This is a genomic window from Streptomyces sp. SGAir0957 (genome assembly GCF_043523415.1).
In genome coordinates this window covers 7,357,820-7,415,490 of sequence record NZ_CP027293.1, presented here as the reverse complement: position 1 = coordinate 7,415,490, position 57,671 = coordinate 7,357,820, and the positions used below count along the sequence as shown (strand labels likewise).

Sequence of the window (57,671 nt, the reverse complement as noted above, 5' to 3'; positions counted from 1 at the left end):
CGATGCGCGGGTACGCGGCCCGGTACACGTCGTCCGCGTCACCGTCGAGGGTCGGCAGGCCGCCGGTGATGAGCGCGGCGCCGAGCCCTTCGGGCGCGGTCGACAGGTAGCGGACGGCGCAGAAGCCGCCGAAGCTCTGGCCGAGGATCGTCCAGGGCGCCCCGCCGGTGACCTCGCGGCGGATCAGTTCGCTGTCGCGGACGATCGCGTCGGACCGGAAGTGGGCGAGGTGGGCGGCCTGGGCGGCGGCGTCGCCGCGCAGCGGGAGCGTCTGCCGGTTCACGGGGCTCGACGCGCCGGTGCCGCGCTGGTCGAGCAGGAGGACGCGGTGGTCCTGGAGGGCGCGGCCGAGCCAGGCCTGCTTGCCGGAGAACCGGTTGGCGCCGAAGCCGGGGCCGCCCTGGAGGTAGAGCAGCCAGGGCAGGTCCTCGTTCTCGCGCCCCGCGGCGACCGCTTCACGCGCGTAGACCTCGATGTGTTCGCCGTCCGGGGCGTCGTGGTCCAGGGGGACGGAGAAACGGCGGTCGGTGAGAACGACCCCGGGCTGGCGGTAGCTGACGACGCTCAAAGCGGCTCCTGTACGGGAGTTCTGCAAACGGTGCGGGCTGACCGGATTCCGGACGTCCGGGGCCGCGCCCAGTTCAGCACACGGTCGTCGGCGGCGTCAGCGGGGGCCCAGGCTGGAGCCGCGGACGACCAGTTCGGGCTGGAGCACGACGCGGCGGTGCGCGTGCTCCGCGCCTTCCGGGTGGTCGGCGGCGGCGATCTCCTCCAGGAGGAGTCCGGCGGCGAGGGAGCCCATGGTGACGGCGGGCTGGCGCACGGAGGTGAGCGGTACGGCCGCGGCGGCGGCGAACTCGATGTCGTCGTAGCCGACGATCGCCACGTCCTCGGGGACCCGTACCCCGGCCGCGTACATGGACTGCAGGACGCCGAGGGCGAGGAGGTCGTTGGCGCAGAAGACGGCGGTGGGGCGGTCGGCGAGGCCGAGGAGGCGGGCGCCCGCGTCACGCCCGGCGGCCACGTCGAGGCGTTCGGTCGGCAGTTCGTGCAGGGCGGTGGCGGGCAGCCCGGCCTCGGCGAGTGCGCGCAGGGCGCCCACGCGGCGGTCCGTGACCTGGTTGAGCGCGGGCGGGCCGCTGACGTAGGCGATGCGCCGGTGCCCGGCGCCGACGAGATGGCGCACGGCGAGGGCGCCGCCGGTCACGTCGTCCACGGAGACCGAGCACTCCGTGGCGCCCTCGGCGACCCGGTCGACCAGGACGAACGGGATGTCGTGGCGCCGGAACGACTCGACGGTGCGGCCGGTCGCCTCGGCCGGGGTGAGCAGGACGCCGCGCACCCGCTGCTCGGCGAAGAGCGACAGGTACTCGGCCTCCTCCGAGGGGCTCTGCGCGCTGTTGCACACCATGACGCCGAGTCCGGCGTCGCGCGCGGCCCGTTCGGCGCCGCGCGCGACGTCGACGAAGAAGGGGTTGCCCATGTCGAGGACGAGCAGGCCCATGATGCGGCTGCGGCCCGCGCGCAGCTGGCGGGCGGACTCGCTGCGGACGTAGCCGAGCCGGTCGATGGCCGCGAGGACGCGGGCCCGCGTGTCGTCGGCGACGGTCGTGGGCCGGTTGATCACGTTCGAGACCGTCCCCACGGACACCCCGGCGACGCGGGCGACGTCCTTGATCCCCACGGACTGTGCCATCGGGCGTGGACCTCCAGGTGAGCGGGTGCGGCACAGGGATTCTACGGGGGCCGGCCCGGCCGGCGTCCGGCTGAGAGCGAGGGGGTACGGCGGGCACGCGCGGGAGGCGGCGGGCAGGGCCGCCCAAGCGGGACGCGCTCCACACTTGAATCGTTTCGCATCGCGCTTCGGACACTTCCGCGCGAGGCGGCAGCACCTGTCGCTTCAGTCTGCACAGGAGTGTTTCGTGCACACCTCTTGCCACGCGTCACGGCTGCCCGTAGGTTCCTCCACCCCGCATTGAATCGTTTGAAACTGTTCAATCGGACGCCGAGTCATTGACCGAGGAGAACCATGAGCCTGCGCCGTCGGACCGTGCTGAGAATGGGCGCCCTGGCCGGGGCCGCGACGGCGCTGCCGCTCTCCGGCGCGGCGGACGTCCTGGCACAAGGGCTCACACCGGGGCTCGCAGCGCGCAACCTGAGCCGCCCCGCGTCCGCCGTGCGCCCCAAGTTCCGCTGGTGGTGGCCGGACGCGCTGGTCGACACCGGGGAGATCGCCCGCGAGATCCGGCAGATCGCGGCGGCCGGGTTCGGCGGCGTGGAGATCGCCGCCGTCACGCACAGCATGGACACGCAACTCGACACCGTCCGCCACGGCTGGGGCACCGAGGCCTGGCGGTCGGCGGTGGAGGCGGCGCTGCGCGAGGCGAAGAAGCAGGACGTGGTGGTCGACCTGACGATCGGCCCCGCGTGGCCCGCCGCCGTGCCGTCGATCACGCCGGACAGCAGGGCGGCGGCGAAGGAACTCGCCCACGGCTTCGCGGTGGTGGAGCCGGGCGGCGCCCACGACGGGCCGGTCCCGGCCGCCGTCGGCGAGGCCGGGGCGGGCGTCACGGATCAGCGGCTCCTCCTCGTCCAGGCGATACGGGTGACGGCGGGCAGCTCACCGACGGCCGTGCCGGTCCGCCTCGACCAGGCCACCGTCACCGACGTCACCGCGCACGTCACCGGCGGCCGCATCGCGTGGGCCGCGCCCGACGACGGTGCCACCTGGCTCCTGGTCGCCTACTGGGAGCGGGGTTCGGGCCAGCGCCCTGAGGGCCGCGACCACACCACGCCGCTCGCCTACGTCGTCGACCACTTCAGTGACGCGGGCACCCGCGCGGTCACCGACTTCTGGGAGCGGCACATCCTCACGCCCTCGATCCGCAAGCTGCTGAAGGACGCGGGTGGCACGCTCTTCGAGGACTCCATCGAGATCGAGACGGACGCGACGCTGTGGACCCCGGCGCTGCCCGCCGAGTTCGAGCGCCGCATGGGTTACTCGCTCCTCCCCTACCTCGCGACGTTCGTCGAGAAGAAGGAGAAGTACGTCTTCGGCTTCGAGGCGGCGCTCGACAAGGCGATCCGGCGCGATGTGATGGAGGTCGTCACCGAGCTGTACGTCGAGCATCATCTGCTGCCGCTCCAGAAGTGGGCGCACACGCTCGGCCTGAAGCTGCGCATCCAGCCGTACGGTCTGGAGACGGACGCCGTCTACAAGTCCGCGCTGCTCGACGTCACCGAGGGTGAGTCGCTCGGGTTCAAGAACCTCGACGACTTCCGCTGCCTGGCCGGCGGCCGCGACATGGGCGGCAAGCCGCTGGTGTCGAACGAGGCGGGCGGCACGGCGGGCGGCGCCTACTCCACCACGTGGACGGACACGCTGAAGAAGCTGGTCACGCAGTACGCGGCCGGGGTCAACCAGGCCGTCTTCCACGGCTTCGCGTACGCGGACGCGCCCGGCGCGCAGTGGCCGGGCTTCGCGGCGTTCTCCCCGTACAACGGCGCCGCGGGGTACGGCGAGGCGTGGGGCCCGCGCCAGCCGCTGTGGCGGCACACCCCGCAGGTCGCGGACTTCCTGGCGCGGGTGCAGCAGGTGCTGCGGACCGGCGTGAACAGGGTCGACATCGGCATCCTGCGGCAGAAGGGGTACGCCGGTTCCGGGCTCGGGGCGCCCTGGTTCACCAGCGACGGCGTGCCCGTCGGCTGGACGCACACGTTCCTCAGCCCGCGCCTGCTCGACCTGGAGTCGGCGGTGGTGCGCGGCGGCCGGTTCGCGCCGGACGGGCCCGCGCTCAAGGCGCTGCTCGTCGACGGCGACATCATGATCAACCGGGAGCACACGCTCCAGCTCGACGTCGCGGAGAAGCTGCTCAAGTACGCCCGCGCGGGCCTCCCGGTCATCGTCGTCGGCGACTGGTCGGACGCGCATGTGCCCGGCTTGGCGGGGCCCGGCGACAATGAGCGATTGCGTCAACTCATCGCCCGTTTGCAGCAGTTGAAGAACGTGCACACCGTCGCGGACCGGCCCGACGTGCCGGAGGCCATCGCCGCGCTCGGCCTCACCCGCGACGTCGAGTACGCCGAGTCCTCGATGCTGCTGCACGCGCACCGCGCCGACCGCGACGCCGACTACTTCTTCTTCGCCAACGACGCCGTCAGCAAGAAGGGCTCGACCGGCACCCGCATCATCCACGACGTCACCCTCACCGCCCAGGTGAGGGGCGCGGTCCCGCACCGCCTCGACCCGTGGACCGGCACGCTCACCCCGGTCGCCCTCTACACACGCACGGCGGACGGCCGGATCCGGCTCACCGTCGACCTCCGGCCGGGCGCCGTGACCGTCGTCGTCCTGGCCCGGCCCGCCGGCTCCGCGCCGGTGCGGCACGCCACCGCGACGCAGGCCGACGCCGTCCACGCGACCGCGGGCGGGCACCTGGAGATCCGGGCCTCGGCCCCGGGCGCGTACACCACCACGCTCGACAACGGGCGCACCGTCACCACGAAGATCCCCGCCGTGCCCGCGCCCCTCCCCCTCACCTCGTGGACGCTGACGGTCGACGACTGGCGGCCGGGTGCGAGCGCGACCGGGACGGCGCACGTGCGGCACGAGCTGACTCCGGACGCGCTCGCCCCCTGGACGGAGCTGCCCGGCCTCGCGGACGTCTCCGGGATCGGCACCTACCGCACCACCGTGCGGCTCGGCCGGGAGTGGACGGCCGCGCACGGCGCGCTGCTCGAACTCGGCGGCGTCTTCGACACGTTCACCGTCCGCGTCAACGGGCACGCGCTGCCGCCCGTCGACCAGCTCACCCGCGTCGCCGACCTCGGCGACCGCCTCCGCCCCGGCGCCAACACCCTGGAGATCGAGGTGGCGACGACGCTCCTCAACCGGCTCCGCGTCAGCCGCCCCGCCGTGTTCGGCGGCAGCAAACCGCAGGCCTACGGGCTCACCGGGCCCGTCCGCCTGGTCCCGTACGCGCGCGCCACCGTGCGCGCCTGAGCACCCCCGCACACACCCCCTGAACACCCCTGCACACACCCCCTGAACACACCCCTGAGCACCTTCCGCAGGGAGCACGTCCAGCACGTCCGCAGCACCCCCCACCATCACAGAGCACCTTCACCGTCGAAGGGACACCTGAAAGATGAGCAGCGACATCCGCCGCAGGACCGTACTCGCCGCGACCGCGGGCGCCGTGCCCGTCGTGGCCGCCGCCGGCACGTTCGCGGGGGCCGCCCCCGCGCAGGCCGCCGCCCCCACCGCGGCGCCGGGTGAGGACGGCGCCGTCACCGGGCTCACCGTCGAGCACCGGACGCTGCCGCTCGGCACGGACGCCGCCCGGCCGCGCCTCGGCTGGCAGCTCGGCGCGGAGCGGCGCGGGCTCGCGCAGGGCGCGTACCGGATCCGGGTCGCCACCTCGCCCGCCCGGCTGAACGGCTCACGGGCCGACGTGTGGGACAGCGGGCGGGTGGTGTCGTCCGACTCCGTCGCCGTCCTGTACGACGGGCCGCGACTCCGGCCGTCGACGCGGTACTTCTGGAACGTCTCCGTCTGGGACGACAGGCACCGGCCGGTCGGCACCTCCTCCGCGGCCTGGTTCGAGACCGGGCTCCTGAGCACCGACGGCGTCGCAGGCTGGGACGGCGCGCAGTGGGTCGGCATGAAGGGTAAGGCCCCGAACTCGGCGGGCGCGCCGCTCCTCCGCGCCGAGACGCCCTTGCGCAGGGGCAAGGTGAGCGAGGCACGGCTCCACATCAGCGCGCTCGGCGTCTACGAGGCGTATGTGAACGGCGAGCGCGTCACCGTCCCGCAGGACGGCGGCCGGGCGGTCGAGCTGCTCACGCCCGGCTGGACCAACTACGACATGACCGTGAACTACTTCACCTACGACGTGTCCGACCTGGTGGCGCGCGGCCGGTCCGTGACGCTCGCCGCCGTCCTCGGCAACGGCTGGTACAACGGCCGCGTCTCCGAGGGCAGCACCTACTACGCGAAGGACGGCAAGCCCCTCGCCCTCAAGGCCAAGCTGCTCGTCCGCTACGCCGACGGCTCCACGCAGAGCATCGTCACGAAGCCGGGCGAGGCATGGCGGGCCACCGACACCGGCCCCTACCGCGCCGACGACATCTACGACGGCCAGACGTACGACGCCCGCAAGGAGCTGGACGGCTGGACCGCGAACGGTTTCGACACCCGGGGCTGGGCGGAGGTCGAACAGGTCGGCTACGCCGCCGAGTTCCCCGGGGCCAAGCTCACCGCCTACCCGGGCGAGAGCGCCCGGCTGATGGAGGGCTGGGACCGGCACCCGCGGTCCGTCACCGTCTACAGCGAGGTCACGGGGCGGTCGACGAGCGCCAACGGCAAAGGCCGCGTCGTGCCCGACCCGGCCCGCTCCACCGACAGCGCGCCAGGGCCCGTCACTTTGCGGGCCGGTGACACCGCCGTCTTCGACCTCGGCCAGAACATGGTCGGTGTCCCCCGCTACTCGCTGCGCGGCCCGGCCGGCGCGGAGGTCGTCGTCAGGTTCGGCGAGATGCTGAACGACGACAGCGCGGGCGCGGACGGCCCGGTCGGGTCGCTGTACCGGGCCAACCTGCGCAGCGCCAAGGCGACGAGCACGTACCTCCTCAAGGGCGCGAAGGACGGCGAGACACATCAGGACTCGCTCACCTTCTACGGGTTCCGCTATGTGTCGGTGGAGGTGTCGACACCTGGCGCCGAGGTCACCGTCTCCGGGCTCACCGGCAAGGTCGGCACCTCGGCCCTCCGCGACATCGGCAGCGTCACCACCGACGACGACGCCATCAACCAGCTGATCAGCAATGTGCGCTGGGGGCAGCGCGGCAACTACCTCTGGGTGCCCACCGACTGCCCGCAGCGCGACGAACGGCTCGGCTGGACCGGCGACACCCAGGTCTTCTCGAACACCGGCCTCTACAACACGGACTCCGTCGCCTTCCTCAGCCACTTCCAGTCCATCCTGATCGAGTCGCAGAAGATCTACGGGGTGGACGGCGCCCAGTTCACGGCGGTCGCGCCCGGCAACCGGTACAACGCGGCGGCACCCTGCAGCGGCTGGGCGGACTGCGGCGTCATCGTGCCGTGGACGGTGTGGCAGATGAGCGGGGACGCGACCATCGTCGACCGCAGCTGGGAGGCGATGGTCCGCTACCTCGACTGGATCGAGCGGAAAGGCGGCGACACCTACGCGGGGCAGGGCGCGATCTTCGCCGACTGGCTCGCGTTCCAGAACACCGGCACCCAGCTGATGAGCGACGTCTACTACGCCTACAGCGTGCGGCTCATGGCCCAGATGGCGCGGGCGACCGGGCGCACGGCCGAGGCCACGGCGTACGAGGACCTGTTCGGGAAGATCCGCCGCGCCTTCCTGGCCAAGTACATCGTGGTCGACGGCGACACGATCACGGTCAAGTCCAGCATCGGCGGGAAGCCGTCCATGGGCGGCGATCCCGAGGACAACAGTCAGTCCGCGCTCCTGTGGGTCCTCAAGCTCGGCTTCTACGACACACAGGCCCAACGCCGCGCTTTGGTCGGCCTGTTGGCGGACAACATCGGCAACGACGCCGCGTACAAGGCCGCCCACCCGGACAGCGCCCGCGTCCAGTACGCGGAGAACACGCTCTCCGTCGGCTTCCTCGGCGTGAACGTCCTCGCGCCCGTCCTCACCGACGAGGGCCGCGCCGACCTCGCGTACAAGCTGCTCCACCAGAACGCCATGCCGTCGTGGCTGTACTCGGTGGAGAACGGGGCGACGACCGTCTGGGAGCGCTGGAACTCGTACTCGGAGGAGGACGGGTTCGGGCCCGTCGAGATGAACTCCTTCAACCACTACTCCTACGGCGCCATCGCGGAGTGGATGTACGCGTACATGGCGGGCATCGCGCGCGACCCGGAGCACCCCGGTTTCCAGCGGTTCCTGCTGCGCCCGCACCTCGACCCGACCGGGGGCGTCACACGGGTCACCGGGCGCCACGAGTCCCCGTACGGCGAGATCACCAGCGCGTGGTCCCTCGCCAAGGACGGGACGCTGACGTACGAGGCGGTGGTCCCCGCCAACAGTACGGCGACGCTCAGCCTGCCCGCCGTGTCGGCGTCCGCGGTGCGCGAGGGCCGCACCCCGCTCGCCTCCGTGGACGGGGTCCGGTTCGTCGGGTTCGAGGACGGCACGGCCACGTACCGGCTGCCGGCCGGGCGGTACCGGGTGACCAGCACGGTGCGCTGACCGCCTGGGTCAGAGCGACCTGCTCGATCCGCGCACCACCAACTCCGGCCGTAGCACGACGTGTTGGTGGCGGTGGTCGGCCGCGCGTTCATCCGTCTCCTGGAGCAGCAGCTCCGCGGCGATGGTGCCGAGGGTGAGCGCCGGCTGGCGCACCGAGGTGAGCGGGACGGTGGCCGCCGCCGCGAACTCGATGTCGTCGTAGCCGACGATCGACATGTCGCCGGGGACCTTGACCCCGGCCGCGTACAGCGCCTGGAGGACGCCGAGGGCGAGGAGGTCGTTGGCGCAGAAGACGGCGGTGGGGCGGTCGGCGAGGCCGAGGAGGCGGGCGCCCGCGTCACGCCCGGCGGCCACGTCGAGGCGTTCGGTGGGCAGTTCGCGCAGGGCCCCGCCGTCCAGGCCCGCCTCGGCGAGCGCCTTCAGGGCTCCCTCGCGGCGGTCCTGCACCTGCTTGAGGTGGGGCGGGCCGCTGACGTAGGCCAGGGAGCGGTGGCCCCCGGTGACGAGGTGACGGACGGCGAGCGCGCCGCCCGACACGTCGTCGACGGAGACCGAGCACCCCGCCTCGTCCCCGGCGACCCGGTCCACCACCACGTAGGGGATGCCGTGGCGGCGGAAGTCGCGCAGCGTCGCGCCGCTCGGGTCGGCGGGGGTGATGAGGGCGCCGCGTACGCGCTGTTCGGCGAAGAGGGAGAGGTACTCGGCCTCCTCCGCCGGGTTCTGCGCGCTGTTGCAGACCATGACGCCGAGGCCCGCGTCGCGCGCGGCGCGCTCGGCGCCCCGCGCGACGTCGACGAAGAACGGGTTGCCCATGTCCAGGACGAGCAGCGCCATGATCCGGCTGTGCCCGGCGCGCAGCTGGCGCGCGTACTCGCTGCGGACGTAGCCGAGCCGGGCGATGACCTGCTGGACGTGGCGCCGGGTCGGCTCGGACACCCGGTGGGGCTGGTTGAGGACGTTGGAGACGGTGCCGACGGAGACTCCGGCGACCCGGGCCACGTCCTTGATGCCGACCGCCGCGCGCTCACGCAAGGTGGAAGACCTCGGTGAGCGGGCGCATCGCGGCGTCCGGGGCCTGCCCGTCGAGCTCCTCGAAGAAGCCGGACATCTCCGCCTGCCAGCGGGCGTTGACGTCCGTGGCGTCCATGGCGGCGCGTGCCGCGTCGAAGTCCGCCGTCTCCAGGTAGCCGACGAGCAGGCCGTCCTCGCGCAGGAAGAGCGAGTAGTTGTGCCAGCCGGCGGCGGTCAGCGCGTCCCTCATCTCCTGCCACACGTCGTCGTGGCGGACGCGGTACTCGTCGATCCGGTCGGCTCTGACCTTGAGCAGAAAGCAGACGCGCTGCACGGACACTCGGAACGCTCCCTCAGAACTCTAGAACCCAGAACTCAGAACCCAGAACTTGGAACTCAGAACTAGGGACTCAGAACTTGAACTGGTCGATGTTGGACTTGTCGAAGACGGTCGGCTTGCCGAGGGAGACGACGCCGTCCTTGCCGATGGTGAATTCACCCAGGTCACCGGCCTTGTAGGTCTCGCCCTCCTTGCCGGTGATCTGCCCGGACTCCAGGGCGACGGCGGTGTGCGCGGCGAGCGCGCCGAGCTTCGCCGGGTCCCACAGTTCGAACGCCTCGACGGTGCCGTTCTTGACGTAGGCGCGCATGTCGTTGGGCGTGCCGAGGCCGGTCAGCTTGACCTTGCCCTTGTACTTCGAGCCCGACAGGTACTGGGCCGCCGCCTTGATGCCGACGGTGGTCGGGGAGATGATCCCCTTCAGCTTCGGGTGCTCCTGGAGGAGCCCCTGGGTCTGCTGGAACGACTTCTGCGCGTCGTCGTCACCGTAGGCCGTCGTGACGAGCTCGATGTCCTTGTACTCGGGCTTCTTCAGCTCGTCCTTCATGTAGTCGATCCAGGTGTTCTGGTTGGTGGCCGTCTGGGCCGCCGAGAGGATCGCGATCTCGCCCTTGTTGCCGATCTGCTTGGCCATCTGCTGCACCTGGGTGCGGCCGAGGTCCTCCGCGCTGGCCTGCGAAACGAACACGTTGCGGCAGTCGGGCTTGGTGTCGGAGTCGTAGGTGACGATGCTGACGCCGTTCTTCATGGCCTGCTTCAGCGCGGTGCACAGGGCGCCCGGGTCCTGCGCGGACACGGCGATGGCGTCGGCCTGCTGCTGGGTGAGGGTGTTGACGTAGGAGACCTGCCCTGAGGTGTCGGTGCCGCTGCTGGTGCCGACCTCCTTGTAGGTCGAGCCCAGTTCCTCGACGGCCTTCTGGCCGCCGTTGTCGGAGGTGGTGAAGTACGGGTTGTTGACCTGCTTGGGCAGGAAGGCGACCGTGAGGCCCTTCTTGGTGGCGGCGTCCGGGTCGGCCTTGCCGGCCGCGTCGGACTTGGCCGCCTCCTTGTTCGCGTCGTCCTTCGTCGTGCCGCCGCAGGCGGTGGCGCCGAGGACGAGCGCGGTGGTGACGGCGAGCGCGGCGGTGAGCCGACGGGTTCTGGCGGTGACGGTCACGGTCCGGGACATGGCGGTTCCTTACGGGTGGCGGGTGGTACGGGGTCTGGTGCTACGAGGCGGCGGGCGCCGGGGGCGGTGGCGCGGCCGTGGTCCTGCGGCGCGCCCTCGCCTGGGCGAGCTGGCGGCCGACGCGCGGGGCGAGCACGGAGATGATCAGGAGGACGCCGGTGACGACGATCTGGGACTGCGCGGAGACGTTGAGCAGGCTCATCACGTTCTGGAGCGTGCCGAGCAGGAACACGCCCGCGACGGCGCCGCCGAGCGTGCCCTTGCCGCCGTCGAAGTCGATGCCGCCGAGCAGGACGGCGGCGATGACGGAGAGTTCGAGCCCGGTCGCGTTGTCGTAGCGGGCACTTGCGTAGTGCAGGGCCCAGAAGACGCCGGTCAGGGCGGAGAGCACGCCGGTCGTCACGAACATCGACAGCTTGAGCCGCTTGACGCGGACGCCGGAGAACCGGGCCGCCTCCTCGCTGGCGCCGATCGCGAACAGCGAGCGTCCGACGCGGGTGGCGTGCAGGACGACGACGGCGATCGCGAGCAGCACGAGGAAGGGCAGCGCCGCGTACGGCAGGAACGTGGAGCCGAAACGGCCCGCGCCGAAGTCGAGGTACTGCGCGGGGAAGTCGGTGACGGAGTCCGAGCCGAGAACGATCTGGGCGATGCCCCGGTAGGCGGCCATGGTGCCGATGGTGACGGCGAGGGACGGAAGGCCGAGGCGGGTCACGAGCAGGCCGTTGACCAGGCCGCAGACCAGGCCGAGGACGAGACAGAGGGGGATGATCGTCTCGATGGCCATGCCCTCGTTCCACAGGGCGCCCATGACGGCCCCGGAGAGCCCGGCCGTCGAGCCGACGGACAGGTCGACCTCGCCGGAGATCACCAGCATCGTCATCGGCAGCGCGATCAGGGCGATCGGGAGGGTGTTGCCGATCAGGAACGAGAGGTTGAGCGCGTTGCCGAAGTTGTCGACGAACGAGAACGAGCAGAGCAGCAGCACGATGAGCAGGGCGCCGACGGCGGTGTCCCAGCGCACGGCGTTCCTGAGGCGGTCGGGCACGGCCTTCTGAGGGGTCTCGGGCATGAGGGTCTCAGGCATGGCGGGCGCTCCTCATCTGTGCGGCCTGCTTGCGCAGCACTGCGGCGACCCGCAGGGCCAGGATCCGGTCGACGGCGATGGCGAGCAGCAGCAGGACGCCGTTGATGGCGGTGACCCAGACGGAGCTGACGCCGATGGCGGGCAGGACGCTGTTGATGGAGGTGAGCAGCAGGGCGCCGAGGGCCGCGCCGTAGACGGTGCCGGAGCCGCCGGTGAAGGCGACGCCGCCGACGACGACGGCGCTGACGACGGTGAGTTCGTAGCCGTTGCCGGTGCCGGAGTCGACGTTGCCGAAGCGGGCCAGGTAGAGGGCGCCCGCGAGTCCGGCGAGGGCGCCGCACAGAACGTAGGCGGTCATGATCCGCTTGCGGACGGGGACACCGGCGAGGGAGGCGGCCTCGGGGCTGGAGCCGAGGGCGTACATGTCGCGGCCGCTGCGGTAGCTGCGCAGGTAGTAGCCGACGCAGAGCAGGACGGCGCCGGCGAGGAGCGCCAGGTAGGGCACGACCCACAGGCCGTCGTGGCCGAAGTCGACGAACGCGTCGGGCAGGTCGGCGGCGACGATCTGCTGCGAGCCGACCCAGATGGAGTCGATGCCGCGGACCACGTACAGGGTGCCGAGGGTGACGACGAGCGCGGGCACCTTGCCGAGGCTGACGAGCGCGCCGTTCAGGACGCCGAACACGGCGCCGACGGCGACGGCGTAGAGGACGGCGATGAGCGAACTGCCGCCGCCTTGCAGGTAGTCGCCCGCGGCGAACGCGGAGATGCCGAGGACGGAGCCGACGGACAGGTCGACGTTGCGGGTGATGACGACAATGGCCTGGCCGGTCGCGACGAGGACCAGGATCGTGGCGTTGAGCAGCAGGTCCTTGACGCCCTGCTCGGACAGGAACTCGCTGTTGGAGACCTGGGTGGCGAGCAGCATGAGCACGAGGACACCGGCGACGGCGATCTCGCGGGCCTTGAACACCTTGTCGATGAGGCGGCGCCCGGCGGTGGGCTCGGGAGCGGAGTGCTCTCGCACTGGTGGTGCGGTAACAGTCATTTCGCGGCCACCTCAACGGGCCTCAGGGGCGCAGGGAACGGCGCGAGCAACCACGAAGCACGCGCGCCCGCGCACGAACGGTCAAGGCCCGACGGCGCATGGGCGGACATCAGGCAGCCCTCCCCGTGGCCGCGGCCATCACGGACTCCTCGTCCGCCTCGGCCCGGGAGAGTTCCGCGGTCAGGCGGCCCTCATGCATGACAAGCACCCGGTCGGCCATCCCGAGGATCTCCGGAAGGTCGGAGGAGATCATCAGGACGGCAACCCCTTCGGCGGCCAGCGACGACAGCAGCCGGTGCACCTCCGCCTTCGTGCCGACGTCGATGCCGCGGGTCGGCTCGTCGACGATGAGGACCTGCGGCCCGGTGGCGAGCCACTTGGCGAGGACGACCTTCTGCTGGTTGCCGCCGGACAGCGTGCCGACGACGTCCGCGAGGCGCGCGTACTTGACCTGGAGCCTGACCGACCAGTCGAGCGAACGGCTGCGCTCGGCCTTGCGGTTCATGAGCCCGGCGCGGCTGGTGTCGGCGAAGCCGGTCAGCCCGATGTTGCGCTCGATGGACATGTCCATCACCAGGCCCTGGGCGCGCCGGTCCTCGGGGACGAGGGCGAGTCCCGCGCGCATGGCGAGGCTGGGGGCGCCCGGCTTGAGCCGCTGCCCGAGCACCTCCACGGCGCCGCCGTCGAACCGGTCGACGCCGAAGACGGCGCGGGCGACCTCGCTGCGCCCGGCGCCGACGAGACCGGCGAGGCCGACGATCTCGCCGCGCCGCACCTCGAAGGAGACGTCGGTGAAGACGCCTTCGCGGGTCAGGCGGCGCACACTGAGCGCCACGTCGCCGGTCTCGGTGTCCTGCTTGGGGTACAGCTCGTCGAGGTCGCGGCCGACCATCCGGCGCACGAGGTCGTCCTCGGTGAGTCCGTCGAGGGGTTCGCTGACCACCCAGGCGCCGTCGCGCAGCGTCGTGACGCGCTGGCAGAGTCCGAAGATCTCCTCTAGGCGGTGCGAGATGAACAGGACGGCGGCGCCCTGTTCGCGCAGGGTGCGGACGACGCCGAAGAGGCGGGCGACCTCGCTGCCGGTGAGCGCGGCGGTCGGCTCGTCCATGATCAGGACGCGGGCGTCGAAGGAGAGCGCCTTGGCGATCTCGACGAGCTGCTGGTCGGCGATGGACAGGCCGCGCGCGGGCTGGTCCGGGTCGAGCGCCACCCCGAGCCGCGCGAACAGGTCGGCCGTGGCCCGCTTGACGGCGCGGTGGTCGACGCGGCCGAGCGAGCGGCGCGGCTGGCGCCCCATGAAGATGTTCTCGGCGATCGACAGGTCGGGGAAGAGCGTCGGCTCCTGGTAGATGACGGCGACCCCGGCGTCCCGGGCGTCGGCGGGGCCGTGGAACTCCACCGGGGCGCCGTCGAGCAGGACCGTCCCGGTGTCCGGCCTGTGCACCCCGGCGAGGGTCTTGATCAGGGTCGACTTGCCCGCGCCGTTCTCGCCGGCGAGGGCGTGCGCCTCTCCGGCGTACAGGCGCAGGCCGACGCCGCGCAGGGCGCGCACCGCGCCGAAGGACTTGCTCACCCCCTCCAGCGCGAGCACCGGAGTCGTCTCCGGTTCAGGATGCGTCATTGCATGTCTCCGTGGGTGACGCCGGACGGATGGATCCCCGGCGGTGAAATGTTTCAGTGAAGTTGCCCGGAAGCTAGCCCTGCCCCTCAGGGGAGGTCAAGAGGCGAGCACCGGAAGAACGAGAAAAACCGGCTGCAGCGCGATACACGTCGGTGAACAGCACAATCGCGCGCCGCACTCGGCCTGGTGCCCGACCCCTTGACGCGCCCTGCACCCAGGGTTAACTTCCCAGCGAAGTGAATCGATTCACGATTTCAGAGGTGAACATGCCTGACATCGCCGCCGTGAAGGCCGCACTCGCCAGCCAGCGGATCGAGACGCCGTCCTGGGGCTACGGCAACTCCGGCACCCGGTTCAAGGTGTTCGCCCAGGCCGGTGTGCCCCGCACCCCGTGGGAGAAGCTCGACGACGCGGCGAAGGTGCACGAGTTCACCGGTATCGCGCCCAAGGTGGCGCTGCACATCCCCTGGGACACGGTCGACGACTACGCGGCGCTCGCCGCCTATGCCAAGGGGCGCGGCGTCGAGATCGGCACCATCAACTCCAACACCTTCCAGGACGACGCCTACAAGCTCGGCAGCGTCTGCCACCCCGACCCGGTGGTACGCCGCAAGGCCGTCGGCCACCTCCTGGACTGCGTCGACATCATGGACGCCACCGGCTCCAAGGACCTGAAGCTATGGCTCGCCGACGGCACCAACTACCCCGGCCAGGACGACATCGTGGCCCGCCAGGACCGCCTCGCGGAGTCCCTGGCGACGGTCTACGAGCGGCTCGGCGACGACCAGCGCCTGCTCCTCGAGTACAAGCTCTTCGAGCCCGCCTTCTACACGACGGACGTGCCGGACTGGGGCACCTCGTACGTGCAGTGCCTGAAGCTGGGCGAGCGCGCCCAGGTCGTCGTCGACACCGGCCACCACGCGCCCGGCACCAACATCGAGTTCATCGTGGCGCTGCTGCTGCGCGAGGGGCGGCTCGGCGGCTTCGACTTCAACTCCCGCTTCTACGCCGACGACGACCTGATGGTCGGCTCCGCCGACCCCTTCCAGCTCTTCCGCATCCTGCACGAGGTCGCGAAGAACGGCGGCTTCGACGCGGAGACGAACGTCGCGTTCATGCTCGACCAGTGCCACAACATCGAGGCGAAGATCCCCGCGGTCATCCGCTCCGTCCTCAACGTCCAGGAGGCGACGGCCAAGGCGCTCCTCGTCGACCGCGACGCCCTGACCGCCGCCCAGCGCGCGGGCGACGTCCTCACCGCCAACGCGGTCCTCATGGACGCCTACAACACCGATGTCCGCCCGCTGCTCCGCGAACTCCGCGAGGAGCGGGGACTGCACCCGGACCCGGTCGCCGCGTACCACGCCAGCGGCTGGCAGGAGCGGATCGTGGCCGAGCGGGTGGGAGGCGAGCAGGCGGGCTGGGGCGCCTGACCGCACGCCCGACCCGCCCGCTCCCGGCGATGTGACCGCCCTCCGCCCTCCCTTCTCCCCCTCCCTACCGAAGGAACCCGCATGTCCTCCGCCACCCCTGCCCCCGACGTTCCCCGGGAAGTCGCCGCGCTCCTGGCGCGCTCGAACCGGCTCGGCGCCGACCCCCGCAACACCAACTACGCCGGCGGCAACACCTCCGCCAAGGGCACCGCCACCGACCCGGTCACCGGTACGGGTGTCGAGCTGCTCTGGGTCAAGGGCTCCGGCGGCGACCTGGGCACCCTCACCGCGTCCGGCCTCGCCGCGCTGCGCCTGGACCGCCTTCGCGCGCTCACCGAGGTGTACCCGGGCGTGGAGCGCGAGGACGAGATGGTCGCCGCGTTCGACTACTGCCTGCACGGCAAGGGCGGCGCCGCGCCGTCCATCGACACCGCGATGCACGGCCTGGTGGACGCCGCCCACGTCGACCACCTCCACCCCGACTCGGGCATCGCCCTCGCCTGCGCCGCCGACGGCGAGAAACTCACCGCCGAGTGCTTCGGCGAGAAGGTCGCGTGGGTGCCGTGGCGCCGCCCCGGCTTCCAGCTCGGCCTGGACATCGCCGCGCTGAAGGCCGCCCACCCCGAGGCGGTCGGCTGCGTCCTCGGCGGCCACGGGATCACGGCGTGGGGCGACACGGCCGAGGAGTGCGAGGCGAACTCCCTCTTCATCATCCGCACGGCGGAGACGTTCCTGGCGGAGCGCGGCAAGCCGGAGCCGTTCGGCCCGAGGCTGGAGGGGTACGAGGCGCTGGGCACGGCGGAGCGCCGGGCCCGCGCGGCCGAACTGGCGCCTCACATCAGGGGGTTGGCGTCGCTGGACCGCCCCCAGGTGGGCCACTTCGACGACTCCGACACGGTTCTCGACTTCCTGGCGAGCACCGAGCACCCGCGCCTGGCGGCGCTCGGCACGTCCTGCCCGGACCACTTCCTGCGTACGAAGGTGCGCCCGCTCGTCCTGGACCTGCCGCCGACGGCGGACCTGGACACGGCGCTCGCGCGCCTGCGGGAACTGCACGCCGAGTACCGCGCGGAGTACGCCGCCTACTACGCGCGCCACGCCACCGCGGACTCCCCCGCGATGCGCGGCGCCGACCCGGCGATCGTGCTCGTGCCCGGCGTCGGCATGTTCAGCTTCGGCAAGGACAAGCAGACGGCGCGCGTGGCGGGCGAGTTCTACCTCAACGCGATCAACGTGATGCGGGGCGCCGAGGCGGTCTCCGCCTACACGCCCATCGAGGAGTCCGAGAAGTTCCGCATCGAGTACTGGGCGCTGGAGGAGGCCAAACTCCAGCGGATGCCGAAGCCTAAGCCGCTGGCCACGCGGGTGGCGCTGGTGACGGGTGCGGGCAGCGGCATCGGCAAGGCCATCGCGCACCGGCTCGTCGCCGAGGGCGCGTGCGTGGTCGTGGCCGACCTGAACGCGGAGGGCGCGGCGGCCGTCGCGGAGGAGCTGGGCGGCCCGGACAAGGCGGTCGCGGTCGAGGTGGACGTCACGTCGGAGGAGCAGATCGCGGCCGCGTTCCGGGCCGCGGCCCTGGCCTTCGGCGGCGTCGACCTGGTGGTGAACAACGCCGGGATCTCCATCTCCAAGCCGCTCCTGGAGACGACGGCCAAGGACTGGGACCTCCAGCACGCCATCATGGCCCGAGGCTCGTTCCTCGTGTCGCGCGAGGCGGCCCGCGTCATGCGGCAGCAGTCCATGGGCGGCGACATCGTCTACATCGCCTCGAAGAACGCGGTGTTCGCGGGCCCGAACAACGTCGCCTACTCGGCCACGAAGGCGGACCAGGCACATCAAGTGCGCCTGCTGGCAGCCGAGTTGGGGGCGGACGGCATCCGGGTGAACGGCGTCAACCCCGACGGCGTCGTCCGCGGCTCCGGCATCTTCGCGGGCGGCTGGGGTGCGCAGCGCGCGGCGACGTACGGCATCGAGGAGGAGAAGCTGGGCGAGTTCTACGCCCAGCGCACCCTTCTCAAGCGCGAGGTCCTCCCCGAACACGTGGCGAACGCGGTCCACGCCCTGACAGCCGGCGACCTGACCCACACGACGGGCCTGCACATCCCGGTGGACGCGGGGGTGGCGGCAGCGTTCCTGAGGTGAGCGAGCGAGGAAGGGACCACCCCCGAAACCGGCGCCCCACCAGGGGCGCGGGGAGGCGCGACCAGCCACAACGCACCCGCACGTCGACCACCACGCCAGGGGCGCGGGGAACGGCGCGAGCAACCACGACCCACGGGCACCCGCCCCCGAATCGCCAACGCACAACGGCGCTATCAGGGGCGCGGGGAACGGCGCGACCAGCCACGACCCACCCGCACGTCCACCACCGCACCCCATACGCCCCGCCAGGGGCGCGGGGAACGGCGCGAGCAACCACGACGCACGGGCACCCGCCCCGAATCGCCAACGCACAACGGCGCTATAGGGGCGCGGGGAACTGCGCGACCAGCCACGACCCACCCGCACCCGCGATCGACACATCACCCGCAACGGCGCGAAGGCGACCCATGCCCACCACCCCCTACGCCGCGATAGACCTGGGCGCATCGAGCGGCCGGGTCATCACCGCCCAGGTCACCAGAGACACCCTCACCCTGGAAGAAGCCCACCGCTTCCCGAACACCCCGACCCGCACCCACGAGTCCCTGCACTGGAACATCCTCGGCCTCTACGAGGGCATCCTGGAAGGACTCCGCAAAACGGGGGACCCGATCCGCTCCCTGGGCATCGACAGCTGGGCCGTCGACTACGGCCTCCTGGACGCGACCGGCGCCCTCCTGGGCAACCCGCACCACTACAGAGATCCCCGCACGAACACCGTCGCCGAGCACGTGTGGACCCGCATACACCCCGCGGAGCTGTACGCCGAGACGGGCCTCCAGCACGCCCCGTTCAACACCCTGTACCAGCTGGCGGCGGCCCGGGACACCCCCCAACTGGCGGCAGCGCGAACGCTGTTGCTGATCCCGGACCTCCTCACGTACTGGCTGACAGGAGAGCGCGGCACCGAGCTGACGAACGCCTCGACCACCCAGCTCATCGACCCGCGCACCCGCGACTGGGCGCACGGCGTAGCCGCCCGCACCGGCACGGACCTGACGCTTTTCCCCCCGCTGCGCAACCCGGGCGACTCCGCCGGGAACCTGCTCCCGCACGTCCTGGAGGAGACGGGCCTGACGGGCCCCGTCCCGGTGGTGACCGTCGCGTCGCACGACACGGCGTCGGCCGTGGCCGCGGTACCGGCGGCCGAGGGCACGCACTTCGCCTACATCTGTACCGGCACCTGGTCCTTGGCGGGCCTCGAACTGGATACCCCCGTCCTGACCGAGGAGAGCCGCGCGGCGAACTTCACCAATGAGCTGGGCATCGACGGCACGGTCCGCTACCTGCGCAACATCATGGGCCTGTGGCTGCTGCAAGAATGCCAACGCGCTTGGGGCGACCCGGACCTGTCCGCCCTCCTCGACGGAGCGGCGCAGGCCCCCGCTCTGCGCTCGGTCATCGACGCGGGCGACCCGGCCTTCCTGCCCCCCGGCGCCATGCCGGCCCGGATCGCCGCCGCCTGCCGCACCACGGGCCAGCCCGAACCCCGTAGCCGCGCGGAGACGACCCGCTGCATCCTCGACTCGCTCGCTCTCGCGCACCGCAGGGCGCTCGCGGAGGCGGCGCGGCTCGCCGACCGCCCGGTGGACGTGGTGCACATCGTCGGCGGCGGCGCCCGCAACGCGCTGCTGTGCCAGCTGACCGCGGACGCCTGCGGCCTGCCGGTGGTGGCGGGCCCGGCGGAGGCGGCGGCGCTCGGCAATGTCCTGGTGCAGGCGCGCGCGGACGGCGTGCTCGGCGACCGGGCGGCGGCCCGCGCGCTCGTGGCCGCCACCCAGCCGCTGACCCGCTACACCCCGCGCGGATCGACCGCTGAGTGGACCGCGGCTGAGGCCCGTGTCGCCGCCCCCTGACCGGGTACGGCTCACGACGTACGCTGCACCCGTCCGATGACCGACCGGCCGACCCGCCGGCCCCCGGCCTTCCGACCCGAACGACCCGACCCAACCGACCCAACCGACCCAACCGAACGAACCGAAGGGGCCACGATGCGTGTCGCGCTCTTCCTGACCTGTGTCAACGACACGCTCTACCCCGACACGGGCCGTGCCGTGGTGAAGTTGCTGACCAGGCTGGGCGTGGAGGTGGACTTCCCGGCGGCCCAGACGTGTTGCGGCCAGGCCCACTACAACACCGGCTATCGCCACGAGGCCGAACCGCTCGCCCGCCACTACTCCGATGTCTTCGGCCCCGGGATCGGTTCGGGCGCGTACGACGCGATCGTCACGCCGTCCGGTTCGTGCGCGGCGATGGTGCGCGAGCTGTATCCGCGCATGGGTGAGCGGGCCCGCGCCGAGGGCCGCGGCGACGGCCTCGCCACGACGCTCGCCCCGGTCGTCCCGAAGACGTACGAGCTGACGGAGTTCCTGGTCGACGTGTTGAAGGTGACGGACGTCGGCGCGTACTACCCGCACAAGGTGACCTACCACCCGACCTGCCACGGCCTGCGCTCCCTCGGCCTCGGCGACCGCCCCACCCGGCTCCTCGGCGCGGTCAGGGGCCTGGAGCTGGTCGAGCTGCCGGGCGCGCAGGAGTGTTGCGGCTTCGGCGGCACGTTCGCCGTGAAGAACGCCGACGTGTCGGCGGCTATGGGCGCCGACAAGGTCCGCAACGCGGAGTCGACGGGCGCGGACGTGCTCTGCGCCGCCGACAACTCCTGCCTGATGCACATCGGCGGCACGATGAGCCGCCTGCGCACGGAGCTGCGGCCGGTCCACATCGCGGAGATCCTGGCGAGCACGGAAGAGGAGCCCCTGGCATGAGCGGCACGACCGGCACGCGCGGTACGAGCGGCACGACCGGCACGAGCGGCACCTTCGTAGGGATGCCCGCCTTCCCGAAGGCCGCGCACGACGCCGTACGGAACACGACCCTGCGCGCCAACCTACGGCACGCCACCCACACCATCCGCGACAAGCGCGCCCGCGCCGTCGCCGAGCTGGACGACTGGGCGCGGCTGCGCGAGGCGGGCAAGCAGATCAAGGACCACACGCTCCGCCACCTCGACCACTACCTGGTCCAGCTGGAGGAGGCGGTGACGGCGGCGGGCGGCACCGTGCACTGGGCCGCCGACGCCGACGAGGCCAACCGGATCGTGACCCGGCTCGTCAAGGAGACGGGCGAGTCGGAGGTCGTGAAGGTCAAGTCGATGGCGACGCAGGAGATCGGCCTCAACGAAGCGCTCGAGGAAGCCGGGATCGCCGCGTACGAGACCGACCTCGCCGAACTCATCGTGCAGCTCGGCAAGGACCGCCCTTCGCACATCCTCGTCCCCGCCATCCACCGCAACCGCGGCGAGATCCGCGCCATCTTCGAGAAGGAGATGGGCGCGTGGGGCCGCCCGGCCCCCGAAGGGCTCACGGACACCCCCGCCGAACTCGCCGAGGCCGCCCGCCTCCACCTGCGCGAGAAGTTCCTGCGCGCCAAGGTCGGGATCTCGGGGGCGAACTTCATGGTCGCCGAGACCGGCACCCTCGTCGTCGTCGAGTCCGAGGGCAACGGCCGGATGTGCCTGACGCTGCCCGAGACGCTGATCTCGGTCGTCGGCATCGAGAAGATCGTGCCGAGCTGGCAGGACCTGGAGGTGTTCCTCCAGACGCTGCCGCGCTCCTCGACGGCCGAGCGGATGAACCCGTACACCTCGACCTGGACCGGCACCACCGACTCCGACGGTCCGCGCACCTTCCACCTCGTGCTCCTCGACAACGGCCGCACCGACACCCTCGCCGACGAGGTGGGCCGCCAGGCGCTGCGCTGCATCCGCTGCTCGGCCTGTCTGAACGTCTGCCCGGTGTACGAGCGGGCCGGCGGTCACGCCTACGGCTCCGTCTATCCGGGCCCGATCGGCGCCATCCTCAGCCCCCAACTCCGGGGCACGGCGAGCGAGATCGACGCCTCGCTCCCCTACGCGTCCTCGCTGTGCGGCGCCTGCTACGAGGTGTGCCCCGTCGCCATCGACATCCCCGAGGTCCTCGTGCACTTGCGGGAACGGGTCGTGCAGGGCGGCGACGCGGTCCGGCGCGGCGCGAAAGTGACCCTGAAACCGGCCAAGGGGCACGCGGCGGAGCGCGCCGCGATGCGCGCGGCCCGCTGGGCGTTCACCCACCCGGCGGCGCTCGGCACCGGCCAGCGCCTGGCCTCGCGCACCCGCCGCTTCCATCCGCGTACGGTGCCGGGTCCTGGCCGGGCGTGGACGGCGACCCGCGATCTGCCGAAGGTGCCCGCGGAACCGTTCCGCGACTGGTGGCAGCGGACGAACGGCGGAAAGGACGGCTCCAAGTGACCGGGATGACCGGCGTGAGCGGCAGGGACGTGATCCTGGGCCGGGTGCGGCGCGCGCTCGGCGACGGGCGGGGCGGGGCCCCGGCGTCGTACGCCACGGACATCGAGCGGGACTATCTGCGCGAGCACGGGCGGCGGAATGTCGCCGGGACGGTCGACCTGCTCGCCGAGAACCTGGCGGACTACCGGGCGCTGGTGCACCGGTGCCGGGCCGGGGAGCTGGCGGCGACCGTGGCCCGGCTGCTCTCCGAGCACGGCTCGCGCTCGGTGGTGACACCGGCCGGGCTCCCGGACGCCTGGCTGTCCGGCGCCGACGCCACCCGGGTGATCGACGCGGCCGCGAACACCCCCGCCGAACTCGACGGAGTCGACAGCGTCGTCACCGCCTGCGCGGTCGCCGTCGCCGAGACCGGGACGCTCGTCCTCGACGGCTCGCCCGACCAGGGCAGGCGCCGCATCACCCTCGTGCCCGACCACCACATCTGCGTGGTGCGCGTGCCCGAGCAGGTCGTGTCGTCCGTTCCGCAGGCCCTCGGACGGCTCGATCCGCGCCGTCCGCTCACCTGGATCTCGGGCCCGTCCGCCACCAGCGACATCGAACTCGACCGGGTCGAGGGGGTGCACGGTCCGCGCACCCTGGAGGTGGTTCTGGTGAGCGCGGAGTGACCCGCGCGGTTACGTTGAGTCCATGATCCGGTTCGATCAGGTCACCAAGCGGTACGCGGACGGCACGACGGCGGTGGACGGCCTCTCCTTCGAGGTCGCCGAGGGCGAACTGGTCACGCTCGTCGGCCCGTCCGGCTGCGGCAAGACCACGACGATGATGATGGTCAACCGGCTCATCGAGCCGACGTCGGGCCGCATCTACGTCGACGGCGAGGACATCTCCGCGCTCGACCCGGTGAAGCTGCGCCGCCGCATCGGCTACGTCATCCAGCAGGTCGGCCTCTTCCCGCACCGCACGGTGCTCGACAACACGGCGACCGTGCCCGCGCTGATCGGCTGGAAGAAGGCGAAGGCGCGGGCGCGCGCCGCCGAGCTGCTCGATCTGGTGGGCCTGGACCCGAAGACGTTCGGGGACCGCTATCCGGAGCAGCTCTCCGGCGGGCAGCGTCAGCGGGTGGGTGTCGCGCGGGCGCTGGCCGCCGATCCCCCGGTGCTCCTGATGGACGAGCCGTTCGGCGCGGTCGACCCGGTGGTGCGCGAGCAGTTGCAGGAGGAGTTCCTGCGGATGCAGGCGGCGGTGCGCAAGACGGTGCTGCTCGTCACGCACGACATCGAGGAGGCGGTCCGGCTCGGCGACCGGATCGCGGTGTACGGGCAGGGCCGCATCGAGCAGTACGACACGCCGGGCGCGGTGCTGGGCACGCCCGCGACGCCGTACGTCGCCGAGTTCGTCGGCGCGGACCGTGGCCTGAAGCGGCTGTCGGTCACCGCGATCGAGCCGGACGACCTGGAGCAGCCGGCCGTGGTCCGCCTCGACGCGTCCGCCGCGCAGGCTGCGGCCTTGATGCGCGCGGAGGGGGCGCGCTGGGCGGTGGTCCTGGACGAGAGCGGTGATCTGCACGGCTGGATCGGCGTCGACGAGGCGGCCCTGGCGGGCCCGGACGGCCGGGTCGGCGATCTCGCGCACCGGATGAACGCCTGGGTCCCGGTCGGCGCCCCGCTCAAGCAGGCGTTCGGGGTGATGCTCCAGCACGACGCGGGCTGGGTCGCGGTCCTCGACGGCGCCCGCTTCCTCGGCGTCCTCACCCCGGCCAAGCTCCACGAGGCGCTGCGCCGCTCGGTCGACGCGGACGCGCAGGGTGTGAGCCGCGACGAGGTGGAGTTCGACTCGGTCTCCGACGCCTAGCGCGTCTTTCGAAGGTCCCGCCGGTCCTCTTGGCGCCGCCCGTTCATGACGCGCAGGTTGTCGTCCTGTACGGAGTCGGGAACGGCCCGGTCGGGGCGGTACGGGGCGAGTTCCGCGGCGGGGCGGCCGGTGACGATCTCGCGCGCGGCGAGCCGGCCGAGGACCGGGGCCAGCGTCACCGCGCTGTGCGAGACGAGGTGGTAGAGGCCGGGCGCCGACGCGACCGCGCCGGCCAGCGGCAGCCCGTCGGCCGGGATGGGCCGTACGCCGATCCTGGCGTCCGCGATCCCGGTGCGGGCGAGACCCGGCAGGACGGTTCGGGCGCGCCGGTGCAGTTCCCGGGGCAGCCCGTCGAGAGCGGCCGGTCCGCGCGGGTCGGCCGTGGCGTCGAGGCGTGCGTCGATCTCCCAGGACAGGGCGAGGACGCCGCCCTCCGGTGTGGGCCGCAGATCGACGCCCGGGGCGACGACGATCGCGGCGAGCGGCGGTCCGGGCAGCGGCGCGCTCTCGGCGAGGAGCCCCGGCACCTGGCGCAGGGGCAGCCGTACTCCGGCGAGTGCGGCGATCCGGTCGGCCGCGGGGCCCGCGCAGTTCACGACGGTGTCGGCGCGCCAGGAGCGGGGGCCGGCCGTGACCCCGGTGACCCGCCCGTCGCCGGCCCGGACGAGTCCGGTGACGGCGACCCCGTAGTGCGTCTCGGCGCCGTCCTGCACGGCGGCGTCGAGGAGGGCGCGCACGAAGCGCGGCGCGTCGTACCAGGCGGTGCCGTCGTACACCGCGATCTCGTCGGCGGCGCAGGCCGCGGGGTCGACGGCGGGCGCGAGGTCGCGGAGCGCGGACGCCGGGGCGAGGCGGCAGTCGTGGCCCCAGCCCCGGGCGCGCAGGACGCGTTCACGCAGCGCCCGGTGGGCCGCGTCGCCCTCGGCCCACTGCACGACGGGCGCGGGGTGGAGCCAGGCGGGCCCTTCGAGCGTCGCGGAGAGCAGGCGGTGCTCCTCGGCGCCCTGCCGGTTGAGCCGGTAGTAGGCGTACGGGGTCTTCAGATGGGTGACGTCCGCGGAGAACGTGGCGCCGGAGGTCCCGGACGCGGGCCGCCCGGCCTCGTCCAGGACGACGACCCGGGCGCCCTGCCGGGCGAGGTGGTGGGCGACGCACGCGCCGAGCACACCCGCGCCGATGACGATTACCGCATGGGCGGGCGGGTTCGCGGGCACCAGGGTGTCGAAGGCGTTCGGTTCCATGGCCGGTCCTGTTCGGTGGGTCCGCCGCAAGCGCTCCACTTTCCCGCTCTCCGGCCCCGGCACACCCTCCTGTACCGGCCTACTTCAGCAGCCCCTTGTCGCGCAGGTAGGTGCGGGCGACGTCCTCGGGAAGCCGCCGCCAGCTGTCGACCTGCTGGTTCATGGCGGCCAGATCCGCGGTGGTGAGGACGGGGTTGAGCGCCCCGAGCGCCCCCGCGACCTTCTCGCTGCCCGCCTGCGACCTGTTCACGACGGGCACGATGTAGTCGGCGTTCTGGAGCTTCTTGTCGTCGGTGAGCAGGACGAGCCCGAACGCGGCGAGCGTGGCGTCGGTGGTCGTCGTCAGCACCATCTGGTCCTGCCCGTTCTGCACGGCCTTCTTGGACTGGGTGGTGCCGACGCCCTTCGGGTCGACGCCGGTGACGTCGATCCCGTAGACCTTCTTCAGGCCGGGTGCGCAGTACGGGCGTTGCACGCATTCGTCCCCGGCGGCCAGCCGTACCTTCTGGCCGGAGGCGCCGAGGTCGCTGAGGGTCTTCAGCCGGTGTGCGGCGGCGTAGGAGCGGGTGACGGCGAAGGCGTTCTGGTCGACGGCCTTGCCGGGGTCGAGGACGACGAGGCCTCGCGGCCGGGCGAGCGTGCGCAGCGCCTTCACGGTGGCGTCGAGGTCGGGCGAGCCGACGGGGTCGGCGTCGGCGCCGTGGGTCTTGGCGCCCAGCCAGTCGGCGAACGTGGCGGCGTACTCGGGGACGACGTCGATCTGGCCCGATTCCAGGGCGGGTTCGTACAGCTCGCGGTTGGCGACGGAGAGGATCTCGGTCCCGTACCCGGCGTCCTTGAGCAGCAGTGAGTACATGGTCGCGAGCAGGTCGCTCTCGGTGAACCCGGCGGACCCGATGACGAGGTGCTTGCTGTCGCCGGGCGGCGCGGTCACCTCGCCCCGGTTCTCCAGGGACGGCCCGGTGGCGCACCCGGTGAGGAGGAGCGCGGCCCCGAGGAGCGCCGCGCGTCGGCGGACGGGGGCGCTCATCCGGCGCTCCCCCGCGCCCAGGACGGGGCGCACCGTTCGGCGATCTCGAAGAGCCCTTCGACGACGAGCGCGAAGACGGCGACGAGCACGGCGCCCGCGACGACCTGCGGGGTGCTGGCGAGGTTGAACCCGGCGGTGATGATCCGCCCGAGCCCGCCGCCGCCCGCGAGCGCGGCGATGGTGGCGGTGGCGACGAGCTGCACGGCGGCGATCCGCACCCCGTTGAAGATCATCGGCAGCGCGAGCGGCGCCTCCACCTTCAGGAGCATCTGCCGTCCGGTCATGCCCATTCCGCGCGCGGCCCGCACGGTCTCCCGGTCGACGCCGCGCATCCCGACGTACGCGTTGGTGAGCAGCGGCGGCACGGCGAACAGGACGAGGGCGACGACGGTGGGCCCTTCCCCGTACTGCCCGAGCGGGGTGAGGAGCAGCAGGACGAGGACGGCGAAGGTGGGGACGGCCCGGCCGACGTTGGAGAGGTTGACGGCGAGCGCGCCGCCCTTGCCGAGGTGGCCGAGGACGAGGGCGATCGGCAGGGCGATCAGACAGCTGATGACGAGGCAGACGAGGGTGAGGACGAGGTGCTGGGTGAGCCGGTGCCAGATGCCGTCGTCGCCGGACCAGTGCGCGGAGTCGGCGAGCCAGTTCCAGGCGTCGGTCAGGGTCTTCACGCGCGGCTCGCTCTCGTCCAGGGGGTGAGCAGGCGCCCCACGCCCAGGAGCACCAGGTCGGCGACGACCGCGATGACGACACACAGGACGGACGCGGTCAGGACTTGCGCCTTGAAATACGTGTTCATACCCGCGTAGATCAGGTTGCCGAGACCGCCGTGGCCGACGATGGCGCCGATGGTCACCAGGGAGACGGCGGAGACGGTCGCGATGCGCAGCCCCGCCATGGCGGCGGGCAGGGCGAGGGGCAGTTCGACGGTGAGCAGCAGCCGGACCGGGCCGTAGCCCATGCCGCGCGCGGCCTGCCGGGTCTCCTCGGGCACGGCGCGCAGCCCGGCGAGGATGTTCCGGACGAGCAGGGTGAGCGAGTACAGCACGAGCCCGGCGGTGACGAGCGTGGCGGAGAGCCCGTAGGCGGGCAGCAGCAGCGAGAACATGGCGAGCGACGGGATCGTGTAGAGCACGGTGGTCAGGGCGAGCACGGGACCTGCCGCCCATCCCCACCGCCGGGCGACGACGGCCAGTGGTACGGCGACGACGAGGGCGATCGCCACGGCGATCACGGTGATCTGCAGATGCTGCACGACGGCGTCGAACAGGATGTGCCGGCGCGTGCTCAGGTAGGCGCCGCAGATCCAGTCGTTGCGTGCGAGGCAGTCGTCCGGCGGCGTGGTGGGCACGCGTCCATTTCAGCGGCGGGGGCGGCGGAGGGCGCGCCGGGTGATCCGTTCGGGCGAGCCCGGCCGCCTTCACGAAGGACCGAAAGACAGCGAAACTTCGCCGAAACTTTCGAAGCGGAAGAACACCGCAGGCCCTCGCCTTGAGCGCGGATCACGCGCGCGAAACGCGTTCCGTGCGCTGGTCGCTCGTTAAATCCTTGTTTCGCAATCCTTACCGAAACTCTTGACAGTTGGCAGGGCCAGATCAAAGCTGTCGCCGTCACGAGCAAGAGCACGAGGCAGAAGAGGAGGCACGCACATGAACGACACCCCCGCGCACCGGTTCAGGCTGCTCATCAGCACTGTCTGCGCCGCGCTGCTGGTCGCCGTCGCCGCGCTGGCCCTGCCCGGCACCGCGCGCGCCGACACGACCGTCACCACGAACCAGACCGGCACGAACAACGGGTACTACTACTCGTTCTGGACCGACGCCCCCGGCACGGTCTCCATGAACCTGGGCTCCGGCGGCAACTACAGCACCTCATGGAGGAACACCGGGAACTTCGTCGCGGGCAAGGGCTGGGCCAACGGCGGGCGCAGGAGCGTGACGTACTCGGGGAGCTTCAACCCGTCCGGCAACGCCTACCTGGCGCTGTACGGCTGGACGTCGAACCCGCTCGTCGAGTACTACATCGTCGACAACTGGGGCACCTACCGGCCCACGGGCACGTACAAGGGCACCGTCACCACCGACGGCGGCACGTACGACATCTACAAGACGACGCGGTACAACGCGCCGTCCGTCGAGGGCACCAAGACCTTCGACCAGTACTGGAGCGTCCGGCAGTCCAAGCGGACGGGCGGCACCATCACCACCGGGAACCACTTCGACGCGTGGGCCCGCGCGGGCATGCCCCTCGGCAGCTTCAACTACTACATGATCATGGCGACCGAGGGCTACCAGAGCAGCGGCAGCTCCAACATCACGGTCGGCGGGACCGGTTCGGGCGGCGGGGGCGGAGGCGGCGGAGGCGGCTCGTGCAACGCCACCCTCTCCGCCGGCCAGTCGTGGAGCGACCGCTACAACCTCGACGTCGCGGTCAGCGGCTCCAGCGACTGGACCGTCACCATGAACGTCCCCTCCCCCGCGAAGATCCTCTCCACCTGGAACATCGCCGCGAGCTACCCCAACGCCCAGACGCTGACCGCGAAACCCAACGGCAGCGGCAACAACTTCGGGGTCACCATCCAGCACAACGGCAACACCACCTGGCCGACCGTCTCCTGCAGCGCGAGCTGACCCCCGTCCCCTCGATGGCGAAGGAGCACACCCCCATGCGCGCACGTTCCCTGCTCGCGAGAACGGCCGTCGTCGCCATGGCCGCCGCCGGCACGCTCGCCGTCCACCCCGCCGCGCCCGCGCAGGCCGCCGCCTGCACCGGTTACGTCGGGCTCACCTTCGACGACGGCCCGTCCGGCACCACCCCGGCCCTGCTCAACGCGCTGAAGCAGAACGGGCTGCGGGCCACGATGTTCAACGAGGGCCAGTACGCCGCCGCCAACCCGGCCCAGGTGCGGGCGCAGGTCAGCGCCGGAATGTGGGTCGGCAACCACAGTTACACGCACCCGCACCTGACCACGCTCGGGCAGGCGCAGATCGACTCGGAGATCTCCCGCACCCAGCAGGCCATCGCCAACGCCGGTGGCGGCACACCGAAGCTGTTCCGGCCGCCGTACGGCGAGACCAACGCGACGGTGCGCGCGGTCGAGGCCAAGTACGGCCTGAAGGAGATCATCTGGGACGTCGACTCGCAGGACTGGAACAACGCGAGTACCGACGCGATCGTCGCGGCCGCGGGCCGGCTCACCAACGGCCAGGTCATCCTCATGCACGACTGGCCCGCCAACACGCTCGCCGCGATCCCGCGGATCGCGCAGGGCCTCGCCGCGCGCGGCCTGTGCGCCGGCATGATCTCGCCGACCACCGGCCGCGCGGTGGCCCCCGACGGCGGATCGGACGGGGGCGGCGGCGGTGGGGGCGGCTCGTGCACGGCCACCCTCTCCGCCGGACAGTCATGGAGCGACCGCTACAACCTCAACGTCGCGGTCAGCGGCTCCAGCGACTGGACCGTCACCATGAACGTCCCCTCCCCCGCCAAGATCCTCTCCACCTGGAACATCACCGCCTCGTATCCCAACTCCCAGACCCTGACCGCGAAACCCAACGGCAACGGCAACAGCTTCGGCGTCACCATCCAGCACAACGGCAACACCACCTGGCCCACCGTCTCCTGCAGCGCGAGCTGAGCCCGGCCGCGAGCTGAGCCGGGGCGCGGCCGCGGCGCGGGCTACAGGCCCACGTCGCGGCCGCGCAGGTCCGCCAGGGACTCGCGGCGGACCAGGAGACGGGCCCGCCCGTCGCGGACGGCGACCACCGGCGGGCGGCCCACCATGTTGTAGCCGGAGGCCATCGACAGGTGGTAGGCGCCCGCGACGGGGACGGCGAGCAGGTCGCCCGCCCGTACGCCGGCGGGCAGTTCGACGTCCGCGGCGACCACGTCCCCCGCCTCGCAGTGCCGTCCCACGACCGTGACCCGGGCCTTGTCCGCTCCCGGGGCACGGCCGACGAGCCGGGGCGCGTAGCGCACCCCGTACAGCGCGGGCCTCGGGTTGTCGCTCATACCGCCGTCGACGGCGACGAAGGTGTGCCCGCCCGTGTGCTTGACGGCGACGACGCGGTACAGCGCGATCCCGGCGGGCCCGGCGATGGCCCGGCCCGGCTCGATGATCAGGCGCGGTACGGGGAGGCCCGCGGCGCCGCACGCCGCCTTCAGCTCGGCGCGGACGGTGCGCGCGAGCCGTGCGAGGTCCATGGCGGGCTCACCGGGACGGTAGGCGATGCCATGACCGCCGCCGAGGTCCAACTCCCGCAGCGTGACGCCGTGTTGGGCGCGCAGCCGGGCCATGAGGCCCACCATGCGGCGCACGGCGCTCACGTACGGCTTGACGTCCGTGATCTGCGAGCCGAGGTGGCAGTGGAGGCCCGTCAGGTCGAGCCGGGGCTGGTCGAGGATGCGGGCGATGGCGTGCTGCGCGTAGCCGTCGGAGAGGGACAGGCCGAACTTCTGGTCCTCGGTGCCGGTACGGATCTTCTCGTGGCCGCCGGCGCCGACGCCGGGCACGATCCGCACCATGACCTTCTGGCGGCGGTCGGGGCCGACGGCCGCGGCGATGCGGGCGATCTCGGAGGGGCTGTCGATGACGACGCGGCCGACGCCGTGTTCCAGCGCCGCGTTCAGATCGTGCGGGGTCTTGACGTTGCCGTGCAGGACGATGCGCCCGGCGGGGAATCCGGCGGCAAGCGCCAGTTCCAGTTCTCCGGCGGAGCAGACGTCGAGGCCGAGCCCCTCCTCCGCCGCCCAGTGGACCATGGCCCGGCACAGGAACGCCTTGGCGGCGTAGTGGATCTCCGCCTCGGGGAAGGCGTCCCGGTAGGCGCGGCAGCGGCGCCGGACCTCGTCCTCGTCGAGCACGTAGACGGGGGTGCAGTACCGGTCCGCGACATCGGCGAGGGCGACCCCGCCGACGGTCACGTCACCGGGGCGGGGCTCGGCGGCGGACGCCGGCCACACCGACGACCCGGCCGCCCGGAGCGGGGTTTCGCGAAGAGTCGTCATCACGCCACCGACCTGGCACGGCAGATCCGGTACGAGAGCGCCGACGTACGGGCCGCCGCCGGGGCCGGGGCGGTGAGCTGCGGGTCCACGGTGACGGTGGCCACGCCGAGCGGCCCGGTCAGGGCGCGCAGGGCGGGTTCGGCGAGCCGGATCCACGGCTGGCCGGGGCCGAGCGTCGCGGCGAGCGTCCGCTCGGAGGTGAAGCCGACCGCCGTGCGGCCACCGAGCGGGTCGCGGAAGAGGCGGGCGGCGTATCCGAAGGGGCCCGGCCGGACGGGGACGTACAACGGTCCGGCCGGAACCCGTCCGAGGGGTTCGGGGTCCTCGTCGCCCTCGTCGCACGGGAGTGGTGCCATGGGTTGCCTCCTACGGGATCCGAGCCGGTCCGGCGATGTCCGGGGCCCGGCCGCAGGACGTGCGGCCGGGCCCTCGCCGAGGACGCTATGCCCGCCCGCCCCGGTCCCCCGAGCGGTCCTGACGCGACGCTGACGCGCGGCGCGGCGGCCCTGACGCGTTCGTGACGCGCGGGCGCGCGGGACCGGCCCCGTCAGCCGAGCAGCCGCAGCGCCGCGAGCAGCCGGTCCACGTCCTCCTCGCTGGTGTAGGGGGCGAAGCCGACGCGGACACCGCCCTCGGCGCCCAGGCCCAGGTCCTCCGCGGCGTGCACGGCGTAGAAGGAGCCGGCGGGGGCGTCGACGCCGTGCGCGGCGAGGTGGCGGGCGACGTCGGCGGGGCGGTGGCCGTCCACCGTGAACAGCACGATCGGGGTCGATCCCGCGGGGCGGCCGTGGACGGTGATGCCCGCCAGCTCGGCGAGCCCGTCCGCAAGGCGCTTCGACAGCGCGTGTTCGTGCTGCTCAAGCGCCGCGAACGAGGCGACGAGCCGCTCGCGGCGGCTCCGGCCGCGCGCGTCCGGGTCGAGGTCCGCGAGGAAGTCCACGGCGGCGTGCGCCCCGGCCAGCAGCTCGTAGGGCAGGGTGCCGAGTTCGAAGCGCTCGGGCACCTGGTCGCTGGACGGGAGCAGCTTGTCCGGGCGCAGGGACTCCAGGAGTGCGGCCCGGCCGGTCAGGACGCCCAGGTGCGGGCCGAGGAACTTGTACGGCGAGCAGACGAGCGTGTCGGCGCCCATGGCCGCCACGTCCACGAGGGCGTGCGAGGCGTAGCCGACGGCGTCGACGTGGAACAGGGCGCCCGCCTCGTGCGCGAGCGCCGCGAGGGCGGGCAGGTCGGGGCGGGCCCCGGTGAGGTTGGAGGCGGCGGTGACGGCGACGAGCCGGGTCCGCCCGGACAGCCGCTCCGCGAGGTGCTCGGGGCGCAGCGCGCTCGTCGCCGGGTCGAAGTCGGCCCACTTCACGACCGCGCCGACCGCTTCGGCGGCCTGCACCCAGGGCCGGATGTTGGAGTCGTGGTCGAGCCGGGTCACCACGACCTCGTCGCCCGGCCGCCAGGTCTTGGCGAGGGTCCGGGCCAGGTCGTAGGTGAGCTGTGTGGCGCTGCGGCCGAAGACGACGGTGCCGGGCGCGGTGCCGAGCAGGTCGCCGAGGGCCGCGCGCGCCCCGGCCACGATGCGCTCGGCGTTGTGCTCGCCCTCCGTGGTGCTGCCACGGTTGGCCGTGGGTCCGGTCAGTGCCGCCACGACGGCGTCGATGACGGGCTGCGGCGCCTGTGTGCCGCCCGGCGCGTCGAACCGGGCGGAGCCGGAGGCCAGCGCGGGGATCTGGGCGCGGATCGCGGCTATGTCGAAGGACATGCGTCAACTCCAGGGGGTGGCGGGTACGCCGTACGGCTGCGGCGTACCCCGAGTCTCCCTCACACCCCGGCTACCGCGTCCCGGTGGGCCGCCGCGCCGCCCGCTGCGCCTCGGCGACGTCCGTGATCGGTCGCATCCGGTAGGTGTACGCGTAGTCCCGGTCGGCGAACAGCTTGTACGCGTCGTGGGTGTGCGCGCCCCAGCTGTTGTCGCCGCCGACCCCCATCTGCCGGTGGTTGACGCGCAGGACGACCTCCTCGCGCGGGGTGAGCTGGTAGTCGTGGCGGACGCCGACGGACAGGTCCTCCGGGGTGAAGTGGGAGGCGTTGACCTCGAGGAGCCCGTCGCCCCACACGAGCAGGCCGTGGCCGCGCCGGTCGGTGAGCGCCGCCCAGCGCACGTCCGTCTTGTTGCCGTTCTCCTGCGGCCGGATGTACGGGGTCCACTGGTCGCGCACGGTGGAGGAATAGCGGCCCACGTCGGTGCCGTCCTTGCGGTCCCAGTGGTTCTCTTCGGGGCCGCGGCCGTAGTGGTGCAGGCGGTCGAGGGCGGCGGGCAGGTGCAGGATGGTGCCGACCTCGGGCAGGTAGGGGAGGTTCGCGGCGCCCGGGTGCAGGGTGTTCTCGACCTTGATCTCGCCGTTGCCGAAGACGGTGTAGGTGGTGCTGTACGCCGACGCCGTGGTCGTCGGCAGCGTGCCCTTGACGGTGATGACGACCGCCCGGCCGTCGAGCGGGCGCGCCGTCACCTCCTCGACCTCGCGCCGGGCGCCCGCGTCGCGCCAGGTCTGGTTGCGGGTGTGCTGGCCGTTGCCGTGGTCGTTGTCGGTGGGGGCGCGCCAGAAGTTCGGGATGGCGCCGGTGACGAGCAGCTTCGTGCCGCCCGCCTCGAACGTGGTGATGAGCCCGGTCGCCTTGTCGACGACGACCTTGAGGCCCTTGCGGCCCGTGACGGTGATCTCCGAGGCGCCGTCGTCGTACGACAGCTGCGGCACGCCGGACAGCGGGACGGGCACGACCTCCGGGCTGCCCGCGTCCAGCGGCAGTTGCACGCGGGCCACCTCGAACCCCTCGTCCGCCCACGGGGTGCGCTCCTTGGTCGTGAAGGAGAGCTGGAGGAAGTACTCGGCGCCGGGCTCCGGATGTGCGGGAAGGCGCACCGGGACGGTGATGGCCTTGCTGCTCAGCGGGGCCACGTCGAGCTGCGCCCGGCTCAGTGCGCCGCGCTGGATCACCTGTCCGTCGCAGGCCAGCTCCCAGTTGCCGTGCCAGGCACGGAGGTTGGTGAACAAGTTCTCGTTGTGCAGGGTGACGGCGCCGGCCGCGCCGCCGGCCCGGAGGGTCGCGCCGATCGTCTGGTAGATCCGTTTGACCTCGGCGGCCTTTCCGGTGTGGCCGCGGTCGGGCAGGACGATGCCGTCGCCGCTGAAGGCGCCGTCGTTGGGGTTGTCGCCCCAGTCGCCGCCGTACGCGGGGAACGTCTTGTCCCGCGGCTTCTCCGTCTTGTGGCCCGCGGTGCGGGCGTCGAACCAGAAGCGGACCCCTTCGCCGTCCGGGGTGCGCCCGTCGTCGGCGAGTTCGGCGGCGGACAGCGCGCGGGCGTAGACCCGGGCCCGGCGGACCGTGCCGCTGAGTTCGCGCGTGGGGTTCTCGACCTCTCCGGCCAGGGACAGGGGCGCGGTGGAGCCGGACGGCTTGCGCGTGGTGGTCCTCGTCGCCCTCGCCACGCCGTCCGCGTACAGGGTGAGCGTGCCCTTGTCCGCGTCGAAGACGCCCGCGACATGGTGTTCGACGCCCGTCCAGCCGTCGTCGGGCGTGGTCCAGGACGCCGCGATCCACTGGCCGTCGGCGTAGAGGAAGAACTCGAGGGTCTTCCCGGACTGCTTGAGCGCGTAGTGGGTGTCGCCCTTGGCCAGGATCGGTTGGTCGTAGCCGCGCACGTGCGGCGTCGTCCACGCTTCGAGGGTCAGGGAGCCGCGGAGGTCGAGGCGGTCGTCGCGGGCGAAGACGGTCGCGCCGGAGACACCCTTGTCGCGGCTGAACGAGCCCGACGGGTTGACGATCTGGCCCGTGAGGCGGGCGGGCCCCTCCTCGGTGAGCAGGGTGCGCGCCGGGGCCGGCCAGGTCAGGGCCTGGTCGACGAAGTCCCAGATCCAGCCGCCCTGGAGGACGTCGTGGCGGCGTACGACGTCCCAGTACTCCTTGAAGTTGCCGGTCGAGTTCCCCATCGAGTGCGCGTACTCGACCATCACGTACGGGCGGGTGTCGGAGGTGTCCTTCGCGCGGGCCTCCACCTGGCTCGGCGACTCGTACATCTTGGAGCGGATGTCGCTGACGCCCGGCCGGTCGTCGCCCTCGTAGTGGATGACGCGGGTCGGGTCGTAGCCGTGGATCCAGTCGTGCATGGCCTTGAAGGCGGAGCCGCCGCCCGCCTCGTTGCCGAGCGACCAGATGACGGCGGAGGCGTGGTTCTTGTCGCGGTGCACCATGTTCTGCGCGCGGGCCACGCACACGGTGGTCCAGTCGGCGCGGTCGCCCGGATAGGAGCCGTTGATGCCGTGCGTCTCCAGGTTGGTCTCGCCGACGAGGTAGAGGCCGTACTCGTCGGCGAGTTCGAGCCAGAGCGGGTTGTTGGGGTAGTGCGAGGTGCGCACGGAGTTGATGTTCAGCTGCTTGATGATGCGGATGTCGCGGACCATGTCGGCGCGGCTGAGGGCGGAGCCGCGGTCCGGGTGCATCTCGTGGCGGTTGGTGCCGCGCAGCGAGACGGGCTGTCCGTTGATCCGCATGAGGCCGTCCTTCAGCGCGAACTCGCGCAGGCCGACGCGGTGCGACAGCGTCTCGACGACCTTCCCGCGCGGGTCGCGCAGGCGCAGGACGGCGGTGTAGAGGTAGGGGTCCTCGGCGGACCACAGGCGGGGCGACGGCACGGACTTCGCGCCCTCGACGGTGACTTCCGCCGCGTCGAGTGCGGCGGAGCCGGTCAGCGGCCGGGCCCAGACGGCGTGCCCGTCGGCGTCGTAGAGCTGGGTCTCGACCGTGTACGCCGCCCCGTCGGCGTCGCCCGCGTAGTCCCGCACGTGGGCCGTGACCGACAGCTCCGCCGACGTGTAGCCGTCGCCGAGCGGGGTCTCGATCTTGAAGTCCCTGAGGTGGACCGTGGGCGTCGAGTACAGGTACACGGACCGGAAGATGCCGCTGAGCCGGATCATGTCCTGGTCCTGGAGCCAGTCGCCGTCCGAGTAGCGGTAGACCTCGACGGCGACGTGGTTGGTGCCGTCCCGCAGATACGGCGTGACGTCGTACTCGGCGGGCGTGTACGAGTCCTCGTGGTATCCGGCGAGCTGCCCGTTCACCCACACGTAGTGCGCGGCCTTGACGCCCTCGAAGTGCAGGAAGGTCCGCCGCTCCCGCCAGCCCCCCGGCACGGTGAACGTGCGCCGGTACTGGCCCACCGGGTTGTACCGGGTCGGCGCGGCGGGCGGCTGGGCCTCCTCACCGAGCCCGTTGGCGCCCCACCACGGGTAGGTGATGTTGACGTAGATGGGGTAGTCGTGGCCGTGCAGCTGCCAGGCCGCCGGGACCGGGATGGTCTCCCAGCCGGAGTCGTCGAGGTCGGTGCGGTAGAAGTCGTCGAGCTTGTCGGCGGGCCGCTCCACGTACGCGAACTTCCAGTCCCCGTCGAGGCTCTGCCGGTACGGGGATCTCGTCCGGTCCCCGGTGAGCGCCTGCCGGACGCTTTCGTACGGCATGAGTGTGGTGTGGGCGGGCTCGGTGCCGAGGCGGAAGAGGTCGATGTGCCCGTTCCACTCGTCGCCGCCCGCGGTGACGACGCCTCCCCCCGCGCCGAACGCCCGCGCGCCGGGCAGCACTTGGGGGAGCGCGAGCGCGCCGAGCACGGCCGCCCCCGCTTCGAGGAGACGACGGCGGCTTACGTACATGCGGGACGGGTGCGGCATGGCTGTGCCCTTCCGGCCGGGAGCTCGTGCGGAACCGCGCCCACCCTAAGAACGGAACACAACCGAGACAATAATGACGTCAGATTCTGTCGCTTTCTGATTGCTGATCAGGGAGTCAGGCTTCCGCTTGTCCCCAGGGCGCACCGAGCACGACCTCGTACGGCGACCGTCCGGCCCGCGCCGCGGCGAGCGTCTCCCCGACCGGGAACCGCTCGTCGTCCCAGTCGCTCGCCGACCACTCGTCCTGCCCGGTGGCGATGATCTCGCGGCCCCGCCCCGCGTCGACGTGCACGAACGCGCCGGACACCACCGCCATCACCAGCTCGTCGACCGCCTCCAGGAGCCCGTCGGAGCCGCCGTCGCAGGCGTCGCAGCCGCAGTCGGGCAACAGGCCCACCTGTACGGCCGGTTCACCCGCGCCGATCACGAGAGCCGCTCCCGACACCCCGTCCACGGCGGCGTATCCGAAGACGAGCGGCAGGGCGTCCGCGCGCACCGGCCGCAACCGCACCGCGTCGACCACGGTCACGTCACCGGGCTTGTGCCACAGCCCCGCGAGGTTGTCGGCCTCCTCCGCCACGGCCAGAGCGCCCTCGCACAGCGCCCGCGTCCACGCCTCCGCGCGCGCCGCGAGGATGCGGTACTTCTCCGGGTGCGTGCACCGCTCGTACTCCTCCTCGCGCGCGTCGCGTCCGGCGTGCGGATCCGGCCAGGGCGGCGTGGCCTCCCCGGTCCGGGTGAACGCCTCGGCCACTGCCCTGTGCAGCACGTTCTGCTCCATGACGGGCACTTTACGCAGCGCCCGGCCGCCGGTCCGCGCGCCTCCCCGCTCCATGATCACGGCGTAGTCTTCGAGCGGAACCGGGTCGGTGACGGCGGTGTACGGGGGACACGCGATGACGGAAACAGATACGAGTACGGGTACGGGTACGGGGGCCTGGGCATCGGCGCTCACGTCGGTGGTGGTGTACGCGCGCGGCGCGGTCTGCCGGCGGCGCGCACAAGGCGTCGTCACGGCGGCCGACGGCCGGGTACGGATCGCAGGCCTGCCGCTGACGCTCGTCCCGGGTTCGCTGCGGGCGGCCGTCGTGGACGCGCCGGGCGTACGGGTCGCCGAGGCCCGGGTCGCCGTCGAGGCCGAACCGTCGGCGCCGGACGCACGCGAGGAGCTGCGCCGCGAGGCGGAGCGGCTGAGCGAGGCGCGGCGGGCGGCCGAGGCGCGCCGGGACCGGCAGCTGCGGCGGATCGAGGAGGTCGCGGCGGTACGGCCGGTGCAGCCGCCCCGCAGGCGCGACGACCCGCACCGCCGTACCCCCGTCGAGGCGTGGCTCGGCCTCGCGGACTTCGTGGACGAGCGGCTGACCGCGCTCCACGCCCGGCTCGACGTCCTGGAGGAGGAACTGCGCCGGGCCTCGCACGAGTGGGAGCTGGCCACCGAACGCCTGCGGCACGCCCCGACGGGCTCGGCGCCGGACTCGGTACGCACCTCGGTGTCGGCCGTGCTGACGCTGGAGGGCGCCGGGAGCGACGCGGGCGAGATCGAGGTCGAGGTCGAGTACCGCGTGCCCGGCGCCGTCTGGGTGCCGTCCTACCGGCTGACGCACCGTCAGGGCGAGGACGGCGGGCGCCTGGTGCTGCGCGCGTCGGTCGCGCAGCACACCGGCGAGGACTGGACCGGCGTCCGCGTCGCCCTGTCCACCGCCGACCTGCTCCGCCCGGCCGGGGTCCCCAAGCTGCGCTCGACCCGCATCGGCCGCCGCCAGCCGCCCCCGGCCCCGTCCGGCTGGCGCGAGCCTCCGGCGGGCCTCGCCGAACTGTTCACCGGGTACGACGCGGTCGGGCCGCGGCCGGCCCCGCGGGCGGTCGGCTCCGCGCCACCGCCGCCCCCGGCGCTCCACGGCACCGCCGGGGAAGAGCCGTCCTACGACCTCGCGCCCCCGCAGGGTTACGGCGCGCCCTTGGCGGCCGGCGCCTCCGCGGAGGCACCGGTGTACGGCGCGCCGCCGCCCGCACCCGCCGCGCCCGCCGCACCCGGGTCCGCCCGGCCCCGTTCGGTAGGCAAGGCCAGGGCGGGCCGCGCGCCCATGTCCGCCGGGGGCCCGATGTTCGCCGACGCCCCCGCCGATGCCCCGATGGCGTCCGGCGCCGCGCCCGCGCCGCCTCCCCCGGCCCCGCCCCGGTCCGGGCCGCCGCGCCCCGGCGCCGCAGAGCTGGACTACGGGGAGCTGGTCCTGTCCGGCGCCGACGCGCCCGAGGGGCGGCGGGGGCTTCTCGCGCCGGGCGCGCCCCACGACCGCGCGGCCGAGGGCGACCGGGGACGCGCGGAGGCCGTGCGGTTCCTGCCGCTGCCCGGACACGCCGTGCGGCCCCGCGAGTCGGCCGGTTCCTTCGACCACCGGTACGACGCCGAGGGCCCCGCCGACATCCCCTCCGACGGCGCCTGGCACACCGTCACCGTCACCGAACTGCCGGTCGGCGTGCGTACCGAGTACGTGTGCGTGCCGTCCGTCGAGGAGACCGTGTACGCGACGCTGGTGCTCGCCAACGCCACCGACCGGGCCCTGCTCGCGGGCCCCGTGGACCTCGTCTCGGACGGCGACCACCTGCCCACCACGGCCCTGCCTACCGTCGCCCCTGGCGGCACGGGACGCATCGGGCTCGGCCCGGCCGAGGCGGTCCGGGTCAGCCGCCGCACCGAGCTGCGCGAATCCACGGCGGGCCTGCGCAACACCACCACCGTGCTCGACCACCGCGTCCACGTGGAGCTGGCCAACCGGCTGCCCCGGCCGGTCACCGTCGAGGTCCGCGAACGCGTACCCGTCACCTCCGAGGGCGACATCCGCATCGAGGAACGGGGCGGCTGGAGCGCCCCGCCGGACGGGGGCGAGGGGCCCGAGCGGCCCGTGCCCGGCACCCGCCTCTGGCGGGTGGACGTCCCCGCGGGCGACACCGCCGTGCTCGACGGCGGGCACGAGATCCGCATCCCGGCCGCCAAGGCCCTCGTCGGCGGAAACCGGAGGAGCTGACCATGACCACCGCCCCCGAGAGCGCGGCCCCGGACGAGGCCGCGGCCACCGCTCCGATTCCGCTGCCCGTCACCGCCGTGACCTGCCTGGAGGACCGCGCCCACGTCGAGCGGACGGCGACGCTCGCGCTGCGCCCCGGTGTGCGGCGGCTGCTCCTCGGCCCGGTCAGCGCCCTCGCCGTCGACCGCAGCCTGCACGCGACCCTGACCGGCGAAGTCACCGGCGCCGACGTCCTCGACGTACGCCTGGTGCGGGCCTGGACGCCGCGCTCGCCCGAGCCGCCCGGCGACGAGGACTCCCCGCTGCGCCGGCACACGTACGCCCTCCAGGAGGAGGAGCGGGCGCTGCGGCAGCGTCAGGACCGGCTGCGGGCCCGCCTCGACCTCCTGGAGCGGCTCGCCGCCGACCTGCTGCGCGAGTTCGGCGAGGGCGCGGGGTACGGCGAGAGCGAACCGGAGCGCTGGACCCGCGAGCTGGCGCGCGCCCACGCCGAGCGCGACACCTCCGAGGACGAACTCGCCGTCGTGCAGGCGCGGTTGCGGGCGCTCGGCACGGAACTGGGCCGGGCGCTTGCCGCGTCGCAGGCCGCCGAGGAGGAGCTGCCCGAGCTGACCGCGCACGTCGAGCTGACCGTGCGGGCGGCGGCCGCGGGCGAGGCGGAGCTGCGGCTGACCCACCTCACCCCGTGCGCCCTGTGGCGACCCGCCTACCGCGCCACGCTCGACGCGGACCGGCTGACCCTGCGGACCGACGCGATGGTGTGGCAGCGCACCGGCGAGGACTGGTCCGGTGTCCGTCTGACGCTGTCGACGGCCCGGTCGAGCCTGGCCACCGCGCCGCCCCGGCTCGTCGAGGACCGGCTGACCCTGCGGGACCGGTCCGCCGCCGAACGCCGGACCGTCGACATCGAGGTGCGCGAGGAGGACATCACCGACGTGGGCCCGGCGCCGGTCCCCGGGCTGCCCGGGGTGGACGACGGCGGCGAGGTCCGCGTCCTGCACGCCCCCGTCCCGGCCTCCGTACCGGGTGACGGGCGCGCCCACCGCGTGCCGCTGACCGAGGCCGGCAGCGCCGCGCACAGCGAGTACGTCTGCGCGCCCGAACTCTCGCCGCTGGTCACCCAGGTGGTCCGGTTCCCCAACACCAGTGGGCACGCGCTGCTCGCCGGGCCCGTGGAGCTGGTCCGCGACAGCGGCTTCACCGGCCGCTCCACCGTCGACTTCACCGCGCCGGGCGCCACCGCCGAGCTGGCGTTCGGCAGCTCCGACAGCCACCGGGTGCTCAGGGAGACCGACGAGTCCCGCGACACCACGGGCCTCACCCATCGCACGGTGCTCACCCGCACGGTCCGGCTGCACGTGTCGCGGTTCTCCGCCCCCGACGACACCGGGGACCGCGTCATCACGCTGCGTGAGCGGATTCCGGTCTCCGAGGTCGCGGACGTCGAGGTGCGGCTCCGCAAGGAAGCCTGCTCCCCCGCCCCCGACACGCTCGACGCCGAGGGCATCGCCCGCTGGGACGTCTCCCTGCCGCCCGGCGGCCGCCGCACCGTCACCCTGGTCTACGAGGTGTCGGCGAGCGGCAAGGTCAACGGGCTGTAGCCGCGGGCCCGTCCGGGACAGCGCGCTCCTGTCCCGGACAGCCCGAACCCTTGCCGGACAGGGTCCCGCCTGGCAGTTTCTTGTCCGGCGCCGGCCGCGAGGGGAACACTCGGGGGGACCCTCGGGGCCGCGCCGCACAAGGGGTTCAGCCGCCGCCCGGGGTGGCCGCGCCCGCGGTGGTCCGGCGGATCACGAAGCGCTGGCCCGTCGAACCGTCGCAGGGCCCGACCACCGCCTCCACCCCGGCGACCGGCTGCTCCTTCCGCGCGCCGGCCGTCACGCACTGTTCGTCGGTGACCTTGAGGACGTAGGTGGAGGTGGTGTCCGGCACGCGTTCCACGCGCAGCGGGCTGCCCTGACGGCAGTCGTCGAACGGTTCGAGGAACCCCTTCGGCGGGCCTTCCCGGCGGACCACCAGACAGCCGGGGCCGTGCTCGGGGTGGTACCAGTGGACGCGGTAACGGCCGTCGTCCGTCGCGCGCAGTTCGGTGACGGGCGGGGACGCCGTCGCGCACGCGCGGAACACGGCGACCAGGCTGTCGTACCGCCCTTCCCGGTCCTTGCCGTCGCTGAGGCAGAGGTCGGGTCCCTCCACCGGCCGTACGGTCACGGCTCCGGCGGGCACGTCGGCCGCGCTCCGTCCGCCGTCGTCCCGGAGCGCCTGGACGGCCACGATCAGCAGGGCGGCGCACACCACGACGCCGCCGACGAGCAGCGGGACCCGGCGGCGCGCCCGCACCAGCCATTTCCCGCCACGCCGCAGCTGCCCGCCGGGGGTGGCGGCGCGCGGGCCGTCGGTCGCGGGGTCGCGCGGAGCGGGGGGTGCGGCACCGGATCCGGCGGCGTGCGCGAGGTCCCCGTCGGCCCCGGCCTCCACCCCCGTAGCCAGCCGCTCGCGGGCCGCCTCCCACTGCGTGACCTCCTCCTCGCTCACGCCGCAGGCGCGGACGAAGGCGGTGAGCAGGTCCGCTTTTGGGAGCGCTTCCCTGGCCAGGGCGCCCGCGAGGGTGCTGCGGGCCAGGACGTCGCCGTTCTTCGCGGCGCGCAGCTCCAGCTGGCGGTAGGTGAGGCCGGACGCCTCCTTGCGGTGGCGAAGGAGCGCCACGAACTCCCGCACCGTCCGAACCTCGCCCGGCCCGCCCACCACCTCGTGCGTGCCGCCGCCCCGTGTCAGGTCGTCCACCGCCGCTCGTCCCCCACCCGCCCGGAAGTCCCGTCGAACCGGATCAAGTGTCACCAGCGCCCGCAGCCGCCACAAGGGCCGATCGCGTCAGTCACGGCCCATCGACACCAGCCGGGGGCGCCCCCGCTGCCGACCCGGCCGGAAGGGTGTTTCCTGACGTCAGAGGGGAACCCGGCACGCCGGCATCCCGGTGCCCTCTCGTCCCCCGATCCCCTACCTTCCCCTCCCCCTCCCACCCCTAGGAGCAGAGCCATGAGCGAAGACACCCCGTCCCAGGCGGAGGGCGACGTCGGCGACGACTCCCTCGGCGCCGACGGTCCGGCCACGCAGCAGGAGGAGCACCCGCAGGTGCCGCGCACCACCCCGTCCCAGGCCGAGGGCGAGGCGGACGACGACGCCGAGGGGGCCGACGGGCCCGAGGGCTGACGCCCGACGGGCTCAGCGCGGGCCCGGTCCGCCCGCCGAACCCGTGATGCGGGCGACCAGGTCGGTCCAGCCCGCCTCCAGGCGTTCGAGCGGCATGTCGCACCGCTTCGTCAGGTAGTGGATCAGCGCCGGGTCGAGGTAGCCCATCAGCGCGTGCGCCTGGAGCGCGCAGTCCGCCTCGGGGACGAGTTCGCGCAGCAGGATCGTGACGTGGGTGGCGAGCACCCGGTGCGAGGGGTGGGCGAGGCGGCGCGCGGGTTCCGGCTGCGCGGCGAGGTGCAGTTCCAGCTGGGCGACGGACCAGCGCAGCACGGCCCTGCCGAACGCGAGCAGCCGCTCGTCGGCGGGCGCGCCGGGGCCGAGCGGCGGCGGCCCGCTCATCAGGTCGGCCTGGAGCTGCTTCGTGGTGTGGTCGAGGAGCGCGGTCAGCAGGCCGGTGCGGTCGCCGAAGCGGCGGAAGACCGTACCTTTCCCGACCTGGGCGGCGGCGGCCACGGCCTCCATGGTGACGCCCGCGGGACCGTGCTCCGCGACGAGCCGGGCCGCCGCTTCGAGGAGCCGGGCGCGGTTGCGGGCGGCGTCGGCCCGCAGGCACGGCTCGTCGTCCGCGACGAGGCCGATCGTGAGCAAGGGGGGCTCGCCCACGGGGTCGGGCGACGCCGGGAGAGGGGGCGGGCTCTGGGACATGAACACAGCGTAAAGCATCTCCGGCCGAACTGGACCGCGGTCCGCTTAGGGTGCTAGAACTGTAAACGGACCTCGGTCCGGATCGCGCTCCGGATCGTTTCCGGACCGTAGAGAGTCTTTTATTTCCATCCCTTGGAGTCCCCATGTCTGTTCGTATCCTCGCGCTCGTCGGCAGCCTGCGCGCCGGTTCGCACAACCGCCAGCTCGCCGAGGCGGCCGTCAAGCTCGCGCCCGAGGGTGCCGAGGTCGAGCTGTTCGAGGGCCTGGCCGAGATCCCCTACTACAACGAGGACATCGACGTCGAGGGCAGCGTGCCCGCCGTCGCCGCCAAGCTCCGCGAGGCCGCGCAGAACGCCGACGCGTTCCTGGTCTTCACGCCCGAGTACAACGGCACCATCCCGGCCGTCCTGAAGAACGCCATCGACTGGCTGTCCCGCCCGTACGGCGCCGGCGCCTTCGGCGGCAAGCCCGTCGTCGTCGGCGGCACCGCCTTCGGCCAGTACGGCGGCGTGTGGGCGCAGGACGAGGTCCGCAAGTCCGTGGGCATCGCGGGCGGCAAGATCATCGAGGACCTCAAGATCTCCATCCCGTCCTCCCTGACCCGTTTCGCCGAGACGCACCCGGTCGACGACGCCGAGGTCGCCGAGCAGCTCACCGAGCTCCTCACCCGCCTGCACGGCCACGCGGGCGAGACCGTCGCCGCCTGACCGGCACCACCAGCGCAGGACTGAAGCGGCCCGAGCCCGTGCGGCTCGGGCCGCTTCGCGCGTGTTTGGCGTCAAGAGCCGACCGACTGCCGCAGCCGTGGCAGCAGTTGTTTCCCCACCCTCGCCGTCTCCTCCCGGTACGGGGTGTCGGACAGGACGAAGTGCGTGACGCCCAGCGCGCGGTAGCGGCGCAGCGCCTCGGCGACGTCGTCCGGCGAACCGACCAGCCAGGTGGTCCCCGCTCCCCCGCCGCCGACCTTGCCCGGAGTCGTGTAGAGGCAGGTGTCGAGCACCTCGCCGCGCGCGGCGAGGTCGAGGAGGCGTCGCTGGCCGACGGCGGCCCGCTGCCGCGCCGCCCACGTCGATTCGGTCTCGGCCTCCGCCATCAGCGCGACCTTCTCCTCGGCGGCGCGCCACGCCTCCTCGGTCGTGTCCCGTACGACGGTGGTGATGCGCAGCCCGAACTCCAGCGGCGCGTGCCGCCGCTCCGACTCGGCGCTCAACTTCCGCAACCGCTCGACGCGTTCGGCGATCCCGTCGAGCGGCTCGCCCCAGAAGAGCTGCACGTCCGCCTCGGCCGCCGCCACCCGCTCGGCGGCCTGCGACGCGCCGCCGAAGTAGAGCGCGGGGTGCGCCCGGCCCTCGGTGGCGAAGGGGCCCGGCGCCACCGTCGAGTCCGTCACCCGGAAGTACTCGCCGTGGAAGGTGACCCGCTCCTCGGTCCACAGCCGCCGCACCAGGTGCAGGAACTCCCGGGTGCGGGCGTAGCGCTGGGCCGGTTCGACCGTGGTGTCGCCGTACGCGGCCGGGTTGTCCAGGCCGCTGACGACGTTGACCAGGACGCGGCCCCTGCTGAGCTGGTCCAGGGTGGCGGCCGCCGCCGCGAAGGCCGCGGGCTGCCAGTGGCCCGGCCGGATCGCGACGAGCGGCTTGAACGTCGTCGTGCGGGCGGCCAGGGCGGTGGCGACGGTGAACGTGTCGGGGCGGCCCCACCCGGTGCCGAGCAGCGCGCCGCCCCAGCCGTGCGCCTCGGCCGCCAGGGCGAGTTCGGTCGTGTGCTCGATCGAACCCCAGCCGGCCGTCTTGTCGTCCCCGCGGTGCCCCGGCTCGACGGTGTTGGGGATGTACCAGAGGAACTCCTGGCTCATGGGTCGTCCTCCCTGTTCTCCCGGGTGAGTGGCGTGCTGCCTACTGGTCCAGGCCCAGGTGGTGGCGGAGGGTCGGGCCCTCGTACTCGGTGCGGAAGACGCCGCGTTCCTGGAGGAGCGGGACGACTTGGTCGGCGAAGGTGTCGAGGCCGCCGGGGGTGAGGTGCGGGACGAGGATGAAGCCGTCGCTGGCGTCGGCCTGAACGAGGTCGTTGATGGCGGTGGCGACGGTTTGCGGGGTGCCGACGAAGCTCTGCCGGTTGCCGGTGTTGATGACGAGGTCGCGGATGGACCAGTTGTTGGCGGCGGCCAGCTCCCGCCACTCGCGGGCGGTGGCGAGCGGATCGCGGTACATGCGGACCTGGGCGCGGCCCTCGGCGATGTGGTGCTCACTGACGTCCGGGGCGACGTCGGGCAGCGGGCCCTCGGGGTCGTACGCGCTCAGGTCCCGGTTCCAGACGAACTCCAGGTGCTTGAGCGCGGTGGCGCCGCTGACCTGGCGGCGGCGTACCTCGCGGGCGTGCTCCTCCGCCTCCGCGTCGGTGTCGCCGAGGACGAACGTCGCGGCGGGCAGGATCTTCAGCTGCTCGGGGCGGCGCCCGTACGCGGCGAGGCGGCGTTTGACGTCCGCGTAGAACGCCTGGCCCTCCTTGAGCGTGGCGTACCGGCTGAAGATCGCGTCGGCGCCGGCCGCGGCGAACTCGCGGCCCTCCTCGGAGTCACCGGCCTGGAAGATCACGGGGCGGCCCTGCGGGGAGCGGGGGACGTTGAACTGGCCCTGAATGTCGAAGTGCTGCCCGGTGTGGACGAAGGAGCCCGCCTTCGCGTCGTTCAGGAAGGTACCGGTGGCCTGGTCGGCGAGGATCTCGTCGCCGTGCCAGAGTCGAAGAGTTCGTTCGCGGTGGTCAGGAACTCCTTGGCGCGCGAGTACCGCTCCTCCTTCGGCAGGAAGCCGCCGCGCCGGAAGTTCTCGCCGGTGAAGGCGTCCCAGGAGGTGACGACGTTCCAGGCGGCGCGCCCGCCCGAGAGGTGGTCGAGGCTGGCGAACTGGCGGGCCACCTCGTAGGGCTCGTTGAACGTGGAGTTGATGGTGCCGGTCAGGCCGAGGCGGTCGGTGACGGCGGCGAGCGCGGCGAGGACGGTGAAGGTGTCGGGACGGCCGACGACGTCCAAGTCATATATTTTTCCGCCCTGTTCGCGCAGCCGCAGCCCCTCGGCGAGGAAGAGGAAGTCGAACTTGGCGCGCTCGGCGGTCCGCGCGAAGTGCGCGAACGAACTGAACTCGATGTGGCTGCCGGCCTCCGGGTCGCTCCACACGGTGGTGTTGTTGACGCCGGGGAAGTGGGCGGCCAGGTGGATCTGCTTCAGCGGCTTGCTCATGTCGTTCTTCTCCGTCCGGCTCAGACCGTGGCAGGTGCCGTCGTGGTGGCCGCGTAGCGGTTGGCGGGCCGGGCGAGCCCGAGCAGACCGCGCAGGGTGTCGGCCTCGTACGCGCGCCGGAAGGCGCCCCGGCGCTGGAGTTCGGGGACGAGGCCGCGGGTGATCGCGGGCAGGTCGTGGGCGAGGACGGCGGGCCGCAGCCGGAACCCGGTCAGCCCGGCGGCCCGCAACTCCTGGAGCAGATCGGCCAGTTGGCCGGGCGACCCGGCGAAGATCCGGGCGTCGCTGGTGTACGGCTCGCCTGCGGCGGCGTCGAGGCGGGCTCGGCGGGCCTGCGCGGCGTCCGGGTCGTCGTCGAGGAAGACGACGAGGTCGCCGAAGACGTGCACCAGCTCCCCGGCGCGGCCCGCCGCCTCCTGCTCGGCGCGGATCTCGGCGACGATCGCGCGGGCCTCGTCGGCGTCGTGCGGGGTGACGTAGCCGACGTCGCCCTGCCGGGCCACGAGCCGGTACGGGACGCTTCGGTGGGCGAGGGCGCTGACGACGGGCTGGCCCTGCGGCGGGCGCGGGGTGATCGAGGGGCCCTTCACGCTGAAGTGGCGCCCCTCGAAGTCGATGTAGTGCAGCTTGTCGCGGTCGACGAAGCGCCCGGTGGCCTCGTCGCGGATCTCCGCGTCGTCCTCCCAGCTGTCCCAGAGCCGGCGGACCACCTCGACGTAGTCGGCGGCCTCGTCGAAGAGGTCGCTCACCACCTCGGTGCCGAGCCCGGGGATCGTGCGGCGGCCGAAGTGCGCGGCCTCGTTCGCCCGTGCGGAGACCTGGACGCGCAGCCCCGCCCGGCCGCCGCTCACGTAGTCGAGTGTGGCGACGGCCTTGGAGAGGTGGAACGGCTCCGTGTGCGTGACGATCGCGGTCGGCACCAGGCCGATGTGCCGGGTCAGCGGGGCGATACGGGCGGCCGTCAGGACCGCGTCGAGGCGGCCGCGGACCTGGTCGGTGCGGCCGTCGGGCTCGAAGGGGTGCGAGGACTGGAGGCCGAGGCCGTCCTCGAAGGTGACGAAGTCGAGCAGCCCGCGCTCGGCCTCGGCGACCAGGTCCGCCCAGTACCCGGCGGTGAACAGGTCACGGGGCCGGGCCGCCGGTTCGCGCCAGGAGGCCGGGTGCCAGCCGGTGCCGTCGAGGGCGACGGCGAGGTGCAGCGCGGGGTCAGGAGTGGATGCTGAGGACACAGCTGTGCCTCCCGGAAGTTGCGGCAGGTTCGTAGCTGTATGTCTAACAGGCAGGTGATCGAAATTTCGTTGCAGATGCATGAAATCTGCCCGGGGCCAGAGCCCGCTCATGACGGCGCCCTCCGCCGACGGGTGTCGGGGAGGGCGCCGTTGCGGTGGTGCGGGCCGCTACTCCAGCGGCGTGGCGCGGATCGCGGAGATGTCGAACTGGAGCCGGACCTTCTCGCTGACCATCGTGCCGCCCGCTTCGAGGCGCTGGTTGTAGATCAGGCCCCAGTCGGTGCGGTCGATGGTGGTGGTGCCGTCGAACCCGGACCGCTCGAAGCCGAACGGGTCCAGGACCGAGCCCAGGTAGTCGAGTTGCAGCTCGACGGGGCGGGTGACGCCCTTGATGGTGAGATCGCCGGTCATCCGGAACGTCTCGCCGCCCTCGTGGCTCGTGGCGGTGGAACGGAACACCATCTCCGGGTGGCGCCGCGCGTCGAAGAAGTCCTTGCCGACGAGGTGCGCGTCCCGCTGCTCGACCCCCGTGTCGACGCTGGCGACGCGGATGACGATCTCGGCCCGCGACCGCTCGGGCCGCGCCCCGTCGAAGTAGAGCTTGCTGTCGTAGTCGGCGAAGGCGCCGCGCACCGTCGTCACCATCGCGTGCCGTACGGAGAAGCCGACCCTGCTGTGCGGGCGGTCGATGGTCCACTCGCCGGTCAGGGCGCGCAGCGCCGGGTCGAGGGCGACTCCGGAAGCGGCGGACGCCGGGAAGGGCGTGCCGGGGCCGACGTCGGGCGTCGGCTCGAGGGTCGCGGTCGGGCGACGGCTGAAGATACCCATGAGGTCGTCGTCTCCTTCGAGTCTGATCGGTCCGTGCTATCACGCGGTCGCCGCCCGTCCCCGGCGAGATGGGGGGCCTCGTCCGGGTTCCATGGAGCTGCCCGGAAAGATGCACAGGATCAGCACGAATGAGGATGCACGGAGAGGTGACCCGGCATCACGCAGCGTCAGCGCTCGGCGGCTCCCGTGAAGTAGTGCCCCTTGTCCAGGTCCTCAAGCAGACCGGGCTCCACCGGCTCCCAGCCGAGCAGGGCGCGGGTCCGCTCGGCGGAGGCCGGGCTGTCCAGGCCGAGGAAGTTCGCCAGCCAGGTGAAGTGGGCGGGCGCCTCCTCGGGCGTGATCGAGGCGACGGGCAGGCCGAGGTGGCGTCCGATCACCTCGGCCACGGAGCGGATCGGCACCCCCTCGTCGCCGACGGCGTGCAGCGTGGCGCCCGCGGGCGCGTCCTCCAGGGCGAGGCGGAAGAGACGGGCCGCGTCCGCGCGGTGCACGGCGGGCCAGCGGCTGGCGCCGTCGCCGATGTAGGCGGAGACCTTCTTCTCGCGGGCGGTGGCGATGACGGCGGGGACGAAGCCCTGGTCGCCGTCGCCGTGCACGGTCGGGGGCAGCCGTACGACGGACGAGCGCACACCGCGCTCGGCGAGGGCGACGACCGCGCGCGCGTTGGCCATCCGCTGGGCGGGGCCGCCGCCGGGGTGGCCGGCCTCGGCGGCACCGGTCCGGCCGTCCTCCTCGGTGGCGACCCGGCCGGGCGCGAGGCCGAGGAGTCCGGAGGCGATGACGAACGGGCGGTCGGTGCCGGCCAGCGCCTCGCCGAAGGTCTCGATGGCGCGCCGGTCGGCGTCGGCGGCCTGCTCGAAGCCGCCGCTGAAGGCGATGTCGTGCTTGAAGGCGAGATGCAGGACGCCGTCGGAGGCGGCGGCCGCGTCGCGCAGGGTCCCGAGGTCGTCGAGGGAGCCGCGGACGGCCCGGGCGCCCGCGGCGGTGAGGGCGGCGGCCGAGGCGTCCGAGCGTGCGAGGCCGGTCACCTCGTGACCGTGGGCGAGAAGCTCGGGGACCACGGCGGAACCGATCCAGCCGGACGCGCCGGTGACGAAGACACGCATGAGAAGACCTCCATGAGGCGGGGAGAGAACAGCGATGTCAGTAACTGTCATCGCTCCCTCGACAGTAGCACCGATGTCAGTCACCGTCATCACCTGATGTCAGTCACCGCCATCACATAGGATCGGGGCATGAGCCGATGGGAACCGAACGCGCGTGGCCGCCTGGAGCGTGCGGCGCTCGACCTCTACAGCGAGCACGGGTTCGAGCAGACCACCGCCGCGCAGATCGCCGAACGCGCCGGCCTCTCCGAGCGGACGTTCTTCCGGCACTACGCGGACAAGCGCGAGGTGCTCTTCGGCGGCGCGACGCACATGGAGAAGTTCTTCGTGGAGACGCTCACGGGGGCGCCGGACACGGCCGGGCCGCTCGACGCGATCGCGGCGACCCTGGAAGCGGCCGGCGAACTCTTCGAAGGCCGCTACGCGTTCGCCCGGCAGCGCCAGGACGTGATCATGGCCAGCCCCGAGCTGCGCGAGCGCGAGCTGAACAAGCTGGCGTCCCTGTCCCGGGCGGTGGCCGACACGCTGGAGCGGCGGGGCGTACCGGCCGACACCGCGCACCTCGCGGCCGAAGTGGGCATCGCCGTGTTCAAGGTGGGGTTCGAGCGCTGGATCGGCTCGGACGGTACGCGGCCGCTGGAGGTGTTCCTGGGGGGAGCGCTGCGAGAGGTACGGGAGATGGCCGCGGACCGCTAGGCCCGAGCCACCCCTTTCGGGTTTCGGGCTTCGGGTTTCGGGTTTCGGGTTTCGGGTTTCGAGAAAGCCTGCTCCCTTCTCAAGAAAGCCTGCTCGCTGGAAACGCCGCCTACCTGGCCCGAAGCACCTCGTCCATGCGCTCCGCGCGCCAGCGGCGCAGCAGCTCGTGGAAGGCGACCGCCCCGTGCGGATAGGCGAGGGGCCCGTTCGGGCGGCCCCGGCCTTCCCGGTTGTAGTAGCCGGGGGTGCACTCGGCGTGGAACCAGGCGTGGTCCGGGGCACCCTCGGCGCAGACGGCGATCCAGGCGTCCTCGGCCTCGGCCGTCGGCTCGAGGACGGCGTTCTTCTCCCGCGCGGCGGCGATCAACTCGGCTGCGTGCACGGCCTGTTCGTCCAGGATGTGCGAGAAGTTGACGCTGCTGGCGTTCTGCAGCGGCCCCATCTGGACCAGGTTCGGGAAGCCGTTGCTGAGGAAGCCGTGCAGGGTGCGGGGCCCGCGCCGGGCCCGCTCCGCCAGGAGCTGGATCCCGCCCCGCCCCGTCACGGGCAGCTTCCCCGAGGTGACGCCGGAGACGCCGACGGAGAACCCGGTGGCGAAGATCAGGCAGTCGACCTCGTACTCGGTGGCGCCGACGACGACTCCGCGCTCGGTCATGCGCTCGATGCCGTGGGTCTCGGCGGTGTCCACGAGCGTCACGTCGTCCCGGTTGAACACCGGCAGGTAGAGGTCGGAGAAGGTGGGCCGCTTGCACGCGTACCGGTACCAGGGCTGGAGCGCCGCCGCCGTGGCCGGGTCCGAGACCTCCGCGGTCACCCGGTCCCGGATCCGGTTCATGGCGGCGTGGTCGGCGGCCTCGTACGCGGTCTCGAAGTCCGGTTCGCCGTCGCGGCGGAAGCTGGGCAGGAGCTTCTCCAGGAGTGCGGCGGACGCGGTCCAGCCGTCGGCGACGAGGTCCGTCGCGGCGTCCTCGCCGGAGACGATCCGCAGGAAGTTCTCGCGCCGCTCGGCCGCCCAGCCCGGCCGGTCCGCCCCGACCTCCCCGGCCGTCGTGCGCCGCTGGCCCCGTACGTCGACGGCGGAGGGCGTGCGCTGGAAGACGTACAGGTGGGCGGCGTCCTCGGCGAGCTTCGGGATGACCTGGACCCCGGTGGCGCCGGTGCCGACGACGCCGACCCGCCGGCCCGCGAGGCCCGTCATGCCGCCGTCGGGGCCGCCGCCCGTGTACCCGTAGTCCCAGCGCGAGGTGTGGAACGTGTGGCCCTTGTAGTCCTCGATGCCGGGGATGCCGGGGAGCTTGGGTTCGGTGAGGGTGCCGGTGGCGGTGATGACGTAGGTGGCCCGGAACGCGTCGCCCCGGTCGGTGCCGACGAGCCAGTGGTGGGCGGTGTCGTCCCAGGTCAGTGAGGTGACGGAGGTCGAGAACAGGGCGTCCTCGTACAGCCCCGACTGTTCGGCGATCCGGACCGCGTGGCGCCGGATCTCCTCGCCCGGGGCGTACTTCCACTCGGGCACGTAGCCGGTCTCGTCGAGCATCGGCAGGTAGATGTGCGACTCGATGTCGCAGTGGACGCCCGGGTAGCGGTTCCAGTACCAGGTGCCGCCGAAGTCGCCGCCCTTCTCGACGACGCGCACCCGCAGACCGGTTCCGGCCCGCGCGCGCAGGCGCGCGCCCGCCAGGATCCCGCCGAAGCCGCCGCCGACGACCGCGACGTCCACGAAGTCGTGCACCGGGGCCCGCTCGCCGGTCCCCTCGACGTACGGGTCCGCGGCGAAGTAGCCGAACTCCGCGGTGGTGGACCGGTACTGGCCGGGGCCCTCGGGCCGGACGCGGCGCTCCCGCTCGGCGCGGTAGCGCGTCCGGAGCGCGGCCGTCTCCTGCGGGGTGGGCGGATGGTCGCAGTGCGGGAGGGTCATTGGGCCGGGTTCCTCTCGTGTGGGGACGAGTACGGGGGTGGGCGCGGCGCGGGCAGGGGTGGGCGGCGGGGCCCGGTCTGGGCGGTACCCGGTCTGGGCGATACCCGGTCTGGGCGATACCCGGTCTGGGCGATACCCGGTCTGGGCGATACCCGGACCGGGCGGTGCCGGTCCTGACGGTGCCGGTCCTGGCGGTGCCGGTCTGGGCGTGTCGCGCGGTCTTCGGTACCGTAACCCAGCAACCGGACACCGTTGTCCGGTAGTGGCGGAATCACGCCCCCAACGGGGCGCGATCGCACCCCCGAGCGGGGCGGGATCGTGCGCCGAACGCACCCGGGGCCCGCCGCCGTACCCGTTCACCCGGACACGAAAGGCCCGCGATGCCGGATCTCACCCCCGCCTCCCCGCTGCGCGACTGGCTGGCGGACCCCGCCGCGGGCCGGGTCCTGCGCGGCACGCTCGCCGCCCAGGGCCAGAGCGAGGAGGCCCTCTCCCCCGCCCTCGGCCTGTCGTTGGAGCAGCTCGTCCGGATGTCCGGCGGAAAGTTCCCGGCCGAGCTGGTGGACGTCCTGGTCACCGCCGCCGAGACCGGCCTCGTCCCGGAGGACCTGCCCGCCGCGGCCCCCGCGGAAAAGCCCGCCACCGGCGTCGAGTTGGGCGCTCCCGAACCGTGGGCCGAGCGGGTCACGCCGGGCCGCTTCGACGGCCAGGTCGTCGTCGTCACCGGCGCCGCCTCCGGCATCGGCCGGGCCGTCGCCACCCGGATCGTGCGCGAGGGCGGCCGGGTCGTCGCCGTCGACCTGTCCGACGGCGTCAAGGCGCTCGCCGCCGATCTCGGCGAGGCGGTCGTCCCCGTCACCGCCGACATCACCGCGCCCGGCGCGGCCGAGGCCGTACTGGAAGCGGCGGGCGACCGCGACCGCGACCGCGTCGACGGACTGGCCAATGTCGCGGGCGTCATGGACGACGACGCCGCCGTGCACGAGGTCGACGACACGATCTGGGACCGCGTCATGCGGGTCAACGTCGACGGGCCGATGCGGCTGATGCGCGCCGTCGTGCCCGGGATGCTCGCCGCGGGCGGCGGCCGCGTCGTCAACGTCGTCTCCGAGGCGGCGCTGCGCGGCTCGGCGGCGGGCGCCGCCTACACCGCGTCGAAACATGCCCTGGTCGGCCTGACCAAGGCGTCGGCCTACCAGTACGCGGGGACGGGAGTGCAGGTCAACGCGGTCGCCCCGGGCGCCGTCGCCACCGGCATCCAGGTGCCCGCTCCGGCCCCGTACGGCTCGTCCCGCACCGCGAAGATGCGGGTCGCGATCCCGGGCCTGGCGACGGCCGAGGAGTTGGCCGCCTCGATCACGTTCCTGCTCAGCAAGGACGCGGTGAACATCAATGGCGCGATTGTGCCCTCCGACGGTGGATGGTCGGTGGCGTGAACGAGGCCCCGGACATGCCGGCACAGGACACCCGGAGCAGCCGAGGACGGAGCACACCCCGTATGAGCACACCCAGTATCCGTACACCCCGTATGCGAACGCGCCGTATGCGAACGCCCCGCACGTTGCCCGCCGCCCTGGCGGCCACCGCCGTCCTGCTCGCCCTCACCGGATGCGGCACGGAGAAGGCCACCGGGACGACGGCTCAGGCCGCGCCCGGCGAGGGCAGGCGCATCGGCGCCACCCAGGTCGCGCACGTGAGCGACGTGCACGAGGCCACCGGCATGACGCTTCTGGAGGGCCCGGTCCTGGACGAGCGCGGCCGCCGGCTCACCCTCGTGGACGTGACCGCGCCGCCCGGCGAACCCAAGGTCCTCTCCGTCGACGTGGCGACCGGCAAGCACCAGGGCCTCTACACCGACACGACGGGTGCGTACACCTCCGCCCAGGTCAGCCCGTACGACGGCCGGCTCTACCTGAGCGACTTCGCCACAGGCGCCGTCGTCAGCGTCGCCCGGGACGGCTCGGACCCGCGCACCTTCTTCACAGGCAAGGTCGACGGGGCCCGGATGACCCCGGACGACATCGCCTTCGACGACGCGGGCCACCTCTACATCAGCGACGCCCAGGGCACGGAGCCGGGCGAGTCCGACGGCCGGATCGTGCGTGTCGACCGCGACGGCAAGCGGGCCACCGTCCTGGCCGACGGGCTCGCCCAGCCCAACGGCATCATGTTCGACCCCGGACTGCGCGGCCTGTGGATCAGCGAGCTGGAGAAGGACACCGTCTCCTACCTTCTTCTGGACGCCGAGAAGACGACGGTGACCTCACGCCACGAGGCGATCCACGTCGACGGCGGCCTGGCCCAGACCGACTCGATCGCCGTGGACGCCGACGGCAACCTCTACCAGGGGTTGCACGGCCGCCCGGCCCTCGCCGTCTACAGCAAGTACGGTGCGCGCCTGGCCACTGTCGAGATCCCGGCGAGGGACGCCGAGGGCCTGAGTTCGGCCACCAACGTCGCGATCACGCCGGGCGGCACGAAGGCGTACATGACCGTGAGCGGTCCCGACGGCGGATACGTCTACGGGTTCAGGGCCCTCGGAAAGGGCATCCGCCAGTCGAACGGCGGCTGAGCAACTACCCAGCCCCCCTCCGAACGCCCGTCGCCGACCTGCGCGACGGCCGCCCACCCGCCGACCGCCTACCCGTCAGCCGCCTGCTCGTCAGCCCCCCGCCCGTCAGTCGCCTCCTCCGGCTGGTGCAACGGGCCCACCTCGACGTCGAGCAGTCGCCACGCTCGCAGGGCGACGCGCTCGCGCTCGGCGAGGGTGGGTCCCGCGACGGCGCCGGAGACCATCGCGACCGCCAGCATCAGCTCGTCGGCGGAGAGATCGCGCCCCGCCGGACCGAACCCGGCGAGGACGCTGTGGACGCGCCCGGCGAGGGCCCGCGCCTCCGCCCCGTCGCCGCGTACGCGCAGCAGGTCGACGAAGGCGGTGGAGCGGGTCATGTGCCAGGTGACGACCCCGAGGACGCTCCGGAGGCTCGCGTCCGGCGCGGCGGCGGCCCGCTCGATCTGCCGCACGTTCTCCTCCAGGACGGCCGTGGCGAGCGCCACCCGGTCGGCGAAGTGCCGGTAGAGGCTGCCCTGGCCGACCCCGGCCCGGCGGGCGACGGCGGACAGCGGCGCGTTCAGACCCTGCTCGGCGAAGACCTCGCGCGCGGCGGTGATAAGGGCGGCCCGGTTGCGCGCGGCGACCCGGCGCCCCTGATTGGCCGGGCGTTCTTGCTTCGTCACCTGGTCAGCGTAGTACGGCACCCGGTCCCGCGGACGACGCCGCGATACGAGGCCGGGGCGCCCGGGCGACGCCCCCGCATGAGACGAGACGGGGCCCGCCCTACGGCACGCTCGGTCCGCCCAGATACGTGCCGTGCTCGTCGTACGGCCAGGCGTTGGCGCGGCAGCCCTTGAGGCCGTCGATCTGCTGCATCATCGCGGGCGCGGGCCGTCCGGGTCCGGGGCAGGTCTCGTGGCCGTGGCCGATCCGGTGTCCGACCTCGTGGTTGACGATCAGCGCCCGGTACTCGCGCAGCGGCCCGGCGAACTGCGGTGAGCCCGTGTTCCAGCGCTTGAGGTTCACGATGACCTGGTCGCCGACGTCGCAGTTGACCTCGCCGCGCGTGTGCAGCCCGGCCGCGCCGCAGATCCGGTCGACCGTGTCCGGCGTGGCGATCTTCACCTCGAAGTCGTACGGGCCCGAGGCGACGAGCCGGAAGCCGTCACGCCCGTCGGCCGTCCAGCCGCGCGGATCGCCCAGAATCCCGTCGATCTCCTTGGCGGCGGCCTCGGCCGAGATCCCCGTACCGTGCTCGACCTGCACCTTGTACCGCCGGATCGTGCCCGTCCCGACCGCGGTGCCGGAGGCGGCGGCCGTGTCGAACGTGCCGGGGCCGCTCGTCGGCCCCGGCGAGTGGGACGCGGGCGTCTTCTTCTTCCGCTGCCGCTGCCGCTGCCGCGGGCCGGTGGGCTCCGGAGGCTTCGGCGCCGCGCTCGCCCCGGGCCCCCGGGTCGCGGCCCTCGCCTCGTCGGCCGGACCGGCGGTGCCCTCGTTGCCGTAGATCATCAGCAGGGTCAGCGACGTGATGACCGCGAGCGCGAGCAGGCCGAGCAGGCGCGCCCCACGAGTACGGGCACGGGGTCGGCGGCGGCGTGCGGAGGGCTTCTTGGCGTGGCGCATGGCCCCAGGCTTGGAAACCGATGTGATGGGACGTGGCGCGCCAAGTCACGGAACGATAACGGGCGTCTGGGCCGGGCGGGCAGTAAGACCATTGCGTAACGACTGCCGTCCGCGGGCCCCCGCCCGCCTCGGTGCCACGACCCGCACACGCATACTGAACGCATGTCCCGCGTGCTGCTCATCGAGGATGACGACTCCGTCCGCCGGGCCGTCGAACTCGGGCTCAGACGCCAGGGCCACGAGGTCCGCACGGCCGTGACCGGGGAGGACGGACTCCTCCGCATGGTCTCCTTCCGCCCCGACGTCCTGGTCCTCGACCTGATGCTGCCGGGGATGGCGGGGCT

At 72.9% G+C, this 57,671-nt stretch carries 45 protein-coding genes and 1 pseudogene (2 of these 46 running past the window's edge); 19 read left to right on the top strand and 27 right to left on the bottom strand.

What is annotated here, in order from left to right; translation table 11 throughout:
* Positions 1-568, bottom strand: the 5' portion of a protein-coding gene (locus C1N81_RS38435) for an alpha/beta fold hydrolase (RefSeq protein ID WP_394436014.1). Its footprint begins 737 nt before the window's first position; the window shows 568 of its 1,305 coding nt (coding positions 1-568); its start codon is at positions 566-568; its stop codon lies off the left edge, out of view.
* A gap of 96 nt (positions 569-664) precedes the next feature.
* On the bottom strand, positions 665-1,696 hold the full coding sequence (locus C1N81_RS38430; RefSeq protein WP_394436013.1) for a LacI family DNA-binding transcriptional regulator: 1,032 nt from the start codon (positions 1,694-1,696) through the stop codon (positions 665-667).
* Between the two features lie 333 nt (positions 1,697-2,029).
* Between C1N81_RS38430 and C1N81_RS38425 the strand changes: the two genes are divergently transcribed.
* Both C1N81_RS38425 and C1N81_RS38420 read left to right on the top strand, forming a co-directional pair.
* Positions 2,030-5,002, top strand: a complete 2,973-nt coding sequence (locus tag C1N81_RS38425) for a glycosyl hydrolase (protein WP_394436012.1) — start codon at positions 2,030-2,032, stop codon at positions 5,000-5,002.
* Positions 5,003-5,147: 145 nt separating this feature from the next.
* Entirely contained in the window at positions 5,148-8,246 is a 3,099-nt protein-coding gene (locus C1N81_RS38420; protein ID WP_394436011.1) for a family 78 glycoside hydrolase catalytic domain, read from the top strand.
* Between the two features lie 9 nt (positions 8,247-8,255).
* Here C1N81_RS38420 and C1N81_RS38415 read toward each other — a convergent pair whose 3' ends face one another.
* The 6 genes from C1N81_RS38415 to C1N81_RS38390 form a co-directional block, all read right to left on the bottom strand.
* Complete coding sequence (locus C1N81_RS38415; RefSeq protein WP_394436010.1) at positions 8,256-9,278, bottom strand: LacI family DNA-binding transcriptional regulator; 1,023 nt, start codon at positions 9,276-9,278, stop codon at positions 8,256-8,258.
* Positions 9,271-9,591 (bottom strand): L-rhamnose mutarotase, encoded by a 321-nt coding sequence (locus C1N81_RS38410; protein ID WP_394438523.1) that lies wholly within the window; start codon positions 9,589-9,591, stop codon positions 9,271-9,273. The genes C1N81_RS38415 and C1N81_RS38410 overlap by 8 nt, the downstream gene beginning before the upstream one ends.
* 76 nt (positions 9,592-9,667) lie before the next feature.
* On the bottom strand, positions 9,668-10,765 hold the full coding sequence (rhaS, locus tag C1N81_RS38405; protein ID WP_394436009.1) for a rhamnose ABC transporter substrate-binding protein: 1,098 nt from the start codon (positions 10,763-10,765) through the stop codon (positions 9,668-9,670).
* 40 nt (positions 10,766-10,805) lie between these two features.
* Positions 10,806-11,837, bottom strand: a complete 1,032-nt coding sequence (locus C1N81_RS38400) for an ABC transporter permease (protein WP_394438520.1) — start codon at positions 11,835-11,837, stop codon at positions 10,806-10,808.
* 7 nt (positions 11,838-11,844) lie between these two features.
* The gene (locus C1N81_RS38395) at positions 11,845-12,900 is read right to left on the bottom strand and encodes an ABC transporter permease (protein WP_394436008.1); all 1,056 of its coding nucleotides are present in this window, start codon (positions 12,898-12,900) and stop codon (positions 11,845-11,847) included.
* A gap of 109 nt (positions 12,901-13,009) precedes the next feature.
* Complete coding sequence (locus C1N81_RS38390; protein ID WP_394436006.1) at positions 13,010-14,521, bottom strand: sugar ABC transporter ATP-binding protein; 1,512 nt, start codon at positions 14,519-14,521, stop codon at positions 13,010-13,012.
* A 266-nt stretch (positions 14,522-14,787) separates the two neighbouring features.
* Here C1N81_RS38390 and rhaI point away from each other — a divergent pair, with 266 nt between their 5' ends.
* From rhaI to C1N81_RS38355, 7 genes are all read left to right on the top strand, one after another.
* Entirely contained in the window at positions 14,788-15,954 is a 1,167-nt protein-coding gene (gene rhaI, locus C1N81_RS38385) for an L-rhamnose isomerase (RefSeq protein WP_394438517.1), read from the top strand.
* 81 nt (positions 15,955-16,035) lie between these two features.
* Positions 16,036-18,096, top strand: coding sequence for a bifunctional aldolase/short-chain dehydrogenase (locus tag C1N81_RS38380; RefSeq protein ID WP_394436005.1), 2,061 nt, complete (start codon positions 16,036-16,038; stop codon positions 18,094-18,096).
* A 407-nt stretch (positions 18,097-18,503) separates the two neighbouring features.
* Complete coding sequence (locus C1N81_RS38375; protein ID WP_394436004.1) at positions 18,504-19,952, top strand: rhamnulokinase; 1,449 nt, start codon at positions 18,504-18,506, stop codon at positions 19,950-19,952.
* Positions 19,953-20,087: 135 nt separating this feature from the next.
* Positions 20,088-20,861: a (Fe-S)-binding protein gene (locus C1N81_RS38370; protein ID WP_394436003.1), complete on the top strand. Its 774-nt coding sequence runs from the start codon at positions 20,088-20,090 to the stop codon at positions 20,859-20,861.
* Complete coding sequence (locus tag C1N81_RS38365; RefSeq protein WP_394436002.1) at positions 20,858-22,381, top strand: LutB/LldF family L-lactate oxidation iron-sulfur protein; 1,524 nt, start codon at positions 20,858-20,860, stop codon at positions 22,379-22,381. Before C1N81_RS38370 ends, C1N81_RS38365 begins: the two co-directional genes overlap by 4 nt.
* A gap of 5 nt (positions 22,382-22,386) precedes the next feature.
* Positions 22,387-23,046 (top strand): LutC/YkgG family protein, encoded by a 660-nt coding sequence (locus tag C1N81_RS38360; RefSeq protein ID WP_394438515.1) that lies wholly within the window; start codon positions 22,387-22,389, stop codon positions 23,044-23,046.
* Between the two features lie 22 nt (positions 23,047-23,068).
* The gene (locus tag C1N81_RS38355) at positions 23,069-24,232 is read left to right on the top strand and encodes an ABC transporter ATP-binding protein (protein ID WP_394436001.1); all 1,164 of its coding nucleotides are present in this window, start codon (positions 23,069-23,071) and stop codon (positions 24,230-24,232) included.
* Here C1N81_RS38355 and C1N81_RS38350 read toward each other — a convergent pair.
* The 4 genes from C1N81_RS38350 to C1N81_RS38335 form a co-directional block, all read right to left on the bottom strand.
* Positions 24,229-25,473 carry an NAD(P)/FAD-dependent oxidoreductase gene (locus C1N81_RS38350; protein ID WP_394436000.1) on the bottom strand — a complete coding sequence of 415 codons (1,245 nt, stop codon included), beginning with the start codon at positions 25,471-25,473 and terminating at the stop codon, positions 24,229-24,231. The two genes, C1N81_RS38355 and C1N81_RS38350, sit on opposite strands and share 4 nt — an antisense overlap.
* Positions 25,474-25,552: 79 nt before the next feature.
* Complete coding sequence (locus tag C1N81_RS38345) at positions 25,553-26,503, bottom strand: ABC transporter substrate-binding protein (RefSeq protein WP_394435999.1); 951 nt, start codon at positions 26,501-26,503, stop codon at positions 25,553-25,555.
* Positions 26,500-27,174: an ABC transporter permease gene (locus C1N81_RS38340; protein ID WP_394435998.1), complete on the bottom strand. Its 675-nt coding sequence runs from the start codon at positions 27,172-27,174 to the stop codon at positions 26,500-26,502. The genes C1N81_RS38345 and C1N81_RS38340 overlap by 4 nt, the downstream gene beginning before the upstream one ends.
* Positions 27,171-27,854, bottom strand: a complete 684-nt coding sequence (locus C1N81_RS38335; protein ID WP_394435997.1) for an ABC transporter permease — start codon at positions 27,852-27,854, stop codon at positions 27,171-27,173. The genes C1N81_RS38340 and C1N81_RS38335 overlap by 4 nt, the downstream gene beginning before the upstream one ends.
* Positions 27,855-28,152: 298 nt before the next feature.
* Between C1N81_RS38335 and C1N81_RS38330 the strand changes: the two genes are divergently transcribed.
* Positions 28,153-29,133, top strand: coding sequence for a glycoside hydrolase family 11 protein (locus tag C1N81_RS38330; RefSeq protein ID WP_394435996.1), 981 nt, complete (start codon positions 28,153-28,155; stop codon positions 29,131-29,133).
* Positions 29,134-29,168: 35 nt separating this feature from the next.
* The gene (locus C1N81_RS38325) at positions 29,169-30,140 is read left to right on the top strand and encodes a polysaccharide deacetylase family protein (RefSeq protein WP_394435995.1); all 972 of its coding nucleotides are present in this window, start codon (positions 29,169-29,171) and stop codon (positions 30,138-30,140) included.
* A 41-nt stretch (positions 30,141-30,181) separates the two neighbouring features.
* Here the strand turns inward: C1N81_RS38325 and lysA are convergent, their stop codons facing one another.
* From lysA to C1N81_RS38300, 5 genes are all read right to left on the bottom strand, one after another.
* The gene (gene lysA, locus C1N81_RS38320; RefSeq protein WP_394435994.1) at positions 30,182-31,510 is read right to left on the bottom strand and encodes a diaminopimelate decarboxylase; all 1,329 of its coding nucleotides are present in this window, start codon (positions 31,508-31,510) and stop codon (positions 30,182-30,184) included.
* Entirely contained in the window at positions 31,510-31,866 is a 357-nt protein-coding gene (locus C1N81_RS38315) for an SAV_915 family protein (protein ID WP_394435993.1), read from the bottom strand. Before C1N81_RS38315 ends, lysA begins: the two co-directional genes overlap by 1 nt.
* Before the next feature lie 191 nt (positions 31,867-32,057).
* On the bottom strand, positions 32,058-33,260 hold the full coding sequence (locus C1N81_RS38310) for a cysteine desulfurase-like protein (protein WP_394435992.1): 1,203 nt from the start codon (positions 33,258-33,260) through the stop codon (positions 32,058-32,060).
* Positions 33,261-33,330: 70 nt separating this feature from the next.
* Entirely contained in the window at positions 33,331-37,218 is a 3,888-nt protein-coding gene (locus C1N81_RS38305) for a glycoside hydrolase family 2 TIM barrel-domain containing protein (protein WP_394435991.1), read from the bottom strand.
* Positions 37,219-37,333: 115 nt separating this feature from the next.
* Positions 37,334-37,999, bottom strand: a complete 666-nt coding sequence (locus C1N81_RS38300) for a DUF6226 family protein (protein ID WP_394435990.1) — start codon at positions 37,997-37,999, stop codon at positions 37,334-37,336.
* Positions 38,000-38,114: 115 nt separating this feature from the next.
* On the opposite strand from C1N81_RS38300, the gene C1N81_RS38295 reads away from it, so the two are divergent.
* On the top strand, positions 38,115-40,244 hold the full coding sequence (locus C1N81_RS38295; RefSeq protein WP_394435989.1) for a DUF4139 domain-containing protein: 2,130 nt from the start codon (positions 38,115-38,117) through the stop codon (positions 40,242-40,244).
* Between the two features lie 2 nt (positions 40,245-40,246).
* Positions 40,247-41,845, top strand: coding sequence for a mucoidy inhibitor MuiA family protein (locus tag C1N81_RS38290; protein ID WP_394435988.1), 1,599 nt, complete (start codon positions 40,247-40,249; stop codon positions 41,843-41,845).
* A gap of 145 nt (positions 41,846-41,990) precedes the next feature.
* Here the strand turns inward: C1N81_RS38290 and C1N81_RS38285 are convergent, their stop codons facing one another.
* Positions 41,991-43,028, bottom strand: coding sequence for an XRE family transcriptional regulator (locus C1N81_RS38285; RefSeq protein ID WP_394435987.1), 1,038 nt, complete (start codon positions 43,026-43,028; stop codon positions 41,991-41,993).
* Between the two features lie 252 nt (positions 43,029-43,280).
* On the opposite strand from C1N81_RS38285, the gene C1N81_RS38280 reads away from it, so the two are divergent.
* A complete protein-coding gene (locus C1N81_RS38280; protein WP_394435986.1) occupies positions 43,281-43,454 on the top strand; it encodes a hypothetical protein in 174 nt (57 codons plus the stop codon).
* Positions 43,455-43,466: 12 nt separating this feature from the next.
* On the opposite strand, the gene C1N81_RS38275 is transcribed toward C1N81_RS38280, so the two are convergent.
* Positions 43,467-44,159 (bottom strand): TetR/AcrR family transcriptional regulator, encoded by a 693-nt coding sequence (locus C1N81_RS38275; protein ID WP_394435985.1) that lies wholly within the window; start codon positions 44,157-44,159, stop codon positions 43,467-43,469.
* Between the two features lie 125 nt (positions 44,160-44,284).
* Here C1N81_RS38275 and C1N81_RS38270 point away from each other — a divergent pair, with 125 nt between their 5' ends.
* Positions 44,285-44,848: an NADPH-dependent FMN reductase gene (locus C1N81_RS38270; RefSeq protein ID WP_394435984.1), complete on the top strand. Its 564-nt coding sequence runs from the start codon at positions 44,285-44,287 to the stop codon at positions 44,846-44,848.
* 71 nt (positions 44,849-44,919) lie between these two features.
* Here C1N81_RS38270 and C1N81_RS38265 read toward each other — a convergent pair whose 3' ends face one another.
* The 5 genes and pseudogenes from C1N81_RS38265 to C1N81_RS38245 form a co-directional block, all read right to left on the bottom strand.
* On the bottom strand, positions 44,920-45,996 hold the full coding sequence (locus tag C1N81_RS38265; RefSeq protein WP_394435983.1) for an LLM class flavin-dependent oxidoreductase: 1,077 nt from the start codon (positions 45,994-45,996) through the stop codon (positions 44,920-44,922).
* A gap of 40 nt (positions 45,997-46,036) precedes the next feature.
* Positions 46,037-47,376 (bottom strand): annotated as a pseudogene (locus C1N81_RS38260) (NtaA/DmoA family FMN-dependent monooxygenase).
* A 20-nt stretch (positions 47,377-47,396) separates the two neighbouring features.
* Positions 47,397-48,575, bottom strand: coding sequence for an LLM class flavin-dependent oxidoreductase (locus C1N81_RS38255; RefSeq protein WP_394438512.1), 1,179 nt, complete (start codon positions 48,573-48,575; stop codon positions 47,397-47,399).
* Between the two features lie 198 nt (positions 48,576-48,773).
* A complete protein-coding gene (locus C1N81_RS38250) occupies positions 48,774-49,433 on the bottom strand; it encodes a YceI family protein (protein ID WP_394435982.1) in 660 nt (219 codons plus the stop codon).
* Between the two features lie 167 nt (positions 49,434-49,600).
* Positions 49,601-50,539, bottom strand: coding sequence for an SDR family oxidoreductase (locus C1N81_RS38245; RefSeq protein ID WP_394435981.1), 939 nt, complete (start codon positions 50,537-50,539; stop codon positions 49,601-49,603).
* A gap of 129 nt (positions 50,540-50,668) precedes the next feature.
* Between C1N81_RS38245 and C1N81_RS38240 the strand changes: the two genes are divergently transcribed.
* Positions 50,669-51,235, top strand: coding sequence for a TetR/AcrR family transcriptional regulator (locus C1N81_RS38240; RefSeq protein WP_394435980.1), 567 nt, complete (start codon positions 50,669-50,671; stop codon positions 51,233-51,235).
* Positions 51,236-51,344: 109 nt separating this feature from the next.
* Here the strand turns inward: C1N81_RS38240 and C1N81_RS38235 are convergent, their stop codons facing one another.
* Positions 51,345-53,150, bottom strand: coding sequence for a flavin-containing monooxygenase (locus C1N81_RS38235; RefSeq protein WP_394435979.1), 1,806 nt, complete (start codon positions 53,148-53,150; stop codon positions 51,345-51,347).
* 380 nt (positions 53,151-53,530) lie between these two features.
* On the opposite strand from C1N81_RS38235, the gene C1N81_RS38230 reads away from it, so the two are divergent.
* Both C1N81_RS38230 and C1N81_RS38225 read left to right on the top strand, forming a co-directional pair.
* The gene (locus C1N81_RS38230; RefSeq protein WP_394435978.1) at positions 53,531-54,586 is read left to right on the top strand and encodes an SDR family NAD(P)-dependent oxidoreductase; all 1,056 of its coding nucleotides are present in this window, start codon (positions 53,531-53,533) and stop codon (positions 54,584-54,586) included.
* A 107-nt stretch (positions 54,587-54,693) separates the two neighbouring features.
* A complete protein-coding gene (locus tag C1N81_RS38225; RefSeq protein WP_394438509.1) occupies positions 54,694-55,722 on the top strand; it encodes an SMP-30/gluconolactonase/LRE family protein in 1,029 nt (342 codons plus the stop codon).
* Positions 55,723-55,790: 68 nt separating this feature from the next.
* On the opposite strand, the gene C1N81_RS38220 is transcribed toward C1N81_RS38225, so the two are convergent.
* Both C1N81_RS38220 and C1N81_RS38215 read right to left on the bottom strand, forming a co-directional pair.
* Positions 55,791-56,387, bottom strand: coding sequence for a TetR family transcriptional regulator (locus tag C1N81_RS38220; protein ID WP_394435977.1), 597 nt, complete (start codon positions 56,385-56,387; stop codon positions 55,791-55,793).
* 100 nt (positions 56,388-56,487) lie between these two features.
* Positions 56,488-57,327 (bottom strand): DUF3152 domain-containing protein, encoded by an 840-nt coding sequence (locus C1N81_RS38215; RefSeq protein WP_394435976.1) that lies wholly within the window; start codon positions 57,325-57,327, stop codon positions 56,488-56,490.
* Between the two features lie 162 nt (positions 57,328-57,489).
* Between C1N81_RS38215 and C1N81_RS38210 the strand changes: the two genes are divergently transcribed.
* On the top strand, positions 57,490-57,671 hold the 5' end (the start) of the coding sequence (locus tag C1N81_RS38210) for a response regulator (protein ID WP_394435975.1). It continues 508 nt past the right edge of the window; the window shows 182 of its 690 coding nt (coding positions 1-182); it begins with the start codon at positions 57,490-57,492; its stop codon lies off the right edge, out of view.

Excerpts from the sequence above, each read along its gene's own strand:
- C1N81_RS38265 (WP_394435983.1), bottom strand. The coding sequence starts at position 45,996 with ATGAGCCAGGAGTTCCTCTGGTACATCCCCAACACCGTCGAGCCGGGG.
- C1N81_RS38310 (WP_394435992.1), bottom strand. The coding sequence starts at position 33,260 with ATGTCCTTCGACATAGCCGCGATCCGCGCCCAGATCCCCGCGCTGGCC.
- C1N81_RS38345 (WP_394435999.1), bottom strand. The coding sequence starts at position 26,503 with ATGAGCGCCCCCGTCCGCCGACGCGCGGCGCTCCTCGGGGCCGCGCTC.
- C1N81_RS38430 (WP_394436013.1), bottom strand. The coding sequence starts at position 1,696 with ATGGCACAGTCCGTGGGGATCAAGGACGTCGCCCGCGTCGCCGGGGTG.
- C1N81_RS38230 (WP_394435978.1), top strand. The coding sequence starts at position 53,531 with ATGCCGGATCTCACCCCCGCCTCCCCGCTGCGCGACTGGCTGGCGGAC.
- C1N81_RS38420 (WP_394436011.1), top strand. The coding sequence starts at position 5,148 with ATGAGCAGCGACATCCGCCGCAGGACCGTACTCGCCGCGACCGCGGGC.
- C1N81_RS38300 (WP_394435990.1), bottom strand. The coding sequence starts at position 37,999 with ATGGAGCAGAACGTGCTGCACAGGGCAGTGGCCGAGGCGTTCACCCGG.
- rhaS (WP_394436009.1), bottom strand. The coding sequence starts at position 10,765 with ATGTCCCGGACCGTGACCGTCACCGCCAGAACCCGTCGGCTCACCGCC.
- C1N81_RS38365 (WP_394436002.1), top strand. The coding sequence starts at position 20,858 with ATGAGCGGCACGACCGGCACGCGCGGTACGAGCGGCACGACCGGCACG.
- C1N81_RS38380 (WP_394436005.1), top strand. The coding sequence starts at position 16,036 with ATGTCCTCCGCCACCCCTGCCCCCGACGTTCCCCGGGAAGTCGCCGCG.
- C1N81_RS38395 (WP_394436008.1), bottom strand. The coding sequence starts at position 12,900 with ATGACTGTTACCGCACCACCAGTGCGAGAGCACTCCGCTCCCGAGCCC.
- C1N81_RS38330 (WP_394435996.1), top strand. The coding sequence starts at position 28,153 with ATGAACGACACCCCCGCGCACCGGTTCAGGCTGCTCATCAGCACTGTC.
- C1N81_RS38245 (WP_394435981.1), bottom strand. The coding sequence starts at position 50,539 with ATGCGTGTCTTCGTCACCGGCGCGTCCGGCTGGATCGGTTCCGCCGTG.
- C1N81_RS38425 (WP_394436012.1), top strand. The coding sequence starts at position 2,030 with ATGAGCCTGCGCCGTCGGACCGTGCTGAGAATGGGCGCCCTGGCCGGG.
- C1N81_RS38355 (WP_394436001.1), top strand. The coding sequence starts at position 23,069 with ATGATCCGGTTCGATCAGGTCACCAAGCGGTACGCGGACGGCACGACG.
- C1N81_RS38370 (WP_394436003.1), top strand. The coding sequence starts at position 20,088 with ATGCGTGTCGCGCTCTTCCTGACCTGTGTCAACGACACGCTCTACCCC.
- C1N81_RS38360 (WP_394438515.1), top strand. The coding sequence starts at position 22,387 with ATGACCGGCGTGAGCGGCAGGGACGTGATCCTGGGCCGGGTGCGGCGC.
- C1N81_RS38390 (WP_394436006.1), bottom strand. The coding sequence starts at position 14,521 with ATGACGCATCCTGAACCGGAGACGACTCCGGTGCTCGCGCTGGAGGGG.
- C1N81_RS38235 (WP_394435979.1), bottom strand. The coding sequence starts at position 53,150 with ATGACCCTCCCGCACTGCGACCATCCGCCCACCCCGCAGGAGACGGCC.
- C1N81_RS38250 (WP_394435982.1), bottom strand. The coding sequence starts at position 49,433 with ATGGGTATCTTCAGCCGTCGCCCGACCGCGACCCTCGAGCCGACGCCC.
- lysA (WP_394435994.1), bottom strand. The coding sequence starts at position 31,510 with ATGACGACTCTTCGCGAAACCCCGCTCCGGGCGGCCGGGTCGTCGGTG.
- C1N81_RS38225 (WP_394438509.1), top strand. The coding sequence starts at position 54,694 with ATGCGAACGCCCCGCACGTTGCCCGCCGCCCTGGCGGCCACCGCCGTC.
- C1N81_RS38305 (WP_394435991.1), bottom strand. The coding sequence starts at position 37,218 with ATGCCGCACCCGTCCCGCATGTACGTAAGCCGCCGTCGTCTCCTCGAA.
- C1N81_RS38315 (WP_394435993.1), bottom strand. The coding sequence starts at position 31,866 with ATGGCACCACTCCCGTGCGACGAGGGCGACGAGGACCCCGAACCCCTC.
- C1N81_RS38325 (WP_394435995.1), top strand. The coding sequence starts at position 29,169 with ATGCGCGCACGTTCCCTGCTCGCGAGAACGGCCGTCGTCGCCATGGCC.
- C1N81_RS38280 (WP_394435986.1), top strand. The coding sequence starts at position 43,281 with ATGAGCGAAGACACCCCGTCCCAGGCGGAGGGCGACGTCGGCGACGAC.
- C1N81_RS38350 (WP_394436000.1), bottom strand. The coding sequence starts at position 25,473 with ATGGAACCGAACGCCTTCGACACCCTGGTGCCCGCGAACCCGCCCGCC.
- C1N81_RS38295 (WP_394435989.1), top strand. The coding sequence starts at position 38,115 with ATGACGGAAACAGATACGAGTACGGGTACGGGTACGGGGGCCTGGGCA.
- C1N81_RS38400 (WP_394438520.1), bottom strand. The coding sequence starts at position 11,837 with ATGCCCGAGACCCCTCAGAAGGCCGTGCCCGACCGCCTCAGGAACGCC.
- C1N81_RS38240 (WP_394435980.1), top strand. The coding sequence starts at position 50,669 with ATGAGCCGATGGGAACCGAACGCGCGTGGCCGCCTGGAGCGTGCGGCG.
- C1N81_RS38270 (WP_394435984.1), top strand. The coding sequence starts at position 44,285 with ATGTCTGTTCGTATCCTCGCGCTCGTCGGCAGCCTGCGCGCCGGTTCG.
- C1N81_RS38275 (WP_394435985.1), bottom strand. The coding sequence starts at position 44,159 with ATGCTTTACGCTGTGTTCATGTCCCAGAGCCCGCCCCCTCTCCCGGCG.
- C1N81_RS38215 (WP_394435976.1), bottom strand. The coding sequence starts at position 57,327 with ATGCGCCACGCCAAGAAGCCCTCCGCACGCCGCCGCCGACCCCGTGCC.
- rhaI (WP_394438517.1), top strand. The coding sequence starts at position 14,788 with ATGCCTGACATCGCCGCCGTGAAGGCCGCACTCGCCAGCCAGCGGATC.
- C1N81_RS38375 (WP_394436004.1), top strand. The coding sequence starts at position 18,504 with ATGCCCACCACCCCCTACGCCGCGATAGACCTGGGCGCATCGAGCGGC.
- C1N81_RS38290 (WP_394435988.1), top strand. The coding sequence starts at position 40,247 with ATGACCACCGCCCCCGAGAGCGCGGCCCCGGACGAGGCCGCGGCCACC.